We start from the raw sequence: 54808 nt of genomic DNA on the forward strand, positions 1-54808 counted from the left end.
CTCAAGAGAAGGATTCTCCCAATTTCATTCAGTTCGGATTGTTCAACTTGTTGTTGTCCATTCAAAGCGGATGGACAACTCATCCGCCTGCAGTTCTGCCTGCACATTCCCAGCATTTTGTTCATCAAGCTTTTCACAATCGACAAACCAAGGCCTGCCCACGCCCGGAGCGCGTGCTGTCACTTTTGTAAAAGCGGTCAATCAGCAATTGAAGATCTCGTTCCTCCAACTGTGTCACCATGTTTCGAACAGTCAATTGCACGGAGACAGACCCATACTTTGCCTTTGTAATGATGCAGCGCGTTCATCACAAGATTTTCGATGACCCGTTTCACCGCCGTCGATCGGCGAGGATGACCAATTCCTGGTCGGACAGTGCCAAGACTGATTCACGTCACTGTTGGCGGAATTGGTCATAGGGGCTCATCAGCACTTCAATCGTCGGATGATTCAGCTTGACCCGTTCCACTTTGAGAGGAAAGTCGGGCGCTTCGATCCTCGATAGATCAGAGAAATCTTCGAGTAAGACCTTGAGTCGGGAGGCGCTGCTTCGAACGGACGAAGGATACTGACTGCGCTGTTCGGGAGACGTGTCTTCGGAGTCTAGTAGTTGAAGATACCCGAGAATCGAAGTAATCGGATGCGCAGATCGTGGGATATGTACGCAATCGCCGCCTTCAGTTCATCCTCGATGCGCCGCTGCTCCGCACGGGCAATGTTTGGTGTGATCGATCCCTTGATTAATCTCTTTCGCCAACTGCTCAAGCTCGCGATTCATCAGTTGCAGATCGATCCTCTTCTCCGTCTTCTTTTGGTTATAAGCGGCAAGACGCTGGTGATCCGCCTTATCTCCCGCTTGAACGCCAAGAAGCGGGCGAATCTTTGGAATAGGTTCTTCGAATTTTTCCCATAGAAAAAGACCCCCTTCAAATAGTAGGGGGCTTGCTTCCTACTGTCTACTTAAAGGGGATCATATCAACGTATGGAGATCTTTCTCTTAGACAGCTACTGCGTGACTCAATTATTGAGTAACGCCCGGGTTGCCTTCGTACTTGGACGCAATCTTGGTCATCAGCTTGCCGATGTCCGAGTCGTTCAGCGGACGGCCGTCGCGCTGCAGTTTCTCGCCGATGCGCTGGAGCTCATCGTGGATGTAGCGCAGCACTTCGTATTTGTTGGTGCCTTGCTTCAGGTTGATCGAGTTGGTCTTCAACTGGTCAACGAACGGCACTTCGTTGCTGGCGTTTGCTTCTGCGCCTTGCAGCGGCATGGATTTGTCGTACACTGCGACGATCCCTGCGTTATTGACGATGAAGTAGATCGAGAAGTACGCGTTGTTCATCGAAGTCTGGCCGAATGCGAACGTTGCCGAGATGCAGCGCTCCATCGATTTGATATCGTAATTGACTTGTACCGGAGTTTCCATGCGGCGTTGTCCCCTTTATGAAGAAGTTAGCAAGACGAATTTGGACCTGCTGTATTCTTAATGATGAAATCATCTTCGACGATATCATCATAGTCGATTTGAATGCCTTCGATCAGCGCGACAGCAAACGGGTCCATCACAAACGTGATGCCTTCTGCCTCCACCGATTTGTCATAGTCTTTTGACTCATCCAGAGCCAAGCGAAAGCGCATGCCGCCTCAACCAGGCGATACACTGACGCGAATGACAGTGCCCTGCGGTTCTTGCTCCAGGATCTCTTGAATCTTCTCTTTGGCGATCTGTGTTACAGAGATCATGATGCTCACCCCTCTCTCTTATCCTTACAGTGTTCCCTTGCCCTGCGAAAAATTCAGTTCGGCAAAAAACCACACCTTTTTCGCAGCAGCCCCCCCGACGATGTATGTATCGAGCGTATTCAGAAGTTCAACCGTTTCCGGGTCTTTCAATAGTTTCGCTTCCACGTCCCGATACTCCTCTATCGAAGGCGCCAAAAAAGTCTCCACGACGAGATTTTTTTGGTCGACGCTCTCACAGACACTATAGTTCATCAGCCCCGCTTGCGTGCGTTTGTCGCGCAGCCGGGGTATCAGTTCCCGATAGGCTTCCTGCTTTCCTTCTTCAAGCTTGTATTCAAAAAAACCGCGCACTTCCATTCTCTCCACCCCTGTTTTACAAAGGATTAAGACGCCGTTCAAAAAAGCTCCGGCAAGACCTTGTATGATAAAGATACTACCACCAAACAGGAGGAGTGTCAGCCATGGAAGCCGGAACCCTGATCGTCGACCGCACGCGCGTGCCTTATGTAGTAGGTTGTGTCTTGCCAAGTGATGTCATTCGTCAGCAGATCGTGAAGTCGCAATTGCACGTGCACAGCCAAAACGGATCGTTGGAGCTGAACGTTCAATTTGATCCCGACGGGCAGCAGCACCGCCTGCATGTCCAGCTCGACGCGGTCAGCCACCGCGACTTCCTGCAGGATCTCGCCGATGCCTCTGCCCTGTACCTTCTCATCGGCTCCGACCACCCTAACTTGCGCACGATCTGCAACCGGATCAATCAAGGAGGGGTGGCGGTGGAGATTAATGAGTTGCTACGTAACCAAGTACTTGCATGAGTTACTGGTAGGGTATCTATTTGCAAATGTACAACGTTTATATATTTATGCATAGCGAGAAAACTGCGAGGTCCTAAAGAAGTCTGTCTTTTGGGTCAAACTTTATCGTCAGAATCAGTTTCTCATGTATGCTCGGAAACTTCTCCGATATTTGTTGAATTGCATCCCTTATGTGATGTACTCCTACATCTACTTGACCCTTTAGAATGAGCTTTGTAAGTGTATCTTTGATGGCCTCTTTTAGATCTCTATCCGTCCTGAGATAAGCGTAAAGCACCTCCTCATCAAGATTGTTCCCCTCCACACACCACTGCCGGTCTCTTATCAAATACTTAACAATCTCATTTCTTACATTGCGATTTTCCTTTGCTTGCACCCATTGCAAATACAAGTTCTGAAAATCCACAACACTATGTCCCACCAAGCATGCGAGATCTTTTGTCCTTACATAATTACCTTCAAGAGACTTAATAAGACACTCACGAAACGCACATAACGTTAGAGTTTGTGAAAGATTGAACAGTAGATCCGAGTCTTTCTGAAAGAGCGCAGCGACCAAATCTGGTGTCATCCTCAACAAAATCTTATTGAGGAGCTGAAGCTCTTGTTGCTTTCGACCCCATCCCCCTTGTACAAGCTGTACATCTTCTAAATACAAGGGATCACGAATTTCCGGTATTTTCAGCGCCATCTCCACCCCGCATTGGGACAAGAACTCCAGAGTCTGCTCTCTTACCTCTCGCCAGAGACTGAACTCAGTTCGCACCATTTCCTGCAGCGAAACAATTTCTTGATACTCCGGCATAGTCTTGATAAATCTCAGCCAATCGTCCAACTCACACACTTGACCGGCTAAGGACAAAGTTAAGCGATCAGACGACTCCCGAAATTGAATGATGCTCTCGATTTTATCTTTCCGATCCGCATTGATCATTCCCAGTAATGGGAGCATCTCTTTCACTTCATGCAGCTTTTCATCTACTAACGGCAATAGTTGTCGCTGGTACTCTCGGACGCTTTTTTGCAAAGCATTGAAAAAAACTTGAAACGGCTCATCCCCCACACTATATTTTTCAAAAACACCTTCCTGCAACTTGAATTGTTCCCATTCCTCCAGATCAAGATTTCCGCCTACCCGACCTAACCAGTCGGCATCGATCATGTTTTCACGCAACGCAAACCAGTCATGGAACATCGACTCAGCAATCTCTTGGACTTTGACAGTAAATGGTGATCGAACATTCGCAGCCCATGCCTCATTCGACACCATCCCCCACTGAGATACCCACTCTAGAAACCGATAGACAAACTGAGGCAGCGACATGCCTAGCGCTTGTTCCATTTCCTTCGTCCAGTTTCGTTGGAAGAGTTCACCTTGATAAATCCATTCGGCCGTACTAAGCTCATCCGAGAGTTCTGCAAACGAATCTTTGCGATCTTGGAGCTTCAACTGTTGGAACCCGGCAATCCCAAAAACAGATGTAGTTCTGGGTACAATGATCTCCTGAGACTTCTTTTGTCCGGGAGCAAATGCAATAGGGTAACGAAGACGTTTTTCAATCGCAGTACGTTGGATAACAGAGGTAGTTCGCGACGTAAACGGTCTGGATACAAATGTGGCTTTGACCGTATCTTGCACCAGTGAAGCGATCCCTGCACGGACAGGTTCCAGCAGTTCAAGATTAACCTTTTCCCCTTCAATCCAATCGCGTAAATACGTCATAATGTCGGTTTGCTCGCGCGTCTCTTCCTGCTTTACTGACCTTAGCGGAGAAGATTGCATTTTGATATTTTGAATGGGAATCGTTACCTCCTCCTTATTGCTTCCGAATCTCTCCACAAGAGCCCTGGGCAGTACAACTTGTGATGATTCGAAATCCGCGAACCACTCTGCGAGCAGCTTAAGAACTTGGTCTGGATGATCCGCATATTTTTCCCGTTGGACATACGCATTGACTTTCGTCATTCCCTTGCGATTGCCTTGCTGAAAGAAGCGCAGCATCTCTTTTGTGTGCAGGATCATGTAGCGCAATTTTCCTTTACCCTGCGGAATACCGTCATACAACCGGTTCAGAAACGGTTCGTTGAATGGCAATAAGGGCAGGCTACCTGCCGGATCAAGCAGGAAACGAGAACACTCTTTCGCCATTTTGCATGACGTTGAGCAAACATACCCTTGTGAGCGTTTCAGTTCTACCAAGTACCGCTCCATATAAGAAACCACATTCTCTTTCCCGAGCGTGTAAAAAACACTCCCTGCTTCGTCTGAGAGCCAGAGTTTTTTCACTCTGTCATCAATCGTGTCTAAATTCATAATTCGAGTTGTGAGCGCTGCCCCTTTCGCACTGTCCTGCAGCGCTCCCGGCGTCAGACCGACAACAACGTCCCAGTGCCCTTCTTCTAACGTGATCAGGTGATCTAACAGTTCCGATGCATACAAGTTAATCGACTGAACAAGATCATCGATAAGCAATAACGGCCGTATTTTCTTCTCAGCCAGAAGAGAAGACAGTTGTTTCATCAAGGACAAGATATCTTTTCCATGGAAAAGAAAGTGGTCTAGTTTTTGAACAAGTGACCGTCTAAACAATTCGTACTCAACTTCTATGTTCAACGTAGTCCCGTTCACTGCATCTTGAAATTGTTCCTCGCTCAACACTTCTAATGGACTCGTTACATCCCCCTTCCGTACTTGTTGTGCAAAGTCCATGATATTTTGCTCGATAATCGGACGCATCAAGAGAGATATCGGCACGATCTGTTCATCCGTTTCAAAAAACTCAGCCAACGTTGACCAGACGATCTGATTGACGATGGTGATCGGTTTTTTCAGCAAGACATTCCATCGTTCTTCATCTATTTCAATCTCCAAGCCCAGTCCTAATGTTTGAAAACACTTGTTGATCAAAACCTGGGGATTTAGTTCCGTTCGTGAGATCCGGATAACCGGGCGGTCGATCTTCTGAAACTCCCACTGGTCTTTTAGCCAACAAAGCAATTCCGACTTCCCTGCTCCTGTAGAACCAAACACGATATAAACGCGATTTCCTAGCTCAGTGACTTGCACTAACTCATCGAACAACTCCTTCTCTGTTACTTCCTGAATCAATTGGTGTTGATAATACCGATGCATGATTTGCGGATAGTGCGTACTCCGAAAATACTCAGGAGAGAAATTGTATCTTTCATCCGCAGTTCCGACCAGCAGTTTCATTGCGTCCTTCGTTATACACGGTATCATCGACTAGCCCTCCCCAACTTCAATCCAGTTCCATTGATGCTGCGGTCCATATGAACTGTACGGCAAGTCCTGCTTTCGCGTAAGTCTGATCACACCTTGCTTGTCCAAGAAGGACAATCCATAAATCACGCCGCGGAAAACGTCACCATTGTGGACACAAGGCAATACAGGATGGATCTGCTCTTGGCAATACTGGTGCAGCGGACCCGACCATTCTCCACTCCGTTCAATAAACCGCTCCATGAGGCGCAGTTGCGGCAATGCATAGAATCCGGAATAGACGCGGTGGCCTACACCGAAAAACTCCATCATTCGCTTCCATGCATTGACCTTTTCCTTCCCGACCAAAGTATCTGGAAATCGTTGATTGGTTTGATGATGGAGATTTTTTATAAACATCGTGTTAGACTTGACAAACAATTCATAGTACATATGACTGAAAACATGATCAAAAGTAGCCTCCTCCGACTCATTCCCTACTCGCCGCAACCGCAACAAGACATCGATCACGTCCCAAGCATCTCCTTGGGAACAAAACTTGCCCTCCCGGTCATAAACCAGACCCAAATCGGTCAAGACCGTAACCGCCCCTTCTATCAGAGACCGAATGTCCCCCTCTTCTGCGTATTGAAATTTCATTTGCAAATCATCAAGAGTACAATCTGGAGATCTCCTGACCACTTCATAGATCGATTCCAACTCAGGACCGTAACACATTTGGAACAGCATTTGTGACCCTCTCCTTCTCATGTTGGAATTGTTGGATTGTTTTTTTCAAGTGATAGTAGTTATGGATCGACCTTAATTTCATATAGTCACGCGGAGTTGGTATCAAGAGGTCGTCGGGTCGTTCCAGGCATATCGGGCAATCGCAAGGCAATGTGTAATCGATGCGCGTAATCTTCTTATTCACATTCGATTGGTCGATGAGATAAGTTCGAAACGGATTGCTGTAAAAGATCTGAAAGAATGCAGCAGCCATCGTCGGACGGGTGGAGTCGAAGGACTGGATGCCTAACTCAACCATCTTCTGAATTTGTTTCAACCCGGTCACACCGAATACATGAAGCTTGTCCGCACCAACAAGCTCTGCAGCGTAGGTGATAAATGCGATCTGTTCTTGTGGACGGCGAGCAAGTAATGATCCGATCCCAAAGTTTATATAACCGATCTTTTTTAGTTCCAATACTGAATAGCGAATGCTCGCCAGATCAAACCCTTGAATTACACCAACAGGGGTAATCTGTTGGGGAAGTTGAGCTGAAGAGAACAAGTTCATATACTCGTAGGCATTAAAAATGGTCTTCTCCATAGCTTTGTACCGATCACGGAGTTGTTTCATATTCAACATTGGTTCATCCACATGTACCAGCCGTACCTCAGTGTCGGCTGCTCCGTCCTGCAGGATCTCAAGTTGTCGGCTAAAAATGTCCTTTACTCGCGCACGCTCAGGGTGAGACGCATAGAAAACAGCCCCGGAATCGAGGATTAACTTCTTTGGTTTGATTTTGAATCTCCGCAACGGTCTTATGTTGTCAGGAACTGCGCTGATTAACATCGGGCACCCCGGAAAATAATCGCTATACATGGCATCACTATGTGACCAGCCAACATAGAAGTCCAAAGCCTTCACCCCCTACACAACATATCAAATCGTTTACATATTAAACAACCATAAAAACAATACAGAAAAAATGCACCATCGAACTAACATCTGCCAATTATTCATGCGGATAGAAAGCACCGACCGTCTATGTTATTCTTGATAAAGTGATTTGCTGATTCGTAGTTTGAAAGTAGGGATAGACTTGGCGAAACGAGTTTTAGTGGTAACGTCCTGCACGGGCGAAAAGAAATACAAACCTCACAACCAGTTACTGTTCGATGATCTTCAAAACCCTAATATCAAAGATCAAAAAGAACAAGCACTTGCCGGATATAAAACGGAAGCGGTTGAGCTATACACTGGAGGACAACATGTCGATTTGATGAAGGGGGTAAGCGCCTATCGCGCAGCCGGCCTGGATGTTGATATTGCGATCCTCTCTGCCGGTTACGGTGTCCTGCACGAGAAACAAAGCATCTACCCGTATGAAGTCACGTTTAACGACATGACCGGCAACACAATACAATCTTGGTCGAAACAACTCGCCATCACGGAAACAATGCAAGAACGGATCGAGAACTACGACTTGATCTTTTTCTTGCTGGGCGACAAGTACTTACAATCCATCGAATGGCCTTTGAAGATTCGGGACAATCAAAAACTGATCTTCTTCGCAGGTGAATCCAGCAAGAAGCGCATCCAGTTTCAAAAAGGGCACCACATGATGGCGATCGGCACCAAAGAAGCAAAGGAATTTGGCTCTGGTCTGATTCGCATCAAAGGACATCTGTTCTCCCAGTTGCTCACTTTTCTAATGGAACACCCGGACGTGAGTTGGGATCATATTTATGATCAGCCAGAACTGGCTCGGACAGCAATCTTGGAACTGAATGCCTTTAATAATCAATTGGCGATTTTTGAAAGCCCGACTGTTGATAATTTATTGCCTTTCAGTACTTATTGCCCTCCCTTCGATGTCGAAGAGGACTTAATCGCCAGAAACTATCAAACAGAATTCAAATTCTTTATCCCCGAGAATGATGATCGTGTCGATCCGAACTATGTATTCGAAAATGATTACTCCGATTCGAGACGTGATCGACTGCTCGGTGATCGTTACGCTCATGAACTTTACAACAATAATCCTAACTATGACGGTGTCCTGATCTCAAAAACAAACATCGATAAAGCCACTCAACGCAAACGTCAATTGATCAGTGAAATGGGCATACGCAATTTCCTGCGACTGCCTGAAAACACACCGATCATGGGAGACTGCGGTGCCTTCAGTTACATCGAACAGGACGCGCCTCCGTATACGACTCAACAAGTACTCGACTACTATCATGAGTTAGGCTACGATTACGGCGTTTCTGTTGACCATCTGATCGTCGGCCCTTGGGAACGGGATGAACAAGCGCGTCAACACCGCTATCGACTGACATTGGACAACGCTCGTGAATTTATTCAAATGCATGCTGCTGGGAATTACAACTTCACACCTGTAGGCATCGCACAAGGATGGGATCCAGATTCCTTTGCGAATGCTGTCGCTGAGTTGAAAGTCATGGGTTATCAGCATTTTGCAATCGGTGGACTGGCAAGGGAGAAGTCTGAGAAAATCTTTGAGATTCTTAAGAAGATAGCTCCGCTGATGGATAATCCGAACTTCCGCATGCATCTGTTCGGTGTAGCGCGTGACGAGGAGATTATGAAAAGCTTCCACAAACTCGGTGTGACTTCGTTTGACTCCGCTTCGCCACTGCGCCGTGCATGGCTGGGCACAGGTCATAACTTCCACGCTCTCGACGGCACGCACTACACCGCCATTCGCATTCCTGAAGCCAAAGAAACGGCTGGCCGCGTAAAGAAACAAATTGCAGAGCACGGCGGGGTATTTGAAGAATTCAAGCAGTTGGAAACCGTCGCCTTGAAATACCTTCGAGAATATGATGCCGGACAGCGAGACCTCGACTCCACCTTGGAGGCGATTCTTGCCTACGACACCCTACTCGGAGAAAACCGTGACGTGCATCGTGAACTGTACCGAAAAGTCCTCGAGGAACGCCCATGGGAAGCCTGTGGATGCCAGATCTGCCAAACAGTCGGGATCGATGTAATCATCTTCCGCGGCAACAACCGAAACCGCCGCCGTGGATTCCACAACACGTACGTGTACTACGAACGCTTAAAACGTGTCAAAGCAGAACTCTTTGGCAATTAGCTGCTAGAAGGGAGAATCTTGGATTCTCCCTCTTTTTTATGTCCTATTCCCAAACTTTACATACATCTGTATACTAAAAATTGTACGATTGAATTTAAAGGGAGTGTTGAATGATGAGAATTGATCCTAATGAAACACTCGGTGAAAGAATTAGACGCCTCCGTCTCGAGAAAGGCATGTCGCAAAATGACTTAGCTGACGGATTTGTCACCATCTCCATGATCAGTCAGATTGAGAATGAAAGACGGATCCCTTCTGTCGAGTTGGCTCAACATATTGCAAGAAAACTTCAAGTTCCTCTCTCAGACCTGATGAGGCATGAAGTAGATCAAATGGAGACGGCTTGGAAACATCAAGTTTCCAAAGTGTACATTCTGACCAAGCAACCAGCAGAGGCTGAGCAACTTTTGAAAGATTTGCTGGGGTTAAAAGACTTATCACATGCTCAACAAATTGAGATGACCGTGGATTTAGCTGAGAGTCTGTATTTGCAGAACAGGTATTCGGAAATCTTGGAACTCCTCATTCCACTGGCTGAGGAGTTAGAATCATCAACGTTTGATGATGTGCGAACTCTGGCACGAATTCACTATACGATAGGGAATGCTTACTACCAGAAACAAAATCTTACGGATGCGAATTTCCATTATCGCAGAGCAGATAGTTTATCCCTTCGTTTCCCGCTCTTTGATGAGTTGGCTGCGCGAATTTCTTATAATACCGGGATTACATTACAGCTTCAGGGCCATCATCAAAGTTCCGCATACTACTTGGAACGAGCCTATGATTTTTTTAGCAAAACAGAGAATATGTACGAAACGGCTGCGGTAATTTTTGCTCAGGGGATTACCTACAAAAATCTGCGGGAGTATGAACTTGCCCACGATACTATGTCACGTGCCTTAACGATGTTTGAGATGCTGAACCTGACGCATAATTCTTATATTGTGAAACGCACCATGGCTTCGACGCTAACTGTCCAGGAAAACCCCAAGCTCGCTATCGAGCAACTGCAAGATTGCATCAAGCCCTTTGAAGAGCAAAAGAATTACAACTTCTTGGTGATCGTGTTATCTGAAATCGCTGCTATTGAAATTAGTCTGGGAAACTTGCAGTCTGCCTCTAAGTACTTGGTCGATGCTGACATCACGATTCAAAGACAAGGCCTCCAAAGCAACAGAGAAGCAGGCGAATATTTCAAAACTGTTGCCCTTTACTACTTAGAGTCCGAACTCTTCTCCGATGCTGTCGAAAATGCATTAATATCAGCAGAAATTTTTGATAAAATTGGCTCAGTGGCCGATCATGTAGATGCTTTGCAAATTGCTTGTGACGCTTATCATGAATCTGGTCAAGATTCACAAGCCTATTCCATTCAACGGCGATGTATAGAACTCTTAAAACAACTTACCGGAAGGAGCGAAAGAATCTTATGAAGAAATGGCTGTCTCTCTCTTTATGCCTCGCTGCCTTAATTGCTCTAACAGCAACTTTCGATGCGCAAGAGAATGCACTTGATACCCCAATTGGTCCGTTGAGCCCTGTTGAAACTAAGTAACTTCATTACCAACATGAATGACCCCGGCACATATGTGCCGGGGTCATTCATGTTATACTAATCCACCAAGTTCCTTCACTACTTTCCCATGCGCCACCGGGAACGTATAAGTCTCCAACTCCCCCACCGGCACCCATCTTACATCATCACTCTCGCGCACCAGCCCTTCGGTGATCGCGCATTCAAAAACGCGCATGTCCCATTGCAAGTGGCTAAACGTATGTTGGACTTGAACAAACAGCCGCCCTGGCTCCACCGTCACGCCAAACGCCTCTCTGAGGTGCAGAGCGAGGCTGTCCTCTAGCGACAGACCTTCGACCCGCTCTCCGCCGGGGAACTCCCACATGCCTGCGAGGAGCCCTTTGTCGGGGCGTCTGCGGATCAGCACGCGGTCGCCGTCGCGCAGGAGGGCCGCCGTCATGTCGACCGGTCTGGGCGGCTTCTTCTTCTCTTTCACCGGCAGTTCTTCCTGCACGCCTTCCTCCAGCGCCCGGCAGTGCTCCTTCACCGGGCAGGAGTGGCAGCGCGGGTTCTTCGGAATGCAGACGGTCGCCCCGAGCTCCATCAAGCCTTGGTTGAACGACGCCGCCCGCCCCGGCGGGATCAGGAACTCGGCGAGCCCTTCGAACGTCCGCCGCGTCTTCGGCTTCATGATGTCCTCTTCGATCAGAAAGATCCGCGACAACACCCGAAACACATTGCCGTCTACCGCCGGCACGTCCACATCGTAGGCGATCGACAAAATCGCGCCTGCCGTGTACGGTCCGACGCCGGGCAGCGTCGAGATCTCATCGGGCGTGTCCGGCACGCGCCCGCCGAACTTGTCGCGCACCACCTTGGCGCCTTTTTGCAAGTTCCGCACGCGGGAGTAGTAGCCCAACCCCTCCCACGCCTTCAGCACATTCGGCTCCGGCGCATCGGCCAACGCTTCAATCGTCGGGAACAGTTCGACAAAGCGGTTCCAATACGGAATCACCGTCTCGACCCTTGTTTGCTGCAGCATCACTTCCGACACCCAGATTTTATACGGATCGCGCGTCCGCCGCCACGGCAAGTCGCGCTTGACCTGCTCATACCAGTCCAGCAGTTGGCCGCCGACGGCACGGGCGGTTTTTACATCAACATCAACCTTGCTCATCTCCCTGCCTCCTTACACTTCCCCTATTATACAAAAAAGCACAGCCATAAAGGGCTGTGCTTTTCATGCTGCACCCCTGGGAACTATTTCAAGTTCTCCGGGTTCAAACCTTGCAGCTCCGGGATCACGAACAGGCCGTCTTTGCGGATCAGCACGTCGTCAAACCAGATCTCGCCGCCGCCGTACTCCGGACGCTGGATGCAGACCAGATCCCAGTGGATGTTGGAACGGTTGCCATTGTACGCATCGTCGTAGCAGTTGCCCGGCGTGAAGTGGAAGGAGCCGGCGATCTTCTCGTCGAACAGGATGTCTTTCATCGGGCTCACGATGTACGGGTTGAAGCCGATCGAGAACTCACCGATGTAGCGCGCGCCTTCATCCGTGTCAAAGATGCGGTTGATCGCTTCTGTGTCATTGGCGGTCGCTTCGACGATCTTGCCGTCCTTAAAGGTCAGGCGGATGTTGTCAAATGTCTGGCCGTTGTACAAGGTCGGCGCGTTGAACTGCACCGTGCCGTTGACCGAATCGCGCACCGGCGCCGTGTACACTTCGCCATCCGGGATGTTCAGCTTGCCGTCGCATTTCACAGCGCCGATTGCTTTGATCGAGAAGGACAGATCGGTGCCCGGCCCTTTGATGTGCACGCGGTCGGTGCGCTCCATCAGTTCTTTCAGCGGGTTCATCGCTTCCGACATCTTCGCATAGTCGAGCGTGCAGACGTCAAAATAGAAGTCCTCAAAGTCTTCCGTCGCCATGTTCGCCGACTGGGCCATCGACTCGTTCGGGTAGCGCAGGATGCACCACTTGGTCTTCGGCACGCGAGTTTCGAAGTGCACCGGCTTGCTGTAGTTCGCTGCAAACTGCTGCATCTGTTCGGACGGCAGACCTGCCAATTCGTTCACGTTGCGGGAAGCGCGCAAGGAGATGTACGCATCCATCTGCTCCATGAACTTGCGGTCATGGTCGCCCCAGAACTTGATCTGCTCGGCGCTGGCTCCGCGGATCAGCTCGCGTTGAATCTGCGATTCTTTGTTCCACACAAACGGCATGCCGCCGACCGCGTACGCAGCTTTCACCATCTCTTTGGCGAGCGGAATCTCGCCGTCTGTGATCTCGATCAGCACTTTTTCGCCCGGCTGCAGGGATACAGAATATTCCATCAGGTTCTTCGCAAGCAATTCGTAACGAGCGTCTTTCATTTGTTCAACCCCCTCAGTATGTAAATGCTGGTCCACTCCCCCGCGTTTCTCGCCTTGACTCGTCCGCAGCGGATTGAGACAATGGAAAAAGAAATGAGCGGCAAGGAGGAACTGTGATGCTAGAGATTGGCGCGACCGCTCCGGACTTTCAGGCAGAAAGTACGGAAGGCCCCATCCACCTGTATGATGATTACAAAGGCAAGAAGAACGTCATCTTGATCTTCTACCCGATCAACAACACGCCCGGCTGCCGCAAACAGCTTTGCGAGGCGCGCGATGCAGCACCCGATTATGAGAAGCTTGACACCGTTGTGCTCGGCATCAATCCCGGCAAGTTCGAAGGCCACATGAAATTCACCGCCAAGCACAACTTCGGCTTCCCGCTGGTCTTTGACGACCGCTGGAAGATCATCGCCGAATACGGCGTTCCAACGTTTTCCGGAATGATGGTCAGCCGCTGTGTGCTGATCCTCGACAAAGACATGAATCTGCGCTACTTCAACAAAGGCATGCCGAGCACCGCCGAGCTGACCGCCGAGCTCGAGAAGATCAATCAGGCGTAACTTCTTCATTGTAGCATGAATGCAACGCGAAAGCGGTGTCCCTTTGGGCACCGCTTTTTTATCTCAGGTGTCAGCTGTCCAGTTTTTTGAAGAAACGTTCCAGGTAGTTGTAAAACTGCTGGCTCTCCTCCGAGGTAAAGTCGGCAAACATCTCCGAGGTGAACAGGTCGCGGGGTCCTTCGATTTCGCGCATGAACAGCGCGCCTTTCTCCGTCAGCATCACTTTGGTGACACGGCGGTCGAACTGATCCGGATGGCGGCTGACAAATCCGTCCCGTTCCAGTCGGTCGATCATGCCGGTCATGTTCGCTTTGGTGACCAACAGATTTTTCCCCAACTCTGTCATGGTCATCCCTTGCCCGTTGCGATCCAATACGCCAAGCAGGGTCCATTGCTGCTGAGACAGTCCGTACGCTCCCGCCAGCTTGTCGCTGTTGCCGTGCTTGATCAACAAGTTGTTGATCCGGATCACGGCGTGGACGATCGCAGCGCGCAACTCCGTGTCATTATTCAGATTATTCATATCCCCTCAACCCTTTTATCATCAGATTTTAATATATGAGTTTATAATACTACGCCTGCCCAATTATTCCTTCGTATGAGATCGAAAAAAACGCAAAAAATACGAGTACGGGAGGTGGTATGAACATGTGGGATATGATCACAGACATGATGCCGGGCCGCAAACGCGGCATGAACACCGTCACAGCTATGGTGCTGGGTGCCGGGATCGGGATCGCTGCTTGGGAAATGATGCGCCGCAACAACGTTGCCGGCAACAGCACAGATGAGATGGCGCAGATTGCAGATTCCATGATGGACGCTATCACGGAGTAGTCCGCCTCTCAGCCGCAACAAAAAGGGTCCCTGCAGCTGCTGCGGGGACCCTTTTAATACAGATCTACAAAAATGCTGCCATGATACGACCGCACCGTGACCGGCCATTCGCCGTCGCCAAGCTGGTCGGTCAGCAAAGTTCCTTGCTTGGTGCCGGCGTTTTTGCTCGATTTGGTCGGGCCTTTGATCACGCCTTTGTTCGTTTCACCTAAGAATTTGACCGAAGCTGTCTTCGGCATCTCAAGCGTCGTCTTGCCGTTGTTGGCGCCGATCGTCCACGGCGCGAGCACCTCGCCGTGCACCGTCACGTCACCCAGCCCCGTGATCGTCGCTTCCAGCGGCCCCAGCGGGTCCTGAATGTTGAACACCGCCGATTCGCCAACCGCCAAGATCTGATCCCCGATCGTGTTGATGTTGATCTTGCCGAGTTTGACATACAGATCGAGCTTGCCGGCAACTTGTCCGATCTCCGCGTTGCCCGCATCTGAGCGCAGGCGCAAGTCACCGCCGATCTTGTTTACCGTCATGTTGCCCTGTCCGGACTGCAGATCGGCTTTCCCATAAACTTCACGCACGTCCAGCGCGCCGTTGTGCACATTGACCAGCAGGTCGCCGTTGAGCGTATTGACCTTCACCGCACCCGTCTTGCTGATCAGGTCGGCGTTGCCCCGGTAGTTGCTGACCAGCACGTCGCCCGACTCGGTGCGCACGCGCAGCACCATGCCTTCCGGGACTTGGAGTTTCAAGTCGATCGTGCCGCTCTCGTCGTCGCCCGGCGGTTTGACTTCGACCATCGTCACTTCCTCGACCGTCGTGTACGGCATCAGCCCGACCGCTGAGACGACCGGTGCGCTGTCGTCGATGATCGAGACGTGTGCGACGGCGTCGATCTCCAACCGGCGCTCCGTCGTCCCGGTCACTTCGACCGCACCGAGCGGATTGTGTATCACGACCTCCCGCACCTGCTTCGGCAAGGTCACCACTTGTGTCGGCAACGCGATGTCTTTGCTGGTCACCGTGAGCAAGGGCTTTTGCGGCGGCAGTTCCTCCCCTTCCGCCGTGCGGGTCGTGGAGAGGTAGAAGTTGATCGAGAAGACGCCGACGAGGAACAACAGCGCCAGCGACCGCCCGTCAAGACGGATGCGCTCCTGCATCTGCTTGCGGCGGCTCGACAGCCAATTCCAGAGCAGCTCCAGGCCGAGACCGATGATGATCAGCGGCCAAAAATTCAGCCCGGATACGAAATAACTCCTCTGCCAAAGGATATCGGATAAAAGAAGAAGACCCAGTGCGAGCATCGTGCACGCACTGGTCAAAGTTCCAACTCTACGCATGTTCACCGCTATTGTCACTCTCTTCTACGCGGGTTTGCGACGGGAACGGAAGCGGCTTGCCTTTGACAATCCAGAAGCCGGCCCCGAGGAACAGGGCGGCCGAGACCAGTTGCTTCAGCGCTTCCCGCAGCTCCCAGTTGCCCACGCCGGCGAGATCGATCACGCCGTACGCCAGGGCGATGACGCCAAAGATCGCAAAGAGCCAGCCGAGCATCGCGATGTTGAGCAGCTCTTTCCAGCGCGGGTAGATCGGACGGTCTTCCACCGTTTCGCCGCGATTGATCGCATCGCGGTATTTATGTGCGTCCATCTGGACGTAAAACCACATGATCGGCAGGGAAATGCCGGTGATGAATTGCAGCGAATTGCTCGGCATGATCGTGTTCAGAACGATCAGCCCGAAGAACAGAATCATCAGCTGCACCCCGCGCACCTGCAGGCCGAGGTAATAATGGCCGAGGCCAGGCAGGCAGGAAAACAGCGTGGTGAGCCAAAAGCTCTTATGGCCGGTATGCAGCGCTTCCTGTTTGCGTTGCACCGTGCGGATGGCGCGCTGCTTTTTCTTGTCTGCTTTGGTCAGCGGCTTGCTGCCATCTGACAGCAGACCGGCATCCTCAAGCGTCACCGTTTGCGAGATGCATGACTTGCAGACCGCATGGTCACCCACAGGGACCACGCATTCGGAGCAGACCAGTTCGTGGCAGATGCGGCATTCGCGCTCCACGTCCCGGTCGGAGTGGTAATAGCAGTTCATGTGATGGGTCCCTCCCTATTTCCATAGATCAAAGCTTGCCACGCTCAGCAGGTAATGGAGTTCAGAATAGACGCGGGTCGTGCCGTCCGCGAACCAGCTTCCGGAGTTGGAAACGGCCGCGATCGTCTTGCCGACCACCGGGACTTGCTCTGCATAGGACTGACCGGCCGTGCCGAGCACCATAAAACCGGTGACGACCGCCGCCGTGGCGAGGCGGGTAAACAGTTCGAGTCGCTTGGCCCAGGCTTTCCGAATCATCGGTACCATAGCGCCGGGACCGGCAGTAGCAGCCTTCTCCCGCTCCACCTGCTCAACTTCCAGCATAATCCGGTCGACCAGGCTTGCGCTTGGCGATTCCACGTGCAGGATCTCCGGCATATACTCGCCGAGTTCCGCCATGTTGGCAAGGCGTTCCGCACACAGATCGCATTCGGCCGTATGCCAAGCGACGAGGTCGATCTGCTCATCGGGCAGCTCCTCACCGTTTAGAAACTTCCAAATCAAGTCTCCTGATACGTGCTCCATCTGACCCGCCTCCTTTCAGCCGTTCGCGCAGCATGTTTTTCGCCCGGTACAGCCTGGTTTCGACTGTGCGCGGCGAGATCTCCTGCGCCTCGGCGATGTCCTTGTAGCTCATCCCTTGAAAATGGTACATCAGCAAGATCGAGCGGTATTTTTCCGGCATCTCCTCCAGCATCCCGTGCACTTCCTCCTGCTGCTCCCGTCGCAGCAGCACGTGCTCGGGCGATGCATCGAGGTCATCGGGAATCCGCTCGGCCTCTTCCACCTGCGCGGTCTGCTCCTGCCGCGGCACATGTTTGCGCCGCCAGTCGATACAGCGGTTGGTGGCAATCTTGCAAATCCACGTCTTAAAACTCGCCTCTTCACGGAAGCTGTCTAACATGCGGTACGCCTTCAGGAAGATCTCCTGGGTGAGGTCTTCAGCCTCTGTCCGGTCGCGTACCATGCGGTGGGCAATCGTGTAGACAAGAGTCTGGTACCGCTCCACGAGCAGTCGGTAACTATTGCTGTCACCCGCTGTGACGCGCTGTATCAATTCTTGATCGCTTCCCCCCTGCATCGCGTTCCGGTCCCTCCTCTCCCTCGTAGCACCACCGTAGAATTCGTTCAGTCACACCTATTGACGAACCCCTGTGGGAGAAACCCTTCACGATTTGGCAAAAAAGTTTAGATCCTTAGATCATCATCAGCACGAGTCCGAACATCGCTGCGACGAGCAGCACGGAGATCAGGTTCAGCAAAATCCCGGTCAGCGCCTGCCAGCCGCCTTTCAACGTCTCCGGATTGCGTTTAATCTGGCGGATCGCCACAAACCCGAGCACCATCCCGAGCGGCCCCATCAGCAATATGAAAAAGTTCAAAAACGGAATGATCACCGTCACCAGCGAGCAGGCGCCCAGCACCAGCGAGGCGACCGACAACCGGTTGGTCTGGAGAAAAGGCCTCGGTTCACTCATCTATCAAACACTCCCTACTTACAGTCATCAAACGAATCGAATCTATTATACCTTAGAAACGAAAAAAACGCCCCCGGTGGAGGCGTTTTCCAGATCCCGCGATTAACGGGAGTAGAATTCGACGATCATCGATTCTTGAACTTGCTGCGGCATTTCTTCGCGGGACGGGTAACGGACATAGGTCGCTTGCAGAGCGTTTTCGTTCCAGTCCATGTAAGCCGGACGGGAAGTCACGCCAGCCAGCGCGTCTTTCACAGAGACGATATCGTGGGACTTCTCGCGCAGGCTGATCACGTTGCCCGGGCGAACTGCGAACGATGCGATGTCGACTTTGTTGCCGTTGACGGTGACGTGGCCGTGGTTGACCAGCTGACGAGCGCCGTCGAGGGTGCGTGCAAAGCCCGCTTGGTACACGAGGTAGTCAAGGCGCGAGTTGAGCAGGCGAAGCAGGTTTTCGCCGGTGATGCCTTTTTGGCGTGCAGCTTCTTCGTAGTACGCGCGGAATTGCTTCTCGAGTACGCCGAAGATGTAGCGCAGCTTTTGCTTCTCTTGCAGCTGCAAGCCGTATTCGCTGATCTTCTTGCGCTTGGTCGGGCCGTGTTGACCCGGCGGGTACGGGCGCTTGTGCACCGGGCATTTTGCGGAGCCGCAAAGAGCTTGGCCAACTTGGCGGCAGAGTTTGTGTTTCGGTCCAGTAGTGCGTGCCATTGTAAGTATCTACTCCCTTATCTGTTCTTGATCTTGTGCAGCGTGAAACTGCTCCATTTCCTGAAGCATGTGCGAGAGCGGATCGATCACTTCAACGCCCTCGGAACGAAGTCTAGCCAACTCCTCTTCGGTCTCTTCGATGACCGATGCAAGGAGATAAGTGATGTCATTTTGCTTGTAAATAAGCACGTCGGGTTCGCATGTCTCCGACAAAATTAAAGAATACACGCCGGAACCGATTTTGACAAGTGCCTTTGTATGCAAATGGCATCCGGTTTCCTCCCATTTTGAGACAAAAACGTCGACATCCGCACTGTAAGGCCAATTTGTTAAAATGTGTTCCATGCAGTCGATGATTGGCTGCGGCTCGCGGTAATGGCCGACACCCCAGCACATCTGTACGACTTCCTTGCGTATTTTTTGAGCGAGCATAGCACATCACCTTTAATTGAAAATGATTCTCATTCGCCACTGCCTACTATAGCGGAATGAAGAGAGCTTGTAAACACCCAGACTCAAACACTCCTTCGTAGCGTAACCATCTGAGACATTTTCCAAACGGCGACTTTGTTATTTTTTGCTGTGCTGATCTTATTGGATCTCTTTTTGAGCGCCCGCTTCGTAACCGTTGACGATCAGCTCGAGCTTGCCGTTTTCCGGGTCGAAGATCAGGCCGTGCACCGGCACGTCTTTCGGGATCAGCGGATTTTCGCGGATCGATTTGACGACTTCGGCGACGTTCTCAATCGGATGGTGGAACGTGTCCACCCATTGCGACAAGGTGCCTTCGACCAGTTTGATCGCATCGGGCGAAATGCCGCGGTCGAGCATTTTTTCTTTGAGGCCGTCGGCGGTCGCCGTCGCCATGCCGCAGTCGAGATGACCGATGACGATGATCTCTTTGACGCCCAGCGCGTAGATCCCCATCACCAGCGACCGGATGACGACGCCAAAGGGGGAAGCGAGCGTGTTGCCGGCGTTTTTGATCACTTTCGCTTCGCCGCGCTGAATGCCCATCGCCCCTTCCAAAAAGTCGACCAGCCGTGTATCCATACAGGTGAAGATCGCCAGCTCCTTGCTCGGGATCTTCGAGACCGGCTTGCGGTTCTGCCCCTGCAGTTTCTGCCATTCCTCGACGAATCCTTCGTTGGCTTCCAAGACTTGCTCCAAGATGGTTTTGTTCATCTCTTACACCCCCGTTAGTATCCCTGTGCCTGACGCTGATGGTTAACTTCATTTTTTGCCAAATAGGCAGCTTCGATGTCGCCCGCCTGCAGGCCAAGCTGACCGCCCAGCCCGAGCAGTCCCGCCAGCAGAGCCTCCAGATCGCCCTGTGCGCGCGTGGCAGCCAGCCGGCTGCTCCGATCCATCAACTCGAGAAAAGACGCCGTGACGCTGTCTGCAGGAGCCGCTGCGGCCGGCTGCAGATCGGTATAGCCAAGCTCAAGAGCCAAACTGAGCGCAAAGTGCAGCACATCAACATACTCTTCTAAGATGATGTCGAGACCGGACGCCGGCTTTTTGCTCCAAAATTTAAAACATCTCGTCTCATTGGCGAGCTCCGCGAGTTCGACCTGCAGCGCGAGGAGTTTTTTCGGTACAAGATCCTGCCCGTGAAGTCCGTGCTCCGCTTTGATGCGGGCATCGAGTTCGCGCTGTAGAGTCAGCAGTTTATGTAGGTTCATCAAACGTCGATCCCCTCCGCTCTCCATAGTATCATAAAATCAGCGATGGGAAGAAAAAAGGAAGGGGCCGCCCTTCCGAAGGTATCAATCTTTTGATTTGGTCTGCGTAAACCGCCCGCTCCAGATAAAGAGCAGCATCATCAAGCCGACGAATACGAAGATGCCACAAGCAAACAGCAACGGCCACATACACGATCCCTCCGCCTCGACGGGTCGTGCTGCTGAAACTGCCGGGACTTGCGTCTACGCGGTGAGGTCGTGCAGCGAATCGGATGTGTTGTGGATCTGAATCGGAGGAATCGTCTTCTCCGTCCGGTTGATCAGATAGACGCAGAGCCCGCAGGAGATCAAAAACAGCAGCGCAGCAACAGTACCCAGTCCGAATGTCATGGTGAGTCCCTCCGTAATTGTGACAATTTTGTGTCTTCACTGTAACAAAAAGTTCGAAATTGCGCAACGATCGTTGTACAGTGAACCTTGTCGAATGTACGCGGGTTCCTCTTTACTATACGTGGGACAAAACCAGAGTAGACGCGGGTTTATTGAGTTTTCTGAAATGTCTAGGAGTTCGGGATTTTGAAGAAAGTACCAGTTGCTGAGCCGATGATGTGGCCCGCTTCGTCATAAACGTGCGACTCCAGCACGGAGATCGTCCGGCCGTTTTTCTGAAATTTCGTCTTGCAGGTCAGCGTGCCGTGTTTGGCTTCTTTCAAAAATTTCACCTGCAGGTCCAGCGTGACCGTCTTGTGGGTCGTGCCGTTGACGACAAAACAGGTCGCGCCCATCGCCGTGTCGATAAAAGTGGACAATATGCCCCCGTGCAGCATCCCGTAGCGGTTGCTGATCTCCGGGCGCACCTCCATCTTGTGAATAAACAGCTCACCGTCCTGGCCGGCGTACTGGTACGACATCAGCTCCTCGATGTAAGCGAGCGGGCTTTGGTTGGAGCGGATCTTCGCTTCGAGCAGACGCACCATAAACGCCTGGTCGTCCTCCGAAAGCGCGTCGAGCAAGGAGAGAATGTGTTCGCGGTGTTCCATAGGGTGTGGCTCCTTTCAAGCTTTGTGACTGCTGATGGTAGAGGTCGGCGGAACGCACAAGAAGCACGATACGTCAAAGAACCCATCTCTAAATGGGATTTTGCGTCGTGCTTATCTCGTATGCGCCCAGAAAGTAAAGGCGTAGGATTCCATATGCTCAGCCGCTACAGGTGGAGATGAATTCCATCCTAGCATCAGGCGAGTAAGCCGTCAAACTCCGGTTGCAGCAGCGAATAGAGACAGGCGTCGTGATGCTGTCCGCTCTGGTGCAGATAGCCGCTCGGCATACGATGACCGATCGCAGAGCTCTTTGATCAGCTTCATCGCACAATTCCTTCGCATCCCCTAGCGAAATTCACAGTTCTTCAATCGCCGGAAACCCGGCCCGGCTCCACAGCCACAGCGGGGTATGGACATCGATCGGGGCGATTCCGCTGCCCTGCAATGCTGCTTCCCACGCCTCGGCGACCTCTTGCCTGTCAACGGATGCACAAATGCCCAGCTTCGCGGTCGCTTGCAAGATGTGCGTATCGGGCGCGATGGTGATCAATTCACGATACTTCCAGCTTACTCCTGCGTACGTCTCCAGCACGTAGAGCCAATAGTTAAAAATCTTCGGCCCTGAAAGGTACGGAAACTCTGCCTTTCTCGTGCCTTGCATGATCTGTTTGAGCACCGCAAGATCAGAGTCGGCCGACTCGATCAGTCCTGTCACATCACCGAGGGAAGAGGAGTTGGCGATTCCCGCAGCCACGCGTTGCCAGATCTCAGGATGGCGATTCGGCTGCAGGGCGACCCGGTGGTGCAGCAGGGCTTCTGCCAACTGCGCACGCCCGCTTTTCATAGCCTTGTGCGGCGTGAAGACCCAGCGCGTTTGCTCATCGCGGTAGGCGTTGGCGACCGCCTCCCAGAGCGAGTACGAGTTGCGCTGGTAGTTCAGAGCCATCGCCAGCGTCAAAACATCGGGCAGCTCCTGCTCCGGCACCACGCCAAGCAAAGCGTCCTCCGGCATCGTCTCGCCGCCGAGCAAGCCGGCTTGATGCATGCGGATCAGAGCTTGAATCGTCTGCAGAAAGTTATGCTTCCTCATGTTTTTCCACCGGGATATAGATATCGAACGAATTATTTGGCAGCGTAGGGTTGAATCGTTCGTCGAACAGCTCGATCCAGGGAAGTGACGCCACCCGCCGATAGCCATGCTGCTTCAGCCATGCGAAGATCCCATGAAACGTTTCATCCACCGATACCCGTTCCACCGAACCGACATGTGTGAAACACACATACTCATGCTCCGGCACCTCGACGCGAACCATTCCCTCCGGCACATCTGCGCCCTGCTCCACGCCCACCGTCACAGAATAGGTGAAGCCGCTTTCCCGATGCAGCGCCAGCCCCCTTTTGATGACCGGTGTGATGACTTGCGCCATCTCATCCGCTTTCGCCAGCAGCTGAAACCACAACCGCGGCACCAGCACTTCCGCTTCCCCGCGCGCGGTGTAAGGAGCGGTAAATTCATAGCCGACCGCCTGATACGCCGGGAGCGTGAGCACTTGTCCTTCGAGGGTCGCGGCGGAAGTTGTCCGCAGCGCTGCGGGCAGCTCCACCTCGTTCAAGATTTGGTAGCCGCCATGCGCACCCGGTTCCGAATACAGCGGGACGCCCAGCTCGCCGAGCTCTTGCAGATAGCGCCACATCGTGCGATAGGAGACGCCCAACTCATCGGCCAGCTCGCGGACGGTAAATTTCTTTTTTCGGTTGACCAGCCTGATCAGCTCGATCAGCCGCTTGGACTTAGACAAAAAAATCCCACCCTAGTCTGTGGAAGTATGACAAAGTTTGACCAGATTCACTGTTATGATAAATCCAGAGGGTAAAATTTGTAAAGGACAGGAGTGCTTGCCATGAACATCACCATCGTGGAACTGCCGGAGAAGAAGTTGATCGGCGTGAAGTTCGCCGGACCGTTTGACGTCTTGCCGATTGAAATGCCGAAGCTGTGGACAATCTTTTTGGAGCGCGTCGCGGAGATTCCTCAGGTCGTAGCAGGAGCGTATTATGAGATCAGCGATGAAGATTTCAAGCATAAAATCTACACCGAATACCTGACCGTCGAAGTCGAGCGTTTTGACACCATCCCCTACGGCATGCTCGCCTTCGCCCTTCCCGCTCGCCAGTATCTGAAAGCCACCCACCGCGGGCCGATGAGCAGCGTGCAGGACACCTATCTGAATCTGTTCAAATGGATGAAAGAAAACGGGTATGAGCAAGACCTCTCCGCCCTCCGGATGGAGCGATATGATCGGCGCTTCCTCCCCACGGTGGACGATCATGCCCGGGAGGAGAATGAGTATGAGATTTTGATTCCGATCAAGTACGATACCCGACCATAAAAAAGACCTGAGTCGGGTCGAATACTGAACTCAGGTCTGGTCTTGCTCAAATCAATTAGGGATTGGGTAGCGTCGACTGTCCGACAAACACTTTGGACGGCGTTTTGTTGCTGCGTTTGATCGGGATTCGCTTAGGCGAGGAGACGATGCCATTGTTGACGGTAAACAGAACGATGCTGTTCGACCCAATCACCGCGCCGCCCTGCCCTTCCAGCACGTACGGGATTCCATGAATCGTACTGGTCGCATAGGTGTGGACATGTCCAACCAAAACTTTTTGCATCTTGTTGCGATTCGCGCTGAGCGTGTTCATAAAATCGCGATTTTTTGGCTTGGACAACGAAAATCCATCCTCTTGTTTGAGCGTGAAAGTCGTGCCGTTGGTGCGCGTCCATGTTCCGGTGCGCGGCGGAACGTGCATCACAACGACCGCTTTGCTTCCGGCAGGAGTTGTGCGCAGCGACTCCTTCAAGAAAGGCAGCGCATTTCCCGACTGCTCGAATCCATAGTAACTCGCGTAATCCGAACTGCTCAGCGCTGAGCTGGGGCCGATATCGTTAAGCATCACGACCCGCAGTCGGGGGACGTCAATTCGATAGTTGAGCTGTGCGGAAATATACTTGCGATACAGATTCAGAGGACCTGTGGGGCCTGTGCGTTCATGGTTGCCCGGTGCGATGAAGACGGGAATTTTGGAAGTGTCCATAAACTGGCTGATCTTCTGAGTGACATATTGGAACTGCTGTTGCGTGCCGGAGAAGACCACATCGCCGCCGATCAAAATGAACAGCGGTTTGGGTGTCTGTCGGGCAGCCGTCTCCAGCGCGCCAAGGAAAATCTGAAAACGTGTGACCGCATCTGCTCGCGTCGTGCCCCAGTCGAACCAGCTGTCTCCGAAGTAGACAAACCGAAAGGCAGAAGACTTGGGCAGCGATTGCAGCAACTTGCGGGCTTTTTCATAGATCGGTGCCACCGAATCACCTCCCTTCAGGCGAAATTTGTTTTTCGACCTACAGTTTTACAGCCTTGATGATGTCGAGTTTCTTGATGTTTCGAGTTCGGACTTGTCCGTTGCTGCCCATGTACTTCAGCGTGATGGAAGTTTGCGTTTCGGTCGTGACTTTGCCGTTGTAAATTCGAAACGACCCCATTGTGGTACCAGACACTTGAAGCCCATAACATGCGCCAACTTTAAAGTTCATCATTCGTTTCCTCCCTTCCGTCGTTCTCCCTATTAGAAAATGCGAGATTATCCGTTCTTGAAACGGCAAGTGTACGCAACGATTGCGGAAAAAGAAAAACAAGCCAGCGCGGTATCCCGTGCGAGCTTGCCTATTTCTAGTGATTCGATAAAGTTACTTCCGCGGCACGGCTTGTTCGCAAAATCTAGAGTGGAGCTCGCGAAGACATGGAGGAGGAATGCGTGTCTCCTCACTAATTTCTTGGTGCAAACAACATGATTGCAACGCCGATCATACAAATTCCTGCCCCAACCCAGTCGTACAAGTCGGGCGTTTTCTTATCTACCCACCAACCCCAAAAGACTGCGAGTATGATAAACACCCCGCCATATGCGGCATAGACCCTGCCGAAGCTTGGGAAGTTCTGCATGGTCGGAATGATCCCGTACAGAATGAGAATCACACTCCCAGCCACCCCATACCAGAGTGGTTTGCTTTCGCGCAGCCAGAGCCACACCAGATACCCTCCGCCAATTTCCGCCAAACCTGCAACGATGAACAAAACGATGGCGCTAATCATGTGCTGGACATTCCGTTTCCGTTAAGAGGTCGAATCGCCATTCATTGCAGCGCATGAAGTTTCCTTTCGGGTATTCGAATTCGCGCTCCCCCATCCATGTAAATCCAAGCTGCTGACAGATCGCGTTCGATGCGAGGTTGTCAACAGACGGGAAGGCGTACATGTATTTGCGCTTCTGCTCCGATCTGGCTTGGGCAATGGCCGCTCTTGCTGCGGCACTCCCGACACCTTTTCCTTGATAGGGTGGCAACACCGCCCAGCCCATCTCGTACGCATCCTCCTCGTTCCACACGCGTTCCCAATACCCGACAGTTCCAACCGCCGTCTGATCCACATTTGAAATGACACGAAACATTCGGCCCGTACCCGCTTCATTGATCGCAAGATAGTGCCGGTGGCGAGTCTGCAATTTTTGATCCGTCTCAGCTCCGCCCAAATGTTCCGTCATTTCCGGCGCATTGACTTGGCGCAGCAGATCCAGATCAGATTCTGTCCAAAGTTCGATCCGAACCGGCAATGCGTTTGTTCGGTTTGACATCGCTCTTCACTCCCACTTGTATGATTTTTTCCCACGAACCAGAACACACGTTTCCATGGTAAACAATCTGTGTTTCGTTGTCAAAATTAGCAGGAGATTCATATTGGCATGGTAAACGTTTTGAGTCTGCTCGTGTTTGCTATACAATGGAATATGAGTTCTACAAATTCGGTGGCAAGGGGCGTAGCAACGTGCAAATCACAACTTTTTTCATGTTTGAGGGCCAGGCAGAAGCGGCGATGAACTTTTATACTTCGATATTCGACAACTCCGACATCACAAGCATCTCGCGTTACGGAGCCGAGGGACCCGGTCCGGAAGGCAGTGTGCAGCAAGCGAGGTTTACACTGAATGGACAGTCGTACATGTGCATCGACAGCTTCGTCGCTCATGATTTTACATTTACACCGTCCATCTCCCTGTTTGTGACATGTGATACGGAAGAGCAGGTCGATCGCGCCTATGAAAAGTTGTCTGAAGATGGCGCCGTATTGATGCCGCTGTCCGAGTATCCGTTTAGCAAAAAATTCGCCTGGGTGAAAGATAAATTCGGCGTGACTTGGCAATTGTCTCTGCTCTCGGAAAAGTAAACAGCGTTTCGAAGATGCGAAGAACCCTCCATGTCGGAGGGTTCTTCGCGATTCAAGTGCCTACCTAGTAGCGGGGAGAAACGGTGTCATCATCTACTTCGTTCCCCAGTGCACCATCTCTTTGGCAAGGAGACATGGGGGTGCATAAAATAATGGAGCATCAAGTTCATCAGGAGAGAAGTGCGGTCATCATGAACTCACAAACGAGAAGGAACAGAATTGCGCAGCCGCAAGATCTACAAACCAGATTTGCGGTGGCGTTTCTAACCTTATTTTTAGCAACTTTCTTTTTGGGGAAAACGGCTACTCCACAACTTGGGATCGGTCAAATCGTTCTCCTGTGGGGTCTGTTGGTGCCCGACCTGCGAAAGGCAGTTGTTATCTTGTTCGTCCTTTATTATTTCTTGAATTAGTCCGCTAGGATCTGCGTCCGTTTTTGATATAAGTGATCGTAATTCGCAGTCGCGACAGGCTCGACATTACTCATTCACCTGAACCGGGACTTTTGCAAGCACATACTTACGTGTCCACATCTCGGTGGTCACAATCAACTTTTGCCCATCTTTTTCAAAAAAGTAGCCGGAACCTTCCTGCTCCACAAAAGTCCATCCTTTGCCACGAATCATATTTTTAATGTGCTCATACCCTTTTCCCTGGTCCATCTTCGTGAGATACCATTCATATTCGGTCGATTGATCAATAATAACTATAGATTCATTCGCAGCAGCTAACCGCCCGATTCCTTGTTCGATCTTTTGATCATCTACTGGAGCCAAGAGCTGTTTTTCTCTTACATTTTCAATACCATCAGATAGGTACACTCCCCCAAGTACCACTAGAATCATGAAACCAGCGCCAAGAAGCATTTGTTTCCGCTTGGTTAACATTTCGATTTCACCTATCCCCTTTGAATAGATCGAATCAAAAATACCTTCTCTTCACAGAAAACGAAGGTGACTTGTCTCTTTAAAACGAACTGTTAGTTCCTTGCTCTGTCCATTTCGTATCCGTTAACCTTACTTCTCCAGCCCTTGCGGTAAACGTACTTCAAACAGTGTGCGAATGGCATTGCTCTCGGCCAAGATCGTGCCTTGATGCTGCTCGACAATATTTTTGGCAATGAACAAGCCGAGGCCGGTACCCGCTTCTCGATGAGTTCTGGCCTTGTCGCCGGTAAAGAACATATCGAAAACATGCGGCAGCTCCTCTTGCGGAATGCAATTTCCGTAATTGATGATTTGAATCACCGCTTCTCCGCCGTCAAGATGGCAATGAATATCGATATACTGACCGTCAAAGCCATAGCGAATGGCGTTCGTCAGAAGATTTTCAAATACGCGGGCCAGCAGCTCCCCATCGCCAATAATCGTCAAATGAGGAGTTACGGCCAATCGGGTAGTCAAGTTATTTTTCTCAAGCAACGGATAGACTTCCTCGTTTAATTGACTGAGGAACTCACTTAGATCGATCGGGTGTTTCTCAAGCGTAAGCCTGCCGTAATTCATGCGGGTGATTTCGAACAGTTCATCAATCAGTTTCTCCAGTCGTTGCGACTTGGCGAAAGCAATTCTCGTGTAGTGATTGATTTGTTCCGAATTCAGCTCGTCATCCTGAAGAATGAAATCCAAATAACCTAATACGGAAGTAAGCGGGGTACGCAGATCATGGGCCAAATTCAAGACCAATTGTTCCTTGCTGTTTTCTGCAAAATCTCCTCTCTCCATCGCTTCCCGCAATTTTTCACTCGCCAGATTAATGTCTCTCGCAATGTCTCCAAACTCGTCGTTCGATCGAATGGGTAATCGACTGTTGAAGTCTCCGTTCGCAAGGCGGTAAATTCCTTCCGAGATTTCATCGAAATAAGCTGCATAATGCTTAGTGAAAAACAAGAAAAACAAGATCGAAAGTGGGATAAAAATAAGCAGAAAGAAGTTGATATCCCCAATATCTCTGATAAAGAAACGAACTTTCGTCAATGGGTCCTCGAACTTCATTCCATGATAATAGAGCTGGAGAGCACGATAGATCAAATAGGTAATCGTGCCGGAACAGAGTGTACTTAATCCGAATAGCAAAATCATTTTAAACCGGAAACCTCGGATCATTTTAGCCATTGAACGTATACCCTACTCCCCAGACGGTCTTGATCCATTTGTTTTTATTCTGGTCTTCGCCGAGCTTTTTCCGCAATGTGCGAATATGCACCATGACCGTATTGCCCCCCTCGTAGTAAGTCTCGCCCCATACGTGTTCGAAAATATTTTCAGAGCTGTAGACCTTCTTCGGATGACTGGCTAGCAGGTACAAGATATCAAATTCTTTCGGGGTCAGCTTAATCGGGTTGCCAAAGAGAAATACCGCTCGTTGTTCCGGATCGATGATCATGCCGCCCGTCTCCAACACCTGAGTATTCACAGGTGCCAATTGATTGAACTGCATGGAACGCCGCAGCTGTGCATTCACGCGAGCGACCAGTTCCATCGGGTTGAACGGTTTGGTCACATAATCATCCGCTCCCTGGACCAACCCTGCAATTTTATCGAGATCGGTCGCTTTTGCGCTTAAAAAAATGATCGGCAGATGATGCTGCTCCCGAATTCTCCGCGTCACCTCGTAACCGTCCAGCTTGGGCATCATAATATCCAAAATTGCCAAATCAATTGGATGTGTCCGAATAACAGCTTCAGCTTCCTGCCCGTCGGCCGCTTTTATGCAATGGTAGCCTTCCTTTTGCAAATGCAGTTCGATCAAATCGGCGATTTCCGTCTCATCGTCCGCTATCAATATGGTGATCGTTTTCATTCGTTCCCCCTGTAAAACGTCAAGATACCGCTATTATATCCGATCTAATTCAAATTCGGTTGATCGTACACGGTCACAATGACACCATCCATATTATTGCCTGAAATGTCAAAGCGGCCATTCTCAGGAACATGGATCGTTGTATTTGCAGAGACAGGGTAGTAGGAGACTGTATAGGTTTGGTGATCTACTGTAGCCGTAACGGTCTGTTGTTCTTTCAAGAAATCCAAATATTCCTCCAGAACGAAGCCCTTTTTCTGAATGATGGCACTGTGCGGCAACCCGACATAGCGGAAATGCCACGGCTCATATCGAATACCTGTGATGTACTCCTTGTCCTTTGGATAGCGTAAAATGAAGCCGTATTGCCAAGCATGTTGGCTCAGCCACTCTCCTTCCGGCACCTGATTCATATCTCCTTGTGTCGATCCGATATCGATCGACAGGCCGAGGTTATGTTCGCTGTAACCGGCAGGCATCGCATAGTCGGCCCCCATTTGCTGATACAGTTGGCTTTGTTCTTGGTCGTTTCGGTACCCACTGGTGATTAAAAAATGGCTGACTCCGTCTTTTTCAGCGGCTCGAAGTGAGGACGTGAAGTTTTGCAGCAATCTAGGCGACAGCTGAATCGAATTGTCCAGCAAACTGAATCCATTCACAAGCTCCGGGTGTTGAGACAGATTGACCGCATCGGGCTCTTCCGCCCCAGGAGGTACAGGATGATCTTTGTTGACCAGCAGCAGGTCGCCTTTGAAGATCTGGTCATTCGTAACTTGTATCGTGCGCGCTTCCTTTTGAGAAACTGCCTCCTGAACTTGAATATCTACTTCCGGTTGTTTTTCGTCTTTCAGTTTGTATTGAGCAATTCCGTATCCAATCAGCAAGAGAATCGCAAGCCAAAAAAGTCCCCTCTTCATCGTTCGTTTCCTCCTATCCATTCGCTCGAACTTCAGGATAAGGAAAACTTCTAAAAAAGAAGTGGGGTGAAAAATAAAATTTTTATAAAATCACTAGACATAACAAATAACTTGACGAGACACCAAAAAGGCAAGCAGCCACGGTTTCCCGTTACTTGCTTGCCTCATCAAATGGGCAGTTGTTCCTAAAGGTGCGAAGTCTTACTCCTTCACAATCGCGATGTAGATGTCCATCTGCTTGTCGGTGTCGGAATCGGAACGCTCGTCGTACCACTCAAATTCGGGCGTGCAGGCTTGATAGCCGGAGGTGGGAAACCACTCTTGGAAAGCTTGCACCCACGTTTGCTGGATCGTCGATGAGAAGTCCGCGTTGGACGCTTTCGGGGTGGTGAAGACCGCATACGTGGCTTCGGGTACGGTGACGCACATCATCCCCTCCGGCACGTTGTCAAACGACTCCGCTTCAAATCCGATCACATAGGTAAATCGGCCCGTCTCCGGCTCGAAGTTCGTGCACATCCCGATCTCCACATTCGGGCGAAGTTTGTTGGGAATATTGGCACGAAGGTTCTCTTGGAGATAGCGTTGCCAAAACGCCGGGATGTCTTGGTGGTTTTTTCCTTCATTCGTTTCAGTTACCAATCCGTAGCCAATCAGTTTGAATGCAGACTTTGTCACAATTGTCGGTGTCATGGTGATTCCTCCTTCTCTCAGACGGGGAGCGTGCGTCAGAGTCACGAAATGTTGCAACGCCAGCGACAGCCCGCTTTTGCGGTACTCAAGCGGTGTCAGTTGAAACTGCCGCTTAAATGCGCGGGCAAAAGCTTCGTGCGACTGAAACCCGGTCGCCAACGCGATGTCGAGGACCCGCTGGTCAGTCGTGCGCAACAGTTCCGCCGCTTTGGCGAGCCTCCGTTTGCGCAGATAATCGGCTGCTGTGTTTCCCAATGTCAAAACAAACACGCGATGGAAATGAAACACGGAAAAACACGCAACCTTCGCCAACTCCTCCATTGTGATCGGTCGATCCAAGTGGTGTTCCATATAGTCCAAGGTGGCTTGGATTCGCTCGATGTACTCCATGTACGGCTCCCCGTCCTTTCTTTCTCTAGGGTATCAGAATCGGCAAGAGGCTCCTTGACAATTTCTGCTGGATTTTGCTTTCGAAGATAAAAAGTTCCCTACAAACGGCAGAAACTCCTTTTCTTAGAACGGGGGTAAAAAAACCGCTTCATAGGATCTGGCCCTACAAAAAAAGAGGCTGCCTATGTTGCACATGGCTGCCTCATTTTTTGTCATACAGTTCAAGTCGTTTCAATAAATCATGGTAGGAAAATACACGATCATTCGCGATCACTCTCAGGTTTTGATCAAGCAACACAAGTGCAGGCACATATTTGATCCCGTAGTTTTTCCGAATCTCACTGGACGAGAGCAGCGGAACATCGGTCGGCACATAGGCCGCTTTTTCATCGTCCACTTCACCCTCAGTGATTACGATCCAACGCTTGTCTGCATATTGCGTTCTCACTTCCTTCAAGTGTGGGAAAATCTCCTTGCAAATCTCGCACTTTGACAGAGTGAACAGAAGCATCACCTTCTGTCCGGCCTCCAGCACGACTTCACGCCCCACATGATCCAGCACGCGAAACTCGGGCGCTCTGTCTCCAATGTGCAGCCCGCGCTTCTGTTCGTTCGGCGGTTCAAGTCGCACCTTTTGCAAAAAGCCCCCAAGCTGCTTCGCGAACCTGTGGTACAAGAAAAAGTGAACACTCACGACGATCCACAACCCTACATTCGATACGATCAACGCTTGTTCCAACCTCCTGCCTCCTTTCTCAGAAAAAGACTGCCGAGTGTACTCGGCAGTCTTCTCTTTAGCGATAGTCGCCGGTATCAAAACTTTCGTTTGCTGCCGTACATTCAAAATAGTGCGTACAGACACGGGCGAGCTGCATTGTGTTTCAACGCACTACCGGGGACAGCATTCAGAAGTCGGGTCGCAGCCCACGCTACACTGATAAATTCTGCCATACGCCCCAGGTTGGCAATAATCCGCCCGGCATTCATAGTAAACCTGAGCTTCCGGTTGCGCTTCCACATTGAAACCCAGCATGTTCGTCAACAGTTTAAACATCTCGATTCACCTCCTTTCAGTGGAGTCAGCTTTCCATTACCCAGCCAGCTTTTTCCCTGTCAACACGCCGATCAAATCTGAAATGCTACCGATGTGACCAAGCTCGATCACATAACCTTCCACATTGATCAACACAAAGAACGGAACATTTCGAATATTGTAGTTCTCCATCAAGGAGTTGCTGCGAATCAATGAAACACCGGCCGGAACCAGCTTGTCCGGCGCCCCCAAATCTTCAGGAGCTGCTACCACCACCCGCAAATCTGGATCGTGCTTGTGTAACTCGAACAGTTGCTGGATGATGGTCTGACAGATGTGGCAGGTGTCATACGTAAACAAGATCAGCGTGCGATTGCCGTTGTGCTTGTTGAGCGTCACGATCTCGCCGCGATGATCCGCTTCGCTGAACAATGGCGCTTTGCTGCCAAGCACTACCGAGACGGCTTCCCCATGCTGCGGGGACTGGATCTGAAAGCGCTTCATAAACTGTGAGACAGCCCGTGCCATCGTAAAGAATAAGATGATCTGCACGACGACAGCGACCCACAGCATCACATTGGAGACTAACAAAAACGTGATCACCGCGTTACCCCCTTTTCCAGAAAGTGTGTATCTCTTTCCCGATCTCCTGTGTCTCCATCCAACCGATCCATAAGAAGATCGCCATCACCGAACCAGCCAGGATAAACAATGCCTTCAAATTTAACATCATCGCGATGCCGCCCCCTTCAAGCCATGCGTCCGCGCTTCCCAGCGCTGGGTTCACTGCGTACACGGCAGCTGCCATCGCGATCAGACATGCGTTTCGCAACACAAGCAGCTTGGAAAGTTGATGATTCCCCGCAGCGCCGCCGCATCCGCAGCTGATCTCCGTGCGCCCGCGCGCCAAGTTGATCACGATCGCGATGGTATAGAGCAGAAGCAGCCCGGCCCCTGCCAGCGCCCCTGCTCTTTGAAAAAGTCCAGTAACAAGCAAGACGCTCAAAGCGAGTTCCACACACACTTCTCCTTTCGCGAAAGGCGCCGCCAAGCGATCCGGGAGAATCTGATAGTCTTTCACGATCCCGATGTGCTCTCCCATCTTTTTCAGCTTCGACCAGGCAGTGGAGAAAAACAGAAGTGCGAGAAGCAGGCGAAGAAACAACACCACCTCTTCCATCCCGATAACTCCTTTCATACCCGGTCTTTCATCTGCCGATAGTACTTCACGAGGGAGCGCAGTGGCCGTTGCACGCGATGCACGATTCCGTTGGAGTCAATCATGAAGACGAATGGCGAGCCTTCGATCCCCAGTCGGTGGTCGAGATGGCCCGGATACGGCTGCAAAGGTACGCGTCCTGCGAAAGTATCGAGAAAAACCCGCAGATTATGTTCGTCAATATTTTCATGCTGGTAGTAACAAACGAACGGCACGGCATCATACTCATTCGCTTTCAACCAGTCGATCAATTCCGACTCGCACACCGAACAGTCGGGAGAAGCCAGCATCACGAGAGCCGGGCGTTGTTGCACATGCTCCGGCAACGGCAACACCACCTGAAAATTCACGCCAATCATTGGATGTTGCAAGCCACCTTTGTGAATCTCTTCCGGCAAGCTCGCAACTTCTGCTTGCAGTTGGGGAAGCGATTTCTGAAGTTGGAACAACATGATCACCGAGAAGCCACATAAAAGAAATACGATTATAACATCCAACACGATCACCTTTAACGATTTGTCATAATATTATTGTATCCAGTAAATTACAACACGACAATAGTACTTTCGTTATATTATTAAAAATACAGTACTCAAAAAGACTATCCATTCACACTTCGATCTCGATCCATCTCTGACCACGCGGATCTCTGTAGGATAAACAATGTGGAAAGAATTCGGGAGCCATTCTTTAAGACAAAAGGACAAGCTCATCCTGAGCCTGTCCTTCTATAGATGTCAAAAGAGGAAAAGAATGCAACTGACGCCTGTAGAGTAGAGACCTCAGCATGCAACCTAAACAGGGTGCTTATTTCCCTGTTCACAAAACAGGGGTCTTGTCCATTGGAGTTCGAGGGCGTTTGTATGCAATCTGCAATCGCAACCGATTATTGATTTCATCTCCTGATCCTATTTCGGTGAACAACTGTCATGCAAAATCTTCTTCCGTCAGATCCAGATTGACACTCATAGCCGTTCGGCTGCCGTCGGCCGCGGCAAAAATCAATTGGGAAGGAGCCATGTACGAAGCATCTCCAGCAGCATAGACGCCAAGGATTGAAGTTCTTCCCTTTTCATCCGTTCTGATCCCGCCCGACTCTGTCCTTTCACAACCCAAACGCTCTCCAAACGGTGCGCTTTGTACAAATGTAGGCATTACGAAGCCAGCAGACCTCGGAATTTGAGTCCCATCCGCAAAGCGAACCTGCTCAAGCTTCCCGTTTTGACCAAGAAACGCCGCAACAGGTTGCTCCATCACCAGGACCCCCTTTGCTTGAAGTTGGTTTTTTTGTTCGTCTGACAGGGTCGCCTGACCGTTCGTGCATACGACCAAATCTTTGCTCCAATTCAAGAGCAGTTTGGTCATATGAAAAACGGTCGGAGATTCGGACACAACGACAAGCGGTTGATCCCGCAGTTCCCAGCCATCGCAATAAGGGCAATTGAACAAGCTCTTTCCATAGAGCGGATAAAAGCCTTCGATCTCAGGAAATCGCTCCTTTACGCCCATTGCCAAGATCACTTTTCTTGCTCGAACACGATCGCCTGACGAAAGGAGTACCTCGAATTGAGATTCGATTTTTTCAATGGAAACAGCCTCAATTTGCAAATGATCGACAGTCGAATATTGACCGATCTCCTGATACGCGATGCGGCGAAACTCGGTTGGCGTTACGCCGTCTCGCGTAATGAAGCCGTGAGACGCATGCGTGACTGCATTTCTAGGCTGATTGTTGTCGATCAAAGCTACATTTCGCCTTGCCCGGCCAAGCACGAGGGCAGCGTTCAACCCGGCAGGACCTCCACCAAGAATGGCACAATCATACATCATGATTTCATCTCCCTTACGATTGATATTACAGACCCATTATATCCATGATTAGAGCAAAAAAACGCTTTATTACGTATCGAACGGTCACCCCCTTCCATATCTTGTGATACATCACAATTTCGATTGCTTTTGAGCCAGATCGATCAATTTCGTATTTTTAAGATGCAACTCCATTTTCTCTTCCGCTTCCTTCATGACAGCTTGGATGAGACATTCTTCACCGTGGACAAAATCACATTCAAATAAAGAGGCGCTTCCCTCGATGGCGTGAATAATTTCCAAAAACGTAATGTCGTCTTTTTGGCGGGACAACCGATAGCCGCCGTTAGCGCCGGAAACCGATTCGATCATTCCTGCCTTCACAAGCCTCGTTAGAATTTTGGAAAGATAAGTAGGTGAAATGCCTTGGGATTCTGCTAACTGTTGAACGCCGACCAGCTTGGCTGGAGAAGCGGAAACGAGCGTGAGCATGGAATGCAGAGCATAATTCGTCGCTTTCGTAAATCTCATCGTTGCACCTCAATTAAAGACTTATTGGGTCTATAATATCCTCGATATTTCGATGGTGTCAAGTTTTTGATTACATGATCAGCACTTTTCTGTATCGAAATCGTCCAACGCTACACCAGAACAGATAGTGCCCTACACTGTGTAGGAAGGAGAAACGGAGGGAATTCCTTTAAAAAGCCTCCCACAACAGCAGATCCACACAAGACAACAGGACAAGCCATTTTGTGCGCTAGTCTTTTTATTTCGTTCGTTCTGCTAGTTGAATAAAGCCAGCTAGGATAACGGATATACTTTTGATATACTTAGTCGATAAAGAACAAGAGGAGATTATATGGGAAAAATAGTATCTAGAGGATTGCTAGCTTTATATGTTGTGATACTAACCTGGTTAGTGTTATTCAAATTATCATTCCATATTTCGTCAGTACTCGATTATCACCATAGAAGCCTTAACTTGGTTCCATTTGCTGCTCCCTCAATGGTAGATGGCAGCATTAATTTCGGAGAAATGATATTTAATGTAGTATTCTTCATTCCTTTGGGTTTGCTTCTGAATGTCAACTTCAAAAAAATTGGATTTTTACCTAAGTTTTATTTCGTACTGCTTTTTAGCATTACTGCTGAATTGATTCAATATATCTTCGCTATTGGAGCGACAGATATAACAGATGTACTTACAAATACTGTTGGGGGCCTGCTTGGACTGACATTCTATAGTTTCATAAATAAGTATATTGATCATAAAAAAATAGACTTAGTCATTATTTCCGTCGGCATACTTTTGCTCGTGTTATTTATCTCGATGGAAGCTAGTCATCTTTTCAACCGAAGGCTCCTAAGATAACCTTTTGTGCGAAACTTATAGAAAAGGCAAGCAACCACTGATTCCCGCCAGTTGCTTGCCTTTTTAGTTAGTCGGCTTCACGCCAGCAAAACGTCCTCCGTCGTCTTGAAATGCAGTTTCGCCACGTTGACGAGTGCATCCTTACCGTGTTCTTTGACGTAGGACTTCCCCGCTTGGATTACGAGTGAGGACGCACCTTTAGGCAGCGTGAGGCCGTATTGCTTTTTAGCCCCATTGCTCCACTTCAGCAGTGCATCACGCACCAGAATCGAAGCGGCGGCGACCGCGAGAAATACATCAACGACAAACTGAAGACCAGGGGCAAGGGGGATCCAAAGTTGGTTACCGTAGAAAGAAGATTGGCGACCTTTCATTACTGATGTGGATTACCCTAGTTTCAGTATAAATTCTTCAACCTCATGATTGCGTGAATTGGAAAACCCCTTGTCCTCGCCGCAAATTTGGAACCCACATTTTTCTAAGACCCGAATCGAAGCGATGTTGTCCTTTGCCGCACGGGCATAAATGGGTCGTGCTTTTACGTGATCCAAGAGCTCGGATAACGCCTTTGTGGCAATACCTTTGCCCCAGTATTCTTTTCCCAACCAGTAGGTGACTTCCAGTTGACCGAATTGTTCAAAACATGAAACACTGCCTGCCACATGACCAGCGTAGACGATGGTTTTGTTCGTGATTGTCTTGTCGCCCAATATCTTACTCCAATGGGCATCGAATGCCTTCCGATCCGATGGGTCCTTGGCTGTGAAGGCTGCCATATAATTGGCAGTCGGATCCAGTTGATTCTCGTAAAACAGGGCTAGATCCGTTTCGATCACATCCCGCAGTCGGACGTTGTGTGCTGAATTATTGTTCATTTTAGGTCACATGCTCCTTAACAAATCAGATTCACTTACTCGATTCAGAATCAAGCTATCGACATTTTTGCTGAATGTCTTCGGTTGTCTTGAAATGTAGTTTCGATACCTCACGAAGTGCTTCCGTCCCTTTGGCTTGTACAAACGCTCGGCCCGCCTTGATCACCAATGAGGATGCACCTTTCGGGAACTCAATGCCGAGCTCTGCCTTCACCTCTTTGTGCCAGCGCAGGAAGGCGTCACGCGCCAGAATGGAGGCTGCGGCCACGGCGAGATTTTGTTCCGCTTTTGGGACGAGGACGAGTTGGATGGTCGGGTCGAGCTTCTTCAGACGATTCTCGATCAGGGTCTCGTTGGCGAACTTATCCACGACGACGAGTTTCACCGACTGGATCTCGACCAGCTTTTCGATCACCGAACTATGCGCCCAGGACAAGAGGAAGTTGAGATTCTTGCCTTGGGATTGGAACTTCTCATACAGCTCGTTATATTTAGCAGGCTTCAGATGCAGGACTTTGTATCTCCCATAACAAATCTTCTTAATCTCCGCCGCCAGCCCCGGAATCTTCGCATCTGTAATCTTCTTGCTGTCATCCACCCCCAGCGACTGCAGCAACGGCACCGCTTCCGGATCAACGATCACCCCTGCCGTCACCAAGCCACCAAAAAAGTCCCCCTTCCCGCTCTCATCCGTCCCAATCCACGGCTCATCGTATGAAACAACGACCTCCGGATGCTGCTTGGCCGGTTTTGCTGCCTTTACTGCTTTCGCAGCAGCAGGCGCTCCCCCCTGCATCTCCGCCATCAGGTCCTCCAGTGCCGCCTTCGCCGCGTTCTCCCCGCCTTGGGAGACGAGCTTCAGCCCCTTTTTGCCAAAATACACATTGAGCTGCGCCGTTGTACTGCCCTTGCGCACTTTAAACTGCCGCCCATAAGGTATCTCTTTCTGCTCCAGGATCTCCAGCCCGTGCGCCACGCAGAGTGCTTCGGTTTGCTCACAGGCGGTTGCTAAGTTGTGTGGTACCACAGGGTCGTCCTCCTTTGCGTCTGTCATAGTATATACCATTTTCGCTAAAACTCGATGGTTTCCCCTTCTCGTTAAATAAGATAGAATAGAGGCTAGAATAGAGGAGGTGTGCAGCATGACCTGGTTTTACGTGATTTTGGGGTTTCATCTGCTCGCAGTCGTGACGAAGCTCGGCGTGCTGTTCTATATACCGGCGCTGAAAGACGTTGCACAGATTCAGAGATTTCTCGGCAAGTACAAGATGATCGATCGCTATGCCAACTACTCGCTGTGGCTGTCCGGCCTCGGCATGGTTGCCGTCACGTCGATCCAACTGCTGTTCCAGATGTGGCTGCTCGTGTCCATGCTGCTCTACACGCTGATCTTCTACATCATCAAGCGCGTCGTCATGGGCCGCATGGAGAAGATCATCGCGTCGAACAAAGTATATGCCCGCGACGAGATTCGCACGCTGAAGGTGGAAAATTACTGCGTGATCGTCGTCTCCGTCGGCCTGTTCCTCGCCATCGGCGGGCTGATGATGACCAAACCGTTTTAACAAGAAGAGTCCCCGCCGCCTGGCAGGGACTCTTTTTATTCGCTAGCGGGTCTTTTTCGAAAACCCGCGCATCGATTTGGTGATGTTCTTCCATTTCTGCTTCTCCGCCGCTTGAGCACGCGCATCGTCCTTGCGGGCGAGATACGCCAGTTCACGCTGCATTTTGACGAAGTTGTTGTAGCGCCCTTTGTCGAGCGACCCGTCATGCAAGGCAGCTTTCACCGCACAGCCCGGTTCGCTGTTGTGGCCGCAGTCGCCGAAGCGGCACGACTCGGCCAGCTCCATGACGTCGGCAAAGGAATCGCTGAACCCTTCGTCCGCTTCCCACAACTGCAATTCCCGCATTCCCGGCGTGTCGATCAGCAGGCCGCCTTGGGGCAGCGCGATCATCTCGCGGTGGGTCGTGGTGTGCTTGCCGCGGTCGTCGCCTTCGCGCACCTCTTGCACGAGCTGCACGTCACGGCCGACGAGACGGTTGGTCAAAGTGGACTTGCCAACACCCGACGATCCGAGCAGCGCCACCGTCTGGCCTTCGCCCACGTACGGCAACAGCTCCTCGATCCCTTCGTTCATCACCGAAGAGGTCACGTGGATCGGCACGCCGATCGCCACGCTCTCCACCTGCGCGACTTTCTCTTCGACATCGTCGCAGAGGTCGGCCTTGGAGAGGATGATCACCGGGTTCGCTCCGCTCTCCCACGCCATGATCAAGTAGCGTTCGATGCGGCGCACGTTGAAGTCGTTGTTCAGCGCGTTGACGAGGAACACCGTGTCGACGTTGGAAGCTACGATCTGCTCCTCGGTCGTGTTCCCTGCGATCTTGCGGGAGAACTTGCTCTTGCGCGGCAAAACGGCATGAATCGTCGCCTTGCCTTCTTCCGGACGCACGCTCATCACTACGAAGTCGCCCACCGCCGGGAAGTCTTCCCGCCCGTTGGTCTGGAAGCGGAACTTGCCCGACACGTCGGCCAGCAGGTCGCCGTTCTCGGTGTAGACGCGGTAGAGATGCTTGTGCTCCAGCGCGATGCGGCCGATCGTGTCACCTTGGCCGTCATACGCTGCGAAAGATTCTTGGAAAAAGGGCTTGAAGCCCATCGTTTGCAAATTAAAAGTCAATGTGGATTCCTCCTGGAATAGTTGATCGGATTCGAAATTTGAATGCGATCACGGAGAAATCCCCTCTTTCTGCGAATGAATACAGCTGTCTTAAAGGAGGATCTCCGTGACCTCACTTGCAACGACATGGTTGGATACACTCTGCATTTTTACCATATAACATCACTCCTTTAAGAAACTTACTTGCATTATAGCAACTTCCAAGTATTCCTACAAGCCCAAGTAAAAAGGCAGATGCGCCTGCCGTTGTTCGGCGCATCTGCCTCTGAATTTGCGGCTACCCGTTGATCGTTTTCAACACTTCGAACAGCTCGTCGTTTTCCGGCTGTTCCCCAATCGGGTGCACGTCGATGAAACGGATCACGCCTGCTTTGTCGATGATGAACAAAGCGCGCTCCGACATGCCTTCATCGCGCAAGACGCCGTACTTGGTGGCGACTTCGCCATGCGGGTAAAAGTCGGAACACAGCGGGTACGAGATCCCGCCGACCGAACGCTGCCACGCCTCATGACTGGGGATGCTGTCGACGCTGATACCCAGAACCTGGGTATGATGCTCTTCAAAACGGGACAGATCGTCCTCGTAAGAAGGCATTTGCGCGCCTCAGACCGGGGTCCAGTCGAGGGGGTAGAAGGCGATAAACACATTCTTCCCACGGTAGTCGGACAGCTTTACCGTACGGTCGCCATGAGCTTTCAACTCAAAATCCGGAGCCGCGTCGCCGACTTTCAGCGTCTTGGTCTCTGTTGCGCCTTTTGGCATACCGATCCCTCCTTCCTGTCTTCAAACTGCTCACACTCTATCGTTCAAAACTGCTCGGTGGTTGGATCACCATCTGTCAGTATGGCCCGCCGCACCGGCACTTATGCTTAGCTGTACTGTGGGATCAGACGCTTGCGCTTGTTGACGTGCTTGTCGGCGCCGAGCGCGGCCACCGCGCCGTCGGCCGCGGCGATCACCGCCTGCTTGAGCGGAGTCTTGCGCGCATCTCCGCCGGCAAAAACGCCTTCGACGCTGGTCTGCAGGTTGAAGTCGACTTCGATGTAGCCTTCCTCGTCGCGCTTCAGCGTATCACCGACAAAGTCGGTCGCCGGCTTGTTGCCCGCGACGTAGAGGAAAACGCCGTGCACCTCGAATCGCTCCGTCTCGCCGCCCTCTTTTTCCACCAGCAGTCCTTCCAGCTTGCCGTCTTCTTCGCCGAGGATTTCTTTCACGCGGTGTGAGAAGAGCACTTCGATGTTGTTTTGCCCGTCGAGGTCATCCAGATTGGCTTGTCCGGACAGCTTCTTGCCAGGGATCAGGAACAGGACTTTTTGGGCAAATTGGGCGATCGTCGACGCTTCCGACACCGCTTCTTCGTTGTCCCCGACCACGGCGACGGTGCGGCCTTCGAAGAACGCGGCATCACAGGTCGTGCAGTACGACACGCCGCGCCCCGCAAATTCGTCCTCGCCTTTCAGCTTCTTGGTCCGGCCGCGGGCGCCGACGGCGACGAAGATCGATTTCGTTTTGATCGTGCCTTCGGGGAGCACGACTTCTTTGGTCTCCCCGTCGACGTTCAGGCTCTGCACGTTGCCGCGCACGAACGTGGCGCCGTACTCTTTGGCTTGGCGTCGGATGCGGTCGACCAGTTCGAGGCCGGTCAGCTCTTCCTGCACACCCGGGTAGTTGGCGATTTTGTGCGTGATCGCCAAAGCGCCAGACGCCGGGCCTTTGTCGACGACGAGGACTTTCAGCTTGCCGCGCGCCGCATAGACGGCGGCCGATGCGCCGGCCGGGCCGGAGCCGATGCAGACGAGGTCGTACGTCTGGTCGTACATCGCCGGGTCGAGGTCGGTGAAGATCGCCTCCTGCGCCGCTTGCTCCGCTTCGATGCCCGCTTTGTCGCCGCCTGCGACCTGCGCGGTTTGGAGCATCTCTTCGGTCACGCCGAGGATCTGCTTCATCTTGTTCGGACGATAGCCGATGACCGATTGCTCGTCGATAAAGGTGACCGGTGTCGAGAAGATGCCTTTTTCATGCAGGTCGTTAAAATACGCCTTGTTCTCGATGACGTTGCGCTCTTCGTATGTGAAGCCCCATTCTGTCAGCTCTTTTTTGATCTTGGCGCAGTAGTTGCAGCCTGTCGATGTATAGACCACGATCTTCGGCACTTTAGGTTCCTCCCTTTGGTTTGGTACAGATACGCATATCATGCCCCGAAACATATAAAAACAGGACTGCTAGAGCAGTCCTGCCTGTTGCATCATTTTGTAGATCAGCGCAGCCGCTTCGCCGCGGTCGGTCACCGCTTTCGGACGAAGGTAGCCGTCGGAGCCGATCATGATTCCGGCAGCCGATAAGGTGTTGACCTTATCAACAGCCCACGTCTCGATCTCCTTCGCGTCTTTGAAGGGGATCGGCGTGCCGCCAGTGGGTAGCTTTTGCTTGTATTTCAGCGCGTTGTAAATCATCACCGCGATCTGGTTGCGGTCGACGAACGCATCCGGAGCGAACGTCCCCGCGCCTGTGCCGCTGGCGAGGCCGGCATTGACGGCAGCACCGACTTTTTTCTCATACCAGGCGCCCGCCTTCACATCGCGAAACGGCGTGTTGGAGACCGCATCCGGGATGCCCAGCGCATTGACGATCAACGTTGCCGCCTGCGCCCGGGTCAGTTGGGCCGCCGGGGCAAAATGGTCTTTGTCCAGACCTTGGACGATCCCTTTGGTCGCCAGTGTTTCGATCATCGAACGCCCCCAGTGGTTGGCGATGTCCGGGAAGGTGACGACCGTCGGCACGGGCGGCTTGTCCTTGTAGGTGCGCGCCGCGTAGACCACTTGCAGGTCGTTCAAGTATACCGTGCCGTTCATTGCGCCCGTCTGGTTCTCCGCGATCAGGTCGAGGTAGTCGAGCTTGAGCGGGAACGTCGCGTTCGCCGGGAACTTCAAGGTGACGTACTTCCAGCCGCTCCAGTCGATGCGCACGCTATTCGCCGACTGGATCAGCGTGCCGTCTCCTTTCTCGAAGGAGCCGATCAGCTTCAGCCCGGAGTTATCGCCGTACACCCACAGGCCCACTCCGACCGGATTGACGGCCGCGTTGTCCGTGTTCGCCGGGAGCGAGAGCGTGTTCGCCGGGTAGAAGACGAACTGCTTGAGCCCGGAACCGGCAGCAAACCGGTAGTTGACCGCCGTCGAAGCGGTATACGGTGCCCGGAACTGCGCGGTGCTGGTGGTCAGCGTGCCGACATCGCCCCAGCGGTCGGTGCGCTTCCAGAGCGCTGCGTTGTCGAGCTTCTCGACCGTCTTTTGCACATAGCCGATGTAGACGCTGGCGCTGGCCGACTTCGTGCCGATCTTGGCGGTGACGGTGGTCATGCCGTTGCCCGAGGTCTGGGACGCTGTGAACGTGCCGTTGACGACGGTGCCGTACGTCGAGTTGGACGAGCTCCACGTGAGCAGCTCCGGTTTCAAGGTGATTGTCTCGCCTGCCACCGTCCCTTTGGCGGTAAAGGTGTAGGTCTCGCCGCCGCCGAGATCGATCACGTTCGGAGTCAGGGTCAGCCCATCAACGCTGCTGTAAACGGTGACCGGAATCTCCGTCTTCGCTGCCGGATTGGCTGTCGAGGCGGCGATGATCTTGCCGGTGCCGCCCGTCTTCCCGGCGAGGAAGAGGCCGTTTTGCGTGATGTTGCCGAGCGTAGACGGCTCGATGGAGAAGGTCACCGCTTCGCCTGGCAGCGGGTTGTAGAACTCATCGAGCACGGAGTATTTCTTCGTGAGCTGTTTCTGCTCGCCGATGAACACGTTCAGCGTTTCGCCCCAGTTGGTGACGTTGGCCGGCGCGCCCGGCTGCGAGGTGCTGTAGATGAACAGGCCGTTCGCCACGCGGCGCTCGCGGCCGTCCGACGGGACGTTGGTGACGGTGGCCTGCGTGTCGCCAGGCTGGCGCACCACCATCTCCGTCGACCCGCCGCCGTCGAGCAGCATGGCATTGGCGAGGCCGCGCGATTTCATATAGTTCGCCGTCTGCACATAGGTCAGGCCGATCGAAGCGGAAGACCGCCCGTCGACGACGAGTTGCAGCATGCGCTTGCCGTCTGCCGTCACGCCGACGCCGGTGATCGGGCCACGGTAAGAGGACGAATTGGGCAGCGGCTGATTGGGGTCGGCATAATACTGCCCGTCTTTGAGCAGGATCGGACCGCCGCCGATCGCGTATTTCAAGTTGGTGCTTGCCGGCGTCGTGCCGTACGCCAAGTTGAGCAGATCGCCTTTTTGCAGGTTGGCGGTGACGAAGCCGATCGGGCCGCTGCCTTGGGCGACCAGTTTCACATAGCCCTGCGGCGGCGCTTCGGTCACCGTCTTCATCGGGTCGATCGAAGTGACTTTGTAGCTGTAGTCCGGCTGCTTCTGCAAGGTGACGATCGTCGCATTCGAGACCATCTCCCAGTAGCCGAGCTCCGGCGTGAGCAGCACCATGTCGTTCGGATAGGTGACCGGGTGCCCGTTTAATGCTTTGATCCCATACGTTTTGCCATTGCTTGCCGTAACGGTGCCATTGAAAGCGTATTTGCCGATGATGACTTCATCGTTGAAGCCGATGCCGAGCACGGCCGTCTGGTTGGGGTGGTGCAGCAACTGCCCGTCTTGCACCGACATCCCCAGCGCCATGCCCGAAGATTCCGACTCGAAAAAATCGCCGTTGACGCCTGCGACCGCTCCCGTGCGGCGCGCCATGCCGGAGACCGTCTCGTTGGTCTGGTTCTCCAGCTTATCCCCTGACATCACCGTCTTCACTTCCACGTTCGGATCGGTCAGGTTCACCCATGTTTCGTGCAAGACGATCGGTCCGCTCTTCGTGTCGTAGTTGATCGTCTGGTATGTGACGCCTTTGGTCACGATGACCTGCTTGCTCTCCGTCTTGGACACGATCTCCGGCCAGGAGTAGATCTGATCGGCCGGCGCGGCAAACGCGCCGCTGGTCGTGCCGAAGATCATCGAGAGCCCGAGCAGCATCGCGTGCGCCTTCTTCAACCCTTGCTTGATCTTCACCGCATTCCCTCTCCTATCAACCTATTAACAATGGTTACAGGATACTAGATTCTGGGTTTGAAGACCATAGGAAGATAGCCTTAAAAAGGAAGGAGCATGCCCGATGCTCAGGCATGCTCCTCATTCTTCCTTCATTTCGTACCGCTCACATTTTGCTCCTTGCCCATCTGTTCGAGGTCGCGAATGCGCTCGGAGAGCGTCGGATGCGAGTAGAGCAGGATCTTCACCAGCGGTGACGGGTTGGGATCGGACAGCGACAGGCGGGATAGCTTCTGGAATGAGGTGATGCCGGCCGTTACATCGCCGTCCGTGATCTCTACCGCATAGCGGTCCGAGACCTGTTCATGCACACGCTGCATGTAGTTCTCCGCCGGAGAGACGAGGAACCCGAGCAGGCTCAGCACCAGAAGCGCCACCGGCAAGGCTGCCAAGTCCTGTTCGCCTTTCAAGCTCCAGACGCCGCCCATAAAGCGCACGATGCGCGGGTAGAGCACCGCGGTCAGGTAGAACAAGGCGAGCATCACGACCAACGACCCGGCCAGCCCCCACAGCATGTGGTGCTTGACGTAGTGGCCCATCTCATGGCCCATGATGAAGAGGATCTCCTCCTCACTGAGCTTGTTCAGCGTCGTATCCCACAGCACGATCCGCGCGCTGGGCCCGATGCCGTTGACATAGGCGTTCAAGGCGTTCGTCTTCTTCGACATGTCCACTTCATAGACGTTCTCGCTCGGGATGTTCGCTTTGTGTGCGAGATCGATGATTTTTGCTTTCAGCTCCTGATCCTGCAGCGGTTTGAACTCGTTATACAGCGGGTCGATGAAGACCGGCTGGATGACGATCAAGAACAGCAGCAAGGGCACGGTCGCCGTCCACAGCCACAGCCACCAGCGCTTGGGGCTCTTTTTGATGATCAAAAAGGCGATCCAGATCACCGGCACGGTCATCAGCGTGGAAAGGCCAAAATCGAGAAACAGCTCGGAAAACCAAGCGGACGGCGTCATGTTCGAGACTCCGTAGTTGACATCGATCATGTGCCGGTACCAGGCAAGAGGCAGTTCGAGCAAGGTCGTGACCAGTTGGAACAGCACGGTGTAGACGGTCACCTGACCGAACGATGATCGTTTGAACAGCTTGACTGCCGTATCCCGGAAGCGGCCGGAGAGACCTGCCGCCAGCACGAACAGGAGCACCACCCAGTCGAAGCCGAGGTCTGCAAAATAAAGCGCTTCTTTGATCCGCGAAAAGTCGGTTGTCCGCTTGTACTCCGCTTCCGACATGAACGACAGCGGGTGCGCCGCTTCGCCGCGAACCACCTCGGTGACCACGCTTGTGTCGTTGTAGACGTAGAAAGCGGTCCACAGACTGGCGAGCAAAATTAAAAAACAGAGCGGGAGCGTCAAGTAAGCGCGTCTCATCGTCTCTCCCCCCTTTCGTTCTTCTTGTCCACACTCCATCCTATGGCGGTTCATGGTAGGATAGAAGCAAAGGAGGCGCACGCGAATGAAAGTTTCTTTAGACATTGTGGTTCGTTCGACCGAAATTGATGTAAACGGACATGTGAACAACGCCAAATATCTGGAGTACCTCGAATGGGGCCGTGAAGAGTGGTACGAGCAGGCCGGCCTGCATTACGATGTATTCACGGAGCTCGGCGTGCAGACGGTGACGGTGAACATCAACATCAACTACCGTCAAGAGTGTAAGCAAGGCGACCGCTTAACGATCACCACGACGCCGGAACGGATGGGCAACTCGTCGTATTCGCTGAAGCAGGAGATCCACAACCAGCGCGGTGAACGGGTCGCCGATGCGGTCGTCACGTCGGTTGCGATGGACATCGCGAGCCGCAAAGGGCGCCCGGTGCCCGAGGCGCTGCGCAAGCTGTTTGCATAGTTTTTCTGATTTTCCCTACAGGTGTCACAAAATCCCCCTCTGCGGTGTCTTCCCTGTGAAGATGCCGGAGGGGGATTTTTGATGCAGCCATTGCTGGAAATCAAACAATTGAGCAAATCATACGGCGGCAAGGCCGTCGTGCAAAACTTGGACATGACGATTTATCCCGGTGACATCTATGGGTTCCTGGGCCCGAACGGTGCCGGAAAAACGACGACGATTCGCATGATACTGGGCCTGATCCAGAAGAGCGGCGGCGAGATTCTGTTCGCCGGGCAGAAGATGGAACTGCTCGACGACCCGTTCGCCCAGATCGGCTGCCTCGTCGAAGCGCCGGGGCTGTACCCGAACTTGACCGGACGCCAGAACCTGGTGCTGTTCCAAAAACTGCGCAAACAGCGGAACAACGCGCGCATTGAAGAGCTGCTGGAGATGGTCGACCTCCAACACGCCGCCGACCAGAAGGTCAAATCGTATTCTTTGGGCATGAAACAGCGGCTGGCGATCGCCATCGCCCTCTTGCCCAATCCGCGCCTGCTCGTGCTCGACGAGCCGACCAACGGACTCGACCCGGCCGGCATCCGCGAGATGCGCGCCTTTTTGAAAAAGCTGGCCGGGCACGGCATGACGATTCTCATCTCGTCCCACCTGCTCGACGAGATCGAAAAGGTGGCGACCCGCCTGTGCATCATCCACGGCGGCAAACAGGTGCTGGAAGCGCCGCTCGACCGCCTGCTGCAGGCGCACAACGACTTGGAGATCGCGTCGGCCGAGCCGCAGGCGGTATTTTCCTTCGTCACGAACTGGCTGAAAGCACGCGGACATGAGTCGGCGACGCGCCTCACCGACGGGAAGGTGTTGATCGAAGGTTTCCCCGACGATTCGGCCGCCTTGAACGCGGCGATGGTGCAAAGCGGGCTGCCGATCTCGGAGCTGCGCGTGCAGCGCTCGCGTCTGGAAGACATGTTTATGACGATCACCGAAGGAGGGCATGCGCATGTGGGCCGTGTGGCAGGCAGAAGCGTATAAGTATTTCAAGACCAAACTCTGGTGGGGCACGATGCTGCTGCTGGCCGTCCCGCCCCTGTTGAATCTCATGATGTGGATCGAATTTATGAACCGCGATCCGAAATTCGAGCTGACATTCGCCCAAGCCGGTCAGGAAAATGTGTTTCTGATCGCGATTCTCTTCGGGCCGCTGGTGATCTGTCTGCTCAGCACGCTGTCGATCACATCGGAAACGCAAAACGGGACGCTGCGCTATGTCTTGACCTCGCAGATCAAACGCTGGCAGCTGATCTTCGGCAAAGCGCTGTGGGTGCTGACGTGGAACTCGCTGTTGCTGCTCTTCGCCTTCTTGCTCAACCTCGGATTCGCCGCCCTGCTTGGCGCGAGCGGTACGATTCCCTTCACCGACACGCTGCTGTCGTGGCTGGTGCTGTCGGCGTCCTTGGCGGCGATGATCCCGGTCTATCTGCTGATGTCGCTGCTCATCCCGAACTTTTTTGTCCCGGTCGGCTTCGCGCTGGTCGGCACGTTTCTCGGACTGATCCTGTCTTCTTCGAAATACGTGGCGGTCTATCCGTTTACATCCCCGGCTGTCTTCCTGATGCTTTTGCAAGGTCGGCCGATGGAGGAAGCGGTCGGCACGCTGCCGCTCTGGATCGGCCTGGTCTGCGCGCTCGGGCTCGGCGGGATGGCGCTGGCGGCGGTGCTGTTCCAGCGTAAAGACGTGGCGCATTGAACATACTACCTTCATCTGGAAGGGAGGGTTCTGCATGCGCCGCATCCTTTTGGGACTCGCCGCTCTGCTGCTGGCGTCTGCCCCGTCTGCTCTGGCTGCAGGCGATGTGCAGCCGCTGGCTGACGGTATGTATGCCTTTCACGGCGTGGAGACGAAGCACGGGCCGCAATGCGTGGAGTATGCGGAACGCTACTATGTGACGCGCTATCCCGGCACGTTTCCTTTCCACAACTCCGGACCGGGCGCCTTTGACATCTGGGAAGGCATCGCCGACGGGAAAGACGTCGGCGGCTGGGCCAGTCTGCGCCGGCATTTTGCCGCCTATGAAAACGGCACGGCCTGCCCGCAACCGGAAGACATGCTGCTCTATGACCGCACGCGCGGCTCCGGCTATGGGCATGTCGCGATCATTGCCGAAGTGAATCCGGCATCCGTCGTGGTCCTCGAGCAGAACTACGGACACGATACGAGACGGGTGCTCCCACTGTTCGGTCACCGCATTCTCGACCGCGGTGTGAGAGGCGTCGTGCGATTGAAATCGAACGACGCTGCGATGTAAAAAGGAATGCTGGCCGCCATGGTTCAGCATTCCTTTTTGAGTTCGTGATACGCTCTGCGCATCCAGCCGACCTTGCGCGGCAGAATCTGTTCGATCTCCGCCCCGGAAAGATGCCCGTTGCGGTATTTCCACAGCTCAAAGCCCAGCATCATCAACGTGTTGTCGAACATGCAGGCGGTGAACGCCCGGTCAAAATCGGGCGTCACCGCCCAGCCCCGTTTTGCCAGCTCGCGGCGAAAAACGGTCAGGGCCAGGGCGTGCAAGCTGTCCTCCGGCACATCCTGCAGCAAGATCGACAAGTCCCGCTGCGGCACGGCGAGCGATGCGTACTCCCAGTCGATCAGGCGGATCTGTCCCCCGTCGAGCAGGATGTTCTCCATATGCGGGTCACCGTGCGTGAACGTTTGCTGACCCCCGACATATTGCGGATAGCGCGGGTAGAAAAACGCCTCCATCTCGCGCAGCTCCGCGAGCAGCCGGTCGTCCACTCCGGGCAAGCGTCCCACTTGTTCCTGGAGCTCCCGGAAGGCATCCTGCGCAAATTCGACCGAGGAGTGGAACGGATAGGAGGACACGATGCCGGCCTGCTCCCACTCGGCGCTTGGCCCGGCCAGTGAGACGTGCAGGTCGGCGAGCAGCGTGACCACCCGCTCCAGCAGTTCGCGCTTGGCAGCCGGGCTGCCGTTTTGAAAAAGGGGCTTGAGCGCCGTCCCCGCCTCTTCGATCAGAATGCCCTCCCCCGGCACGATGCCGTACAGCTGCGGCACCCCGTGCGGCAACAGCGGCACCACACGCTCATAAAATGGCAGTTCGCCGTCGCGTCCGGGCGCAAACTGCTTGTACACCGCCCGCACCAGACCCCCCCGTTCATCGCGCAGGCGCAGTCGGTACAAAACGCCGGTATACCCGCCGGTCACCTGCTGCTTGGCGAGCAGTTCCCAGCCTTGTTCATTGATCCATGCTTGCAGCCGATCCATCGCACACCTCTTCTATCGTCAAAAAGGCTGCCAAGGGGCAGCCTTTTGCATTCAGGATTCGATTATTGGTAATGGCGGTGTCCTTCGTCCGCTTGTTCAACCCGCTCCGCCCAGTTGAGAAAGTCTTTGCCGTTGACCATCTCGGTGTCATCCGTGTAGTGAGAATCCAGCTTGCCGCGATGCACCAGTTCCTGTACGTCAGCGACGGTGATACCTGCACGGTCTGCCAGTTCAAACAGCGTATACTGCTTGTCGCGTTGAATGCCTTTTGTCTCCATCGGCCGTTCTCCTTTGCAAGAGAGTCTGACTCGGGTGTGTCCCCTTATAACATACCGAGCGGAGAACGGAAATATGCGAAACTACTTCAGCACGACATCTCCTTGGAAGAGCGGATGGTTCTGCACATGCCGCGAGATCTGCGGGTCGACCGCTTCTTTCGACGCGATCGTCCAAGACGCGAGGTGCGTGCCGCATTCGACAGCCTGCTGCAGCAAGTGACCGTGCGCCAGCCCGAAGACGGTGCCTGCAAAAAACGAGTCGCCGGCACCGGTGGTGTCGATCACCGTGGTCGGGACGACCGGCACATATCCAAATTCATCGGTCAGGCGATTGTAGAAGACGCAGCCTTCCGCCCCCATCGTGATCACCGACGTCTTCAAGCCGCCTGCGGTCAGATCGCGTGCGGCCAGCTTCGCCTCTTCAATCGAGGTGATCGAGATGCCGTAGACCTCTTCGACCTCCTGCTGGTTGCAGATGAACATCGCCATGTCGTTGATCAGCGAGCGTTTGCCCATCAGCACGTCGAGATTGCCGACGATGCCGTAGACCGGCACGTCATATTGTTTCGCCCACGCGAAGATCGCCTGCACGACCAAGTCATGCAGGTCGAGCTCGACGACCACCGCGTCGGAGTTCTTCACGATCTCTTCGCCTTGGCGCAGGAGCAGGTCTTCCAGCTTGGACAGGTCCGGCTTCTCCGAGACGGATGCGACCAACGAGCCGGTGCCGTCGAGGATCGCCAGCCATTGCCCCATGCCGTTGTCCGTTTTCACCATACGCGACGTCTTGATGCCGATGCTCTCCAGTCGCGCCGCCACGTCCGCTCCCTGTGCGGTGTTGGAAACCGAGGAGATAAACTCCACACTGCCGCCTGCACGGCCGATCGCTTCCGCCACGTTGCGCCCGACGCCGCCGTGTGCAAATTCAACATGACCGACGTTTTTTGTATCAGAATTGACCTTGCCGTTCGCATAACCCTTAATGTCTACGAATACGGTGCCGATCACAGTAATCGCCAAGGTAAAGTCCCCCACTTTTAGCTAAAAATTAGAAGTTTCAAATTGGATAGTTGTGATTCTATTATACTGAACTCCTTCACAAAACCCTACTCATTTTTGCACATTACAAAAAAGAGGTAAAGAATCAGTAAAAAAGACCTCTCCCGCAGGTGCGGAAGAGGTCTTGGCCGGTGTCACCGTACTTATTTGTAGATCACGATGGAACCGACAGACTTGTCAACAGATTGGCCGTTGACGCGAACTTTCAGGCCGTAGTTGGTCGTGTTGCGGCCTGCATCCGGCATGAAGGAGTTCGAGAAGGAGTTGCTGTCATCGAACAGGGAAACTGCCGGCTTGGATTGAGCGTACAGGGTTTGGGTCGGGTATACCAGGTCCAGAGCGGAGGTCGGGTTCAGGCCGAACGCAGCGTCACGGATGTGGTAACGGGTGGAAGCTTGAATGCCGGTGCTCCACTTGAGGTCTTCGTCAACGTGTGCGTCAACAACGCCGAGGAAGCCGTCGCCCGGGTGCTGACCAGTCCAGTTCTCGGTGTAGGACGGGTCAACGTACCATACTACGAGACCGCCATCGTAGGACATCAGGGATGCGCCGCGGCGGATGTTCTTCAGACCCATGTCTACGCCTGCATGGTTACGCCACTCAAGCAGGTAGTAGTGGTCGGAGTAGATGTTGCCGTCCGACTTGGTGAAGCCTTTCAAGGTGAAGGCGTTGGAAGTGCCTTCTGCACCGTCGTTGAGCAGCACAGCGCCGTCAGCAGTTACTTTCACGTTGTCCACGTAGATGCCCGCTTCGGAAGTGCCCCAGTCGGTGATGTAGCGAACTGCTACTTGGATCTTCTTGCCAGCGTATGCGGACAGGTCGAAGGATTGCTTCGTCCAGCCGTTGGAGTTGCCGGTCAGACCCGGGAGGTTCGACAGAACGGTCGGGTATGCTTGCGGCACTGCGGAAGAAACGGTGTTCGCGTTGCTGATCGACTTCCAGGTCGCGCCGTTGTCTTCAGATACTTGAACGAATGCGAAGTCCCAGTCTTTCTCGATCTTGTACCAGGAATCGAATTCGAGAGTTGCGGAAGATTTGCCGGTCAGATCGACAGAGGCAACCATCTTGTTGTCGATCTGGTCACCTACGCCGCCGAAGTACTCATAGGAACCTTCGGTCGGGGAGTTGACATAGGTCTTCTTCTCCGGCAGATTCACTTGAACGATCTGGTTGTTCTGACCGTTCGGGGAGTTGCCTTGGTCAAGCAGGAACTGCGTGCCCTTGGAGGATACTTGATCCCAGTTTACAACGGTCGGAGCTGCCCAGTTGCCGCCCAGGTAGGAGGAGAAGTAAGACTTCGCCCACGGGGAGAAACCGGTCGGCTCGGTGCCGCCAATTTTACCAGCCCAGGAGCCGGATGCCATGATCGACCAGTAGGCAACCGTTTCACCGGTACCGGAGTAGATGGTGTCGTACTCGTCCGGCAGGCCGAGGTCGTGGCCGTATTCGTGTGCGAATACGCCAGTCGCGCCGTCTTCCGGCATCATGGTGTAGTCGTAGAAGCCCGGGAGACCTTTGCCAAGGCCATCCGGATCAACCAGTACTGCGGAACGGTGCGACCAGATCGCGTTGTCGCCCAGCACGCCGCCGCCAGCTTCCTGACCAATGCCGGAGTGGATGATCATCAGGTGATCGACGAGGCCGTCCGGCTCGTTCAGGTTGCCGTCGCCATCGAGATCGTGCGGATCTTCTTTATCGTAGTCTTGCAGCGGGATGCCTGCTGCCAATGCTGCTGCATAAACGTCGCGAACGAGCTGCTTGGAGCCGCCCGGCAGAACGTTGTCGTGGCCGCCGGATTTTGCGTCTTTGCCGTAGAATGCTGCAGTGCCCGGAACTTTCAGCCAGCCGTACGCTTTACCTTCAACCGAGTAGGTGCCGCCAGATTGTTGCTCATAGAATTGCTTCATCGATACGAAGTTTTCGCCGTTCGGACCTTTTACACCGTTCGCGCCGAAGATCATGTCTTCGAAGTGCTGCAGGGTGTAGTCGGAGTAGTAGTTGTCCGTTTCGCCCGGCTTGATGTTGTTGTGTGCAAAGTCAGCGAATTCAACGTTCAGCACGAGAACTTTGTCTTTGCGCACCGGACCGTTGTAAGTCGTTTCTTTAACCGGGTCCGGAGTGTTCTTCAGGTGGCCATTCTTCTTGCCTTTGCCGTTGAGAAGACCGTTGTTGAATGCCTTATGTTTAGCTGCTTCAGAAGCTTTTACTTTGGATGCCAACGGATCGTTCGATTGCTTCAGGTCGCCATCCTGCTTCCCT

65 protein-coding genes and 1 pseudogene (1 of these 66 only partly in view) are annotated in these 54808 nt (G+C 52.7%); 15 read left to right on the forward strand and 51 right to left on the reverse strand.

All coding sequences use genetic code 11. The features are described 5' to 3' along the window. Positions 1–394: 394 nt before the first annotated feature. Complete coding sequence (locus tag EV586_RS21870; RefSeq protein ID WP_132945957.1) at positions 395–658, reverse strand: histidine kinase dimerization/phospho-acceptor domain-containing protein; 264 nt, start codon at positions 656–658, stop codon at positions 395–397. On the opposite strand from EV586_RS21870, the gene EV586_RS14745 reads away from it, so the two are divergent. Further along, positions 611–913: a hypothetical protein gene (locus EV586_RS14745; protein WP_132945879.1), complete on the forward strand. Its 303-nt coding sequence runs from the start codon at positions 611–613 to the stop codon at positions 911–913. The genes EV586_RS21870 and EV586_RS14745 overlap by 48 nt on opposite strands. A gap of 108 nt (positions 914–1021) precedes the next feature. Here the strand turns inward: EV586_RS14745 and EV586_RS14750 are convergent, their stop codons facing one another. The 3 genes from EV586_RS14750 to EV586_RS14760 all read right to left on the reverse strand — a co-directional run bounded on the left by EV586_RS14750 (position 1022) and on the right by EV586_RS14760 (position 2100). After that, positions 1022–1426, reverse strand: a complete 405-nt coding sequence (locus EV586_RS14750) for a hypothetical protein (protein WP_132945880.1) — start codon at positions 1424–1426, stop codon at positions 1022–1024. A gap of 26 nt (positions 1427–1452) precedes the next feature. Then, positions 1453–1638 (reverse strand): hypothetical protein, encoded by a 186-nt coding sequence (locus EV586_RS14755; protein ID WP_132945881.1) that lies wholly within the window; start codon positions 1636–1638, stop codon positions 1453–1455. A 129-nt stretch (positions 1639–1767) separates the two neighbouring features. After that, a complete protein-coding gene (locus EV586_RS14760; RefSeq protein WP_132945882.1) occupies positions 1768–2100 on the reverse strand; it encodes a hypothetical protein in 333 nt (110 codons plus the stop codon). Positions 2101–2204: 104 nt separating this feature from the next. Between EV586_RS14760 and EV586_RS14765 the strand changes: the two genes are divergently transcribed. Beyond that, positions 2205–2561 (forward strand): hypothetical protein, encoded by a 357-nt coding sequence (locus tag EV586_RS14765; RefSeq protein ID WP_132945883.1) that lies wholly within the window; start codon positions 2205–2207, stop codon positions 2559–2561. A gap of 73 nt (positions 2562–2634) precedes the next feature. On the opposite strand, the gene EV586_RS14770 is transcribed toward EV586_RS14765, so the two are convergent. From EV586_RS14770 to EV586_RS14780, 3 genes are read right to left on the reverse strand one after another with little or no spacing between them, the layout of a single operon-like run. Continuing rightward, positions 2635–5775: a hypothetical protein gene (locus EV586_RS14770; protein ID WP_132945884.1), complete on the reverse strand. Its 3141-nt coding sequence runs from the start codon at positions 5773–5775 to the stop codon at positions 2635–2637. Between the two features lie 30 nt (positions 5776–5805). After that, the gene (locus EV586_RS14775; RefSeq protein ID WP_132945885.1) at positions 5806–6531 is read right to left on the reverse strand and encodes a hypothetical protein; all 726 of its coding nucleotides are present in this window, start codon (positions 6529–6531) and stop codon (positions 5806–5808) included. Continuing rightward, entirely contained in the window at positions 6503–7435 is a 933-nt protein-coding gene (locus tag EV586_RS14780) for a tRNA guanosine transglycosylase family protein (RefSeq protein WP_243653048.1), read from the reverse strand. The genes EV586_RS14775 and EV586_RS14780 overlap by 29 nt, the downstream gene beginning before the upstream one ends. Positions 7436–7610: 175 nt before the next feature. On the opposite strand from EV586_RS14780, the gene dpdA reads away from it, so the two are divergent. The 3 genes from dpdA (at position 7611) to EV586_RS21640 (ending at position 11190) form a co-directional block, all read left to right on the forward strand. Beyond that, on the forward strand, positions 7611–9632 hold the full coding sequence (gene dpdA / locus EV586_RS14785) for a tRNA-guanine transglycosylase DpdA (protein ID WP_132945887.1): 2022 nt from the start codon (positions 7611–7613) through the stop codon (positions 9630–9632). Positions 9633–9745: 113 nt separating this feature from the next. Further along, positions 9746–11068, forward strand: a complete 1323-nt coding sequence (locus tag EV586_RS14790) for a helix-turn-helix domain-containing protein (protein ID WP_165898621.1) — start codon at positions 9746–9748, stop codon at positions 11066–11068. Next, a complete protein-coding gene (locus EV586_RS21640) occupies positions 11065–11190 on the forward strand; it encodes a hypothetical protein (protein WP_279388301.1) in 126 nt (41 codons plus the stop codon). The genes EV586_RS14790 and EV586_RS21640 overlap by 4 nt, the downstream gene beginning before the upstream one ends. A 52-nt stretch (positions 11191–11242) precedes the next feature. Here the strand turns inward: EV586_RS21640 and mutY are convergent, their stop codons facing one another. After that, positions 11243–12328, reverse strand: a complete 1086-nt coding sequence (mutY, locus tag EV586_RS14795; protein WP_132945889.1) for an A/G-specific adenine glycosylase — start codon at positions 12326–12328, stop codon at positions 11243–11245. A gap of 83 nt (positions 12329–12411) precedes the next feature. Next, entirely contained in the window at positions 12412–13527 is a 1116-nt protein-coding gene (locus tag EV586_RS14800) for an aminopeptidase (RefSeq protein ID WP_132945890.1), read from the reverse strand. A gap of 116 nt (positions 13528–13643) precedes the next feature. Here EV586_RS14800 and EV586_RS14805 point away from each other — a divergent pair, with 116 nt between their 5' ends. Next, on the forward strand, positions 13644–14090 hold the full coding sequence (locus EV586_RS14805) for a peroxiredoxin (protein ID WP_132945891.1): 447 nt from the start codon (positions 13644–13646) through the stop codon (positions 14088–14090). 70 nt (positions 14091–14160) lie between these two features. Here EV586_RS14805 and EV586_RS14810 read toward each other — a convergent pair whose 3' ends face one another. Beyond that, positions 14161–14613 (reverse strand): MarR family winged helix-turn-helix transcriptional regulator, encoded by a 453-nt coding sequence (locus EV586_RS14810; protein ID WP_132945892.1) that lies wholly within the window; start codon positions 14611–14613, stop codon positions 14161–14163. A 125-nt stretch (positions 14614–14738) separates the two neighbouring features. On the opposite strand from EV586_RS14810, the gene EV586_RS14815 reads away from it, so the two are divergent. Further along, on the forward strand, positions 14739–14927 hold the full coding sequence (locus tag EV586_RS14815; RefSeq protein ID WP_132945893.1) for a hypothetical protein: 189 nt from the start codon (positions 14739–14741) through the stop codon (positions 14925–14927). A 53-nt stretch (positions 14928–14980) separates the two neighbouring features. Here EV586_RS14815 and EV586_RS14820 read toward each other — a convergent pair whose 3' ends face one another. The 14 genes and pseudogenes from EV586_RS14820 to EV586_RS21510 all read right to left on the reverse strand — a co-directional run. Further along, positions 14981–16243: a DUF4097 family beta strand repeat-containing protein gene (locus EV586_RS14820; protein WP_132945894.1), complete on the reverse strand. Its 1263-nt coding sequence runs from the start codon at positions 16241–16243 to the stop codon at positions 14981–14983. Between the two features lie 10 nt (positions 16244–16253). Continuing rightward, the gene (locus EV586_RS14825; protein ID WP_132945895.1) at positions 16254–17015 is read right to left on the reverse strand and encodes an RING finger protein; all 762 of its coding nucleotides are present in this window, start codon (positions 17013–17015) and stop codon (positions 16254–16256) included. A 15-nt stretch (positions 17016–17030) separates the two neighbouring features. After that, positions 17031–17540, reverse strand: coding sequence for an anti-sigma factor (locus EV586_RS14830; RefSeq protein ID WP_132945896.1), 510 nt, complete (start codon positions 17538–17540; stop codon positions 17031–17033). Then, on the reverse strand, positions 17494–18096 hold the full coding sequence (locus EV586_RS14835; protein WP_132945897.1) for an RNA polymerase sigma factor: 603 nt from the start codon (positions 18094–18096) through the stop codon (positions 17494–17496). The genes EV586_RS14830 and EV586_RS14835 overlap by 47 nt, the downstream gene beginning before the upstream one ends. 115 nt (positions 18097–18211) lie before the next feature. Then, positions 18212–18493, reverse strand: a complete 282-nt coding sequence (locus EV586_RS14840) for a DUF4190 domain-containing protein (protein ID WP_132945898.1) — start codon at positions 18491–18493, stop codon at positions 18212–18214. 102 nt (positions 18494–18595) lie between these two features. Then, a complete protein-coding gene (gene rpsD / locus EV586_RS14845; protein ID WP_132945899.1) occupies positions 18596–19201 on the reverse strand; it encodes a 30S ribosomal protein S4 in 606 nt (201 codons plus the stop codon). 9 nt (positions 19202–19210) lie between these two features. Then, the gene (locus tag EV586_RS14850) at positions 19211–19633 is read right to left on the reverse strand and encodes a hypothetical protein (protein WP_132945900.1); all 423 of its coding nucleotides are present in this window, start codon (positions 19631–19633) and stop codon (positions 19211–19213) included. A gap of 159 nt (positions 19634–19792) precedes the next feature. Continuing rightward, the gene (locus EV586_RS14855) at positions 19793–20386 is read right to left on the reverse strand and encodes a beta-class carbonic anhydrase (RefSeq protein WP_132945901.1); all 594 of its coding nucleotides are present in this window, start codon (positions 20384–20386) and stop codon (positions 19793–19795) included. A 14-nt stretch (positions 20387–20400) separates the two neighbouring features. After that, positions 20401–20886 (reverse strand): dUTP diphosphatase, encoded by a 486-nt coding sequence (locus EV586_RS14860; protein WP_132945902.1) that lies wholly within the window; start codon positions 20884–20886, stop codon positions 20401–20403. 243 nt (positions 20887–21129) lie between these two features. After that, positions 21130–21276: a hypothetical protein gene (locus tag EV586_RS21195; RefSeq protein ID WP_165898622.1), complete on the reverse strand. Its 147-nt coding sequence runs from the start codon at positions 21274–21276 to the stop codon at positions 21130–21132. A 170-nt stretch (positions 21277–21446) separates the two neighbouring features. Further along, positions 21447–21926, reverse strand: coding sequence for a PaaI family thioesterase (locus tag EV586_RS14865; RefSeq protein ID WP_132945903.1), 480 nt, complete (start codon positions 21924–21926; stop codon positions 21447–21449). Positions 21927–22281: 355 nt separating this feature from the next. Then, on the reverse strand, positions 22282–23016 hold the full coding sequence (locus EV586_RS14870) for a hypothetical protein (protein ID WP_132945904.1): 735 nt from the start codon (positions 23014–23016) through the stop codon (positions 22282–22284). After that, a complete protein-coding gene (locus EV586_RS14875; protein WP_243653051.1) occupies positions 23003–23530 on the reverse strand; it encodes a GyrI-like domain-containing protein in 528 nt (175 codons plus the stop codon). The genes EV586_RS14870 and EV586_RS14875 overlap by 14 nt, the downstream gene beginning before the upstream one ends. After that, positions 23518–23725: pseudogene (locus EV586_RS21510) on the reverse strand (helix-turn-helix transcriptional regulator); the annotation flags it as partial. The gene EV586_RS14875 and the pseudogene EV586_RS21510, both read right to left, overlap by 13 nt. A gap of 102 nt (positions 23726–23827) precedes the next feature. Here EV586_RS21510 and EV586_RS14880 point away from each other — a divergent pair. Next, positions 23828–24316, forward strand: coding sequence for a GyrI-like domain-containing protein (locus tag EV586_RS14880; protein ID WP_132945906.1), 489 nt, complete (start codon positions 23828–23830; stop codon positions 24314–24316). Between the two features lie 55 nt (positions 24317–24371). On the opposite strand, the gene EV586_RS14885 is transcribed toward EV586_RS14880, so the two are convergent. From EV586_RS14885 to EV586_RS14900, 4 genes are all read right to left on the reverse strand, one after another. Next, on the reverse strand, positions 24372–25289 hold the full coding sequence (locus tag EV586_RS14885) for a metallophosphoesterase family protein (RefSeq protein WP_165898623.1): 918 nt from the start codon (positions 25287–25289) through the stop codon (positions 24372–24374). Positions 25290–25326: 37 nt separating this feature from the next. Beyond that, positions 25327–25518 carry a hypothetical protein gene (locus EV586_RS14890; protein WP_132945908.1) on the reverse strand — a complete coding sequence of 64 codons (192 nt, stop codon included), beginning with the start codon at positions 25516–25518 and terminating at the stop codon, positions 25327–25329. Between the two features lie 232 nt (positions 25519–25750). Beyond that, positions 25751–26077: a YnfA family protein gene (locus EV586_RS14895; RefSeq protein WP_132945909.1), complete on the reverse strand. Its 327-nt coding sequence runs from the start codon at positions 26075–26077 to the stop codon at positions 25751–25753. Continuing rightward, positions 26070–26615, reverse strand: coding sequence for a GNAT family N-acetyltransferase (locus EV586_RS14900; protein WP_132945910.1), 546 nt, complete (start codon positions 26613–26615; stop codon positions 26070–26072). Before EV586_RS14900 ends, EV586_RS14895 begins: the two co-directional genes overlap by 8 nt. Positions 26616–26761: 146 nt before the next feature. On the opposite strand from EV586_RS14900, the gene EV586_RS14905 reads away from it, so the two are divergent. Next, complete coding sequence (locus EV586_RS14905; RefSeq protein WP_132945911.1) at positions 26762–27205, forward strand: VOC family protein; 444 nt, start codon at positions 26762–26764, stop codon at positions 27203–27205. A 479-nt stretch (positions 27206–27684) separates the two neighbouring features. On the opposite strand, the gene EV586_RS14910 is transcribed toward EV586_RS14905, so the two are convergent. The 11 genes from EV586_RS14910 to EV586_RS14960 form a co-directional block, all read right to left on the reverse strand. Continuing rightward, positions 27685–28092, reverse strand: a complete 408-nt coding sequence (locus EV586_RS14910; protein ID WP_132945912.1) for a hypothetical protein — start codon at positions 28090–28092, stop codon at positions 27685–27687. Between the two features lie 129 nt (positions 28093–28221). Next, a complete protein-coding gene (locus EV586_RS14915) occupies positions 28222–29319 on the reverse strand; it encodes a HAMP domain-containing sensor histidine kinase (protein ID WP_132945913.1) in 1098 nt (365 codons plus the stop codon). Beyond that, positions 29312–30007, reverse strand: a complete 696-nt coding sequence (locus tag EV586_RS14920; RefSeq protein WP_132945914.1) for a response regulator transcription factor — start codon at positions 30005–30007, stop codon at positions 29312–29314. The genes EV586_RS14915 and EV586_RS14920 overlap by 8 nt, the downstream gene beginning before the upstream one ends. A gap of 44 nt (positions 30008–30051) precedes the next feature. After that, complete coding sequence (locus EV586_RS14925) at positions 30052–30924, reverse strand: M15 family metallopeptidase (RefSeq protein WP_132945915.1); 873 nt, start codon at positions 30922–30924, stop codon at positions 30052–30054. Positions 30925–31125: 201 nt separating this feature from the next. Next, on the reverse strand, positions 31126–32007 hold the full coding sequence (locus EV586_RS14930) for an AraC family transcriptional regulator (RefSeq protein ID WP_132945916.1): 882 nt from the start codon (positions 32005–32007) through the stop codon (positions 31126–31128). Positions 32008–32209: 202 nt separating this feature from the next. Further along, complete coding sequence (locus EV586_RS14935) at positions 32210–32746, reverse strand: TlpA family protein disulfide reductase (RefSeq protein WP_165898624.1); 537 nt, start codon at positions 32744–32746, stop codon at positions 32210–32212. A gap of 351 nt (positions 32747–33097) precedes the next feature. Then, positions 33098–33643, reverse strand: a complete 546-nt coding sequence (locus EV586_RS14940; RefSeq protein WP_132945918.1) for a TlpA family protein disulfide reductase — start codon at positions 33641–33643, stop codon at positions 33098–33100. A 4-nt stretch (positions 33644–33647) separates the two neighbouring features. Next, positions 33648–34220 carry a MauE/DoxX family redox-associated membrane protein gene (locus EV586_RS14945; protein ID WP_165898625.1) on the reverse strand — a complete coding sequence of 191 codons (573 nt, stop codon included), beginning with the start codon at positions 34218–34220 and terminating at the stop codon, positions 33648–33650. Positions 34221–34234: 14 nt separating this feature from the next. Beyond that, the gene (locus tag EV586_RS14950) at positions 34235–34717 is read right to left on the reverse strand and encodes a hypothetical protein (protein ID WP_132945920.1); all 483 of its coding nucleotides are present in this window, start codon (positions 34715–34717) and stop codon (positions 34235–34237) included. Positions 34718–35186: 469 nt separating this feature from the next. Beyond that, positions 35187–36089 carry an NAD(P)/FAD-dependent oxidoreductase gene (locus tag EV586_RS14955; RefSeq protein ID WP_132945921.1) on the reverse strand — a complete coding sequence of 301 codons (903 nt, stop codon included), beginning with the start codon at positions 36087–36089 and terminating at the stop codon, positions 35187–35189. Positions 36090–36200: 111 nt separating this feature from the next. Next, a complete protein-coding gene (locus tag EV586_RS14960) occupies positions 36201–36599 on the reverse strand; it encodes an Rrf2 family transcriptional regulator (protein ID WP_132945922.1) in 399 nt (132 codons plus the stop codon). Positions 36600–36930: 331 nt separating this feature from the next. Here EV586_RS14960 and EV586_RS14965 point away from each other — a divergent pair, with 331 nt between their 5' ends. Then, complete coding sequence (locus EV586_RS14965) at positions 36931–37443, forward strand: VanZ family protein (RefSeq protein ID WP_132945923.1); 513 nt, start codon at positions 36931–36933, stop codon at positions 37441–37443. 77 nt (positions 37444–37520) lie between these two features. On the opposite strand, the gene EV586_RS14970 is transcribed toward EV586_RS14965, so the two are convergent. The 3 genes from EV586_RS14970 to rnhC are packed head-to-tail and all read right to left on the reverse strand — an operon-like array spanning position 37521 to position 39345. Next, on the reverse strand, positions 37521–37817 hold the full coding sequence (locus EV586_RS14970) for a ribonuclease H family protein (protein WP_132945924.1): 297 nt from the start codon (positions 37815–37817) through the stop codon (positions 37521–37523). Between the two features lie 12 nt (positions 37818–37829). Next, positions 37830–38318, reverse strand: a complete 489-nt coding sequence (locus tag EV586_RS14975) for a GNAT family N-acetyltransferase (RefSeq protein ID WP_132945925.1) — start codon at positions 38316–38318, stop codon at positions 37830–37832. 55 nt (positions 38319–38373) lie between these two features. After that, positions 38374–39345, reverse strand: coding sequence for a ribonuclease HIII (gene rnhC / locus EV586_RS14980; protein WP_165898626.1), 972 nt, complete (start codon positions 39343–39345; stop codon positions 38374–38376). Positions 39346–39460: 115 nt separating this feature from the next. Here rnhC and EV586_RS14985 point away from each other — a divergent pair, with 115 nt between their 5' ends. Further along, entirely contained in the window at positions 39461–39883 is a 423-nt protein-coding gene (locus tag EV586_RS14985) for a hypothetical protein (protein ID WP_132945927.1), read from the forward strand. A 42-nt stretch (positions 39884–39925) separates the two neighbouring features. On the opposite strand, the gene rsgA is transcribed toward EV586_RS14985, so the two are convergent. The 5 genes from rsgA to EV586_RS15010 form a co-directional block, all read right to left on the reverse strand. After that, entirely contained in the window at positions 39926–40978 is a 1053-nt protein-coding gene (gene rsgA, locus EV586_RS14990) for a ribosome small subunit-dependent GTPase A (RefSeq protein ID WP_132945958.1), read from the reverse strand. A gap of 298 nt (positions 40979–41276) precedes the next feature. Then, the gene (locus EV586_RS14995) at positions 41277–41762 is read right to left on the reverse strand and encodes a peroxiredoxin (protein WP_132945928.1); all 486 of its coding nucleotides are present in this window, start codon (positions 41760–41762) and stop codon (positions 41277–41279) included. Positions 41763–41869: 107 nt separating this feature from the next. Then, entirely contained in the window at positions 41870–43153 is a 1284-nt protein-coding gene (locus EV586_RS15000; protein ID WP_243653049.1) for an FAD-dependent oxidoreductase, read from the reverse strand. Between the two features lie 69 nt (positions 43154–43222). Further along, entirely contained in the window at positions 43223–46036 is a 2814-nt protein-coding gene (locus EV586_RS15005) for a phosphodiester glycosidase family protein (protein ID WP_132945930.1), read from the reverse strand. Between the two features lie 131 nt (positions 46037–46167). Further along, on the reverse strand, positions 46168–47454 hold the full coding sequence (locus tag EV586_RS15010; protein ID WP_165898627.1) for a M48 family metallopeptidase: 1287 nt from the start codon (positions 47452–47454) through the stop codon (positions 46168–46170). A gap of 85 nt (positions 47455–47539) precedes the next feature. Between EV586_RS15010 and EV586_RS15015 the strand changes: the two genes are divergently transcribed. From EV586_RS15015 to EV586_RS15030, 4 genes are all read left to right on the forward strand, one after another. Then, a complete protein-coding gene (locus EV586_RS15015) occupies positions 47540–47932 on the forward strand; it encodes an acyl-CoA thioesterase (protein WP_132945932.1) in 393 nt (130 codons plus the stop codon). 81 nt (positions 47933–48013) lie between these two features. Then, positions 48014–48961: an ABC transporter ATP-binding protein gene (locus tag EV586_RS15020; RefSeq protein WP_132945933.1), complete on the forward strand. Its 948-nt coding sequence runs from the start codon at positions 48014–48016 to the stop codon at positions 48959–48961. Further along, complete coding sequence (locus tag EV586_RS15025; protein WP_165898628.1) at positions 48930–49676, forward strand: ABC transporter permease; 747 nt, start codon at positions 48930–48932, stop codon at positions 49674–49676. The genes EV586_RS15020 and EV586_RS15025 overlap by 32 nt, the downstream gene beginning before the upstream one ends. 34 nt (positions 49677–49710) lie before the next feature. Continuing rightward, a complete protein-coding gene (locus EV586_RS15030; RefSeq protein ID WP_132945935.1) occupies positions 49711–50235 on the forward strand; it encodes a CHAP domain-containing protein in 525 nt (174 codons plus the stop codon). 23 nt (positions 50236–50258) lie between these two features. Here EV586_RS15030 and EV586_RS15035 read toward each other — a convergent pair whose 3' ends face one another. From EV586_RS15035 to EV586_RS15050, 4 genes are all read right to left on the reverse strand, one after another. Beyond that, on the reverse strand, positions 50259–51212 hold the full coding sequence (locus EV586_RS15035; protein ID WP_132945936.1) for a phosphotransferase family protein: 954 nt from the start codon (positions 51210–51212) through the stop codon (positions 50259–50261). A gap of 62 nt (positions 51213–51274) precedes the next feature. Beyond that, complete coding sequence (locus EV586_RS15040) at positions 51275–51490, reverse strand: hypothetical protein (protein WP_132945937.1); 216 nt, start codon at positions 51488–51490, stop codon at positions 51275–51277. Between the two features lie 81 nt (positions 51491–51571). After that, positions 51572–52510, reverse strand: coding sequence for a carbohydrate kinase family protein (locus tag EV586_RS15045; protein WP_165898629.1), 939 nt, complete (start codon positions 52508–52510; stop codon positions 51572–51574). A gap of 182 nt (positions 52511–52692) precedes the next feature. Beyond that, positions 52693–54808: the 3' portion of an immune inhibitor A domain-containing protein gene (locus EV586_RS15050; RefSeq protein WP_132945939.1), read on the reverse strand. Its footprint extends 233 nt past the window's final position; the window shows 2116 of its 2349 coding nt (coding positions 234–2349); its start codon lies beyond the right edge, outside the window; the stop codon is at positions 52693–52695.

This window comes from Tumebacillus sp. BK434 (genome assembly GCF_004340785.1).
Lineage (GTDB): Bacteria > Bacillota > Bacilli > Tumebacillales > Tumebacillaceae > Tumebacillus_A.

Bases quoted from the DNA above. Each gene is read 5' to 3' on its own strand.
- EV586_RS14750 (WP_132945880.1), bottom strand. From the start codon at position 1,426: ATGGAAACTCCGGTACAAGTCAATTACGATATCAAATCGATGGAGCGC.
- EV586_RS14755 (WP_132945881.1), bottom strand. From the start codon at position 1,638: ATGCGCTTTCGCTTGGCTCTGGATGAGTCAAAAGACTATGACAAATCG.
- EV586_RS14760 (WP_132945882.1), bottom strand. From the start codon at position 2,100: ATGGAAGTGCGCGGTTTTTTTGAATACAAGCTTGAAGAAGGAAAGCAG.
- EV586_RS14765 (WP_132945883.1), top strand. From the start codon at position 2,205: ATGGAAGCCGGAACCCTGATCGTCGACCGCACGCGCGTGCCTTATGTA.
- EV586_RS14770 (WP_132945884.1), bottom strand. From the start codon at position 5,775: ATGAAACTGCTGGTCGGAACTGCGGATGAAAGATACAATTTCTCTCCT.
- EV586_RS14775 (WP_132945885.1), bottom strand. From the start codon at position 6,531: ATGCTGTTCCAAATGTGTTACGGTCCTGAGTTGGAATCGATCTATGAA.
- EV586_RS14790 (WP_165898621.1), top strand. From the start codon at position 9,746: ATGAGAATTGATCCTAATGAAACACTCGGTGAAAGAATTAGACGCCTC.
- EV586_RS21640 (WP_279388301.1), top strand. From the start codon at position 11,065: ATGAAGAAATGGCTGTCTCTCTCTTTATGCCTCGCTGCCTTAATTGCT.
- mutY (WP_132945889.1), bottom strand. From the start codon at position 12,328: ATGAGCAAGGTTGATGTTGATGTAAAAACCGCCCGTGCCGTCGGCGGC.
- EV586_RS14800 (WP_132945890.1), bottom strand. From the start codon at position 13,527: ATGAAAGACGCTCGTTACGAATTGCTTGCGAAGAACCTGATGGAATAT.
- EV586_RS14805 (WP_132945891.1), top strand. From the start codon at position 13,644: ATGCTAGAGATTGGCGCGACCGCTCCGGACTTTCAGGCAGAAAGTACG.
- EV586_RS14810 (WP_132945892.1), bottom strand. From the start codon at position 14,613: ATGAATAATCTGAATAATGACACGGAGTTGCGCGCTGCGATCGTCCAC.
- EV586_RS14815 (WP_132945893.1), top strand. From the start codon at position 14,739: ATGTGGGATATGATCACAGACATGATGCCGGGCCGCAAACGCGGCATG.
- EV586_RS14825 (WP_132945895.1), bottom strand. From the start codon at position 17,015: ATGAACTGCTATTACCACTCCGACCGGGACGTGGAGCGCGAATGCCGC.
- EV586_RS14830 (WP_132945896.1), bottom strand. From the start codon at position 17,540: ATGGAGCACGTATCAGGAGACTTGATTTGGAAGTTTCTAAACGGTGAG.
- EV586_RS14835 (WP_132945897.1), bottom strand. From the start codon at position 18,096: ATGCAGGGGGGAAGCGATCAAGAATTGATACAGCGCGTCACAGCGGGT.
- EV586_RS14840 (WP_132945898.1), bottom strand. From the start codon at position 18,493: ATGAGTGAACCGAGGCCTTTTCTCCAGACCAACCGGTTGTCGGTCGCC.
- rpsD (WP_132945899.1), bottom strand. From the start codon at position 19,201: ATGGCACGCACTACTGGACCGAAACACAAACTCTGCCGCCAAGTTGGC.
- EV586_RS14850 (WP_132945900.1), bottom strand. From the start codon at position 19,633: ATGCTCGCTCAAAAAATACGCAAGGAAGTCGTACAGATGTGCTGGGGT.
- EV586_RS14855 (WP_132945901.1), bottom strand. From the start codon at position 20,386: ATGAACAAAACCATCTTGGAGCAAGTCTTGGAAGCCAACGAAGGATTC.
- EV586_RS14860 (WP_132945902.1), bottom strand. From the start codon at position 20,886: ATGAACCTACATAAACTGCTGACTCTACAGCGCGAACTCGATGCCCGC.
- EV586_RS21195 (WP_165898622.1), bottom strand. From the start codon at position 21,276: ATGACATTCGGACTGGGTACTGTTGCTGCGCTGCTGTTTTTGATCTCC.
- EV586_RS14865 (WP_132945903.1), bottom strand. From the start codon at position 21,926: ATGGAACACCGCGAACACATTCTCTCCTTGCTCGACGCGCTTTCGGAG.
- EV586_RS14870 (WP_132945904.1), bottom strand. From the start codon at position 23,016: ATGAGGAAGCATAACTTTCTGCAGACGATTCAAGCTCTGATCCGCATG.
- EV586_RS14880 (WP_132945906.1), top strand. From the start codon at position 23,828: ATGAACATCACCATCGTGGAACTGCCGGAGAAGAAGTTGATCGGCGTG.
- EV586_RS14890 (WP_132945908.1), bottom strand. From the start codon at position 25,518: ATGAACTTTAAAGTTGGCGCATGTTATGGGCTTCAAGTGTCTGGTACC.
- EV586_RS14895 (WP_132945909.1), bottom strand. From the start codon at position 26,077: ATGATTAGCGCCATCGTTTTGTTCATCGTTGCAGGTTTGGCGGAAATT.
- EV586_RS14900 (WP_132945910.1), bottom strand. From the start codon at position 26,615: ATGTCAAACCGAACAAACGCATTGCCGGTTCGGATCGAACTTTGGACA.
- EV586_RS14905 (WP_132945911.1), top strand. From the start codon at position 26,762: ATGGAATATGAGTTCTACAAATTCGGTGGCAAGGGGCGTAGCAACGTG.
- EV586_RS14910 (WP_132945912.1), bottom strand. From the start codon at position 28,092: ATGTTAACCAAGCGGAAACAAATGCTTCTTGGCGCTGGTTTCATGATT.
- EV586_RS14915 (WP_132945913.1), bottom strand. From the start codon at position 29,319: ATGGCTAAAATGATCCGAGGTTTCCGGTTTAAAATGATTTTGCTATTC.
- EV586_RS14920 (WP_132945914.1), bottom strand. From the start codon at position 30,007: ATGAAAACGATCACCATATTGATAGCGGACGATGAGACGGAAATCGCC.
- EV586_RS14925 (WP_132945915.1), bottom strand. From the start codon at position 30,924: ATGAAGAGGGGACTTTTTTGGCTTGCGATTCTCTTGCTGATTGGATAC.
- EV586_RS14930 (WP_132945916.1), bottom strand. From the start codon at position 32,007: ATGGAGTACATCGAGCGAATCCAAGCCACCTTGGACTATATGGAACAC.
- EV586_RS14945 (WP_165898625.1), bottom strand. From the start codon at position 34,220: ATGGAAGAGGTGGTGTTGTTTCTTCGCCTGCTTCTCGCACTTCTGTTT.
- EV586_RS14955 (WP_132945921.1), bottom strand. From the start codon at position 36,089: ATGATGTATGATTGTGCCATTCTTGGTGGAGGTCCTGCCGGGTTGAAC.
- EV586_RS14960 (WP_132945922.1), bottom strand. From the start codon at position 36,599: ATGAGATTTACGAAAGCGACGAATTATGCTCTGCATTCCATGCTCACG.
- EV586_RS14965 (WP_132945923.1), top strand. From the start codon at position 36,931: ATGGGAAAAATAGTATCTAGAGGATTGCTAGCTTTATATGTTGTGATA.
- EV586_RS14970 (WP_132945924.1), bottom strand. From the start codon at position 37,817: ATGAAAGGTCGCCAATCTTCTTTCTACGGTAACCAACTTTGGATCCCC.
- EV586_RS14975 (WP_132945925.1), bottom strand. From the start codon at position 38,318: ATGAACAATAATTCAGCACACAACGTCCGACTGCGGGATGTGATCGAA.
- EV586_RS14985 (WP_132945927.1), top strand. From the start codon at position 39,461: ATGACCTGGTTTTACGTGATTTTGGGGTTTCATCTGCTCGCAGTCGTG.
- rsgA (WP_132945958.1), bottom strand. From the start codon at position 40,978: ATGGGCTTCAAGCCCTTTTTCCAAGAATCTTTCGCAGCGTATGACGGC.
- EV586_RS15010 (WP_165898627.1), bottom strand. From the start codon at position 47,454: ATGAGACGCGCTTACTTGACGCTCCCGCTCTGTTTTTTAATTTTGCTC.
- EV586_RS15015 (WP_132945932.1), top strand. From the start codon at position 47,540: ATGAAAGTTTCTTTAGACATTGTGGTTCGTTCGACCGAAATTGATGTA.
- EV586_RS15020 (WP_132945933.1), top strand. From the start codon at position 48,014: ATGCAGCCATTGCTGGAAATCAAACAATTGAGCAAATCATACGGCGGC.
- EV586_RS15025 (WP_165898628.1), top strand. From the start codon at position 48,930: ATGTGGGCCGTGTGGCAGGCAGAAGCGTATAAGTATTTCAAGACCAAA.
- EV586_RS15030 (WP_132945935.1), top strand. From the start codon at position 49,711: ATGCGCCGCATCCTTTTGGGACTCGCCGCTCTGCTGCTGGCGTCTGCC.
- EV586_RS15035 (WP_132945936.1), bottom strand. From the start codon at position 51,212: ATGGATCGGCTGCAAGCATGGATCAATGAACAAGGCTGGGAACTGCTC.
- EV586_RS15040 (WP_132945937.1), bottom strand. From the start codon at position 51,490: ATGGAGACAAAAGGCATTCAACGCGACAAGCAGTATACGCTGTTTGAA.